This is a genomic window from Flagellimonas pelagia (assembly GCF_003584135.1).
GTDB lineage: Bacteria > Bacteroidota > Bacteroidia > Flavobacteriales > Flavobacteriaceae > Flagellimonas > Flagellimonas pelagia.
Map to the genome: position 1 here is coordinate 57,672 of NZ_QXFI01000025.1, position 57,671 is coordinate 115,342.

57 protein-coding genes (2 of these 57 cut by a window edge) are annotated in these 57,671 nt (G+C 43.7%); 22 read left to right on the forward strand and 35 right to left on the reverse strand.

Features of this window, described 5'->3' with window-relative positions; genetic code table 11:
• From D2V05_RS09130 to D2V05_RS09150, 5 genes are all read left to right on the forward strand, one after another.
• On the forward strand, nt 1–520 hold the 3' portion of the coding sequence (locus D2V05_RS09130) for a carboxypeptidase-like regulatory domain-containing protein (protein ID WP_119647295.1). Its footprint begins 848 nt before the window's first position; only the last 520 of its 1,368 coding nucleotides appear in the window; its start codon lies off the left edge, out of view; it ends in the stop codon at nt 518–520.
• A 39-nt stretch (nt 521–559) separates the two neighbouring features.
• The gene (locus D2V05_RS09135; RefSeq protein ID WP_119647296.1) at nt 560–1,915 is read left to right on the forward strand and encodes a carboxypeptidase-like regulatory domain-containing protein; all 1,356 of its coding nucleotides are present in this window, start codon (nt 560–562) and stop codon (nt 1,913–1,915) included.
• An 85-nt stretch (nt 1,916–2,000) separates the two neighbouring features.
• Complete coding sequence (locus tag D2V05_RS09140; RefSeq protein ID WP_119647297.1) at nt 2,001–3,122, forward strand: CNNM domain-containing protein; 1,122 nt, start codon at nt 2,001–2,003, stop codon at nt 3,120–3,122.
• On the forward strand, nt 3,122–3,592 hold the full coding sequence (locus D2V05_RS09145; RefSeq protein ID WP_119647298.1) for a methylated-DNA--[protein]-cysteine S-methyltransferase: 471 nt from the start codon (nt 3,122–3,124) through the stop codon (nt 3,590–3,592). Before D2V05_RS09140 ends, D2V05_RS09145 begins: the two co-directional genes overlap by 1 nt.
• Before the next feature lie 9 nt (nt 3,593–3,601).
• On the forward strand, nt 3,602–4,315 hold the full coding sequence (locus tag D2V05_RS09150; RefSeq protein WP_119647299.1) for a 3'-5' exonuclease: 714 nt from the start codon (nt 3,602–3,604) through the stop codon (nt 4,313–4,315).
• Nucleotides 4,316–4,716: 401 nt separating this feature from the next.
• On the opposite strand, the gene D2V05_RS09155 is transcribed toward D2V05_RS09150, so the two are convergent.
• From D2V05_RS09155 to D2V05_RS09165, 3 genes are all read right to left on the reverse strand, one after another.
• Nucleotides 4,717–6,912 carry a S8 family serine peptidase gene (locus tag D2V05_RS09155; RefSeq protein ID WP_119647300.1) on the reverse strand — a complete coding sequence of 732 codons (2,196 nt, stop codon included), beginning with the start codon at nt 6,910–6,912 and terminating at the stop codon, nt 4,717–4,719.
• A gap of 149 nt (nt 6,913–7,061) precedes the next feature.
• Nucleotides 7,062–8,009, reverse strand: a complete 948-nt coding sequence (locus D2V05_RS09160) for an endonuclease/exonuclease/phosphatase family protein (protein WP_119647301.1) — start codon at nt 8,007–8,009, stop codon at nt 7,062–7,064.
• Nucleotides 8,010–8,065: 56 nt separating this feature from the next.
• Complete coding sequence (locus D2V05_RS09165; protein WP_220473545.1) at nt 8,066–10,807, reverse strand: M14 family metallopeptidase; 2,742 nt, start codon at nt 10,805–10,807, stop codon at nt 8,066–8,068.
• A gap of 144 nt (nt 10,808–10,951) precedes the next feature.
• Between D2V05_RS09165 and hflX the strand changes: the two genes are divergently transcribed.
• Nucleotides 10,952–12,163, forward strand: coding sequence for a GTPase HflX (hflX, locus tag D2V05_RS09170; protein ID WP_119639096.1), 1,212 nt, complete (start codon nt 10,952–10,954; stop codon nt 12,161–12,163).
• Nucleotides 12,164–12,425: 262 nt separating this feature from the next.
• Here the strand turns inward: hflX and D2V05_RS09175 are convergent, their stop codons facing one another.
• Complete coding sequence (locus D2V05_RS09175) at nt 12,426–13,358, reverse strand: DUF3078 domain-containing protein (RefSeq protein WP_119647302.1); 933 nt, start codon at nt 13,356–13,358, stop codon at nt 12,426–12,428.
• Between the two features lie 193 nt (nt 13,359–13,551).
• Between D2V05_RS09175 and D2V05_RS09180 the strand changes: the two genes are divergently transcribed.
• Together D2V05_RS09180 and D2V05_RS09185 are read left to right on the forward strand one after the other, a co-directional pair.
• Complete coding sequence (locus D2V05_RS09180) at nt 13,552–15,117, forward strand: Ig-like domain-containing protein (RefSeq protein WP_119647303.1); 1,566 nt, start codon at nt 13,552–13,554, stop codon at nt 15,115–15,117.
• A gap of 161 nt (nt 15,118–15,278) precedes the next feature.
• A complete protein-coding gene (locus D2V05_RS09185) occupies nt 15,279–16,787 on the forward strand; it encodes an IPT/TIG domain-containing protein (protein WP_183114812.1) in 1,509 nt (502 codons plus the stop codon).
• 161 nt (nt 16,788–16,948) lie between these two features.
• Here D2V05_RS09185 and D2V05_RS09190 read toward each other — a convergent pair whose 3' ends face one another.
• The 10 genes from D2V05_RS09190 to D2V05_RS09235 form a co-directional block, all read right to left on the reverse strand.
• Complete coding sequence (locus tag D2V05_RS09190; RefSeq protein ID WP_119647305.1) at nt 16,949–17,458, reverse strand: DUF2480 family protein; 510 nt, start codon at nt 17,456–17,458, stop codon at nt 16,949–16,951.
• Nucleotides 17,459–17,560: 102 nt separating this feature from the next.
• On the reverse strand, nt 17,561–17,890 hold the full coding sequence (locus D2V05_RS09195) for an SUF system Fe-S cluster assembly protein (protein WP_119639091.1): 330 nt from the start codon (nt 17,888–17,890) through the stop codon (nt 17,561–17,563).
• Nucleotides 17,891–17,896: 6 nt separating this feature from the next.
• Nucleotides 17,897–18,319 carry a SufE family protein gene (locus tag D2V05_RS09200; RefSeq protein ID WP_119647306.1) on the reverse strand — a complete coding sequence of 141 codons (423 nt, stop codon included), beginning with the start codon at nt 18,317–18,319 and terminating at the stop codon, nt 17,897–17,899.
• 72 nt (nt 18,320–18,391) lie between these two features.
• Nucleotides 18,392–19,633, reverse strand: coding sequence for an aminotransferase class V-fold PLP-dependent enzyme (locus D2V05_RS09205; protein ID WP_119647307.1), 1,242 nt, complete (start codon nt 19,631–19,633; stop codon nt 18,392–18,394).
• A gap of 89 nt (nt 19,634–19,722) precedes the next feature.
• The gene (gene sufD, locus D2V05_RS09210; RefSeq protein WP_119639088.1) at nt 19,723–21,039 is read right to left on the reverse strand and encodes a Fe-S cluster assembly protein SufD; all 1,317 of its coding nucleotides are present in this window, start codon (nt 21,037–21,039) and stop codon (nt 19,723–19,725) included.
• A gap of 94 nt (nt 21,040–21,133) precedes the next feature.
• Complete coding sequence (sufC, locus tag D2V05_RS09215; RefSeq protein WP_119647308.1) at nt 21,134–21,886, reverse strand: Fe-S cluster assembly ATPase SufC; 753 nt, start codon at nt 21,884–21,886, stop codon at nt 21,134–21,136.
• Nucleotides 21,887–21,904: 18 nt separating this feature from the next.
• On the reverse strand, nt 21,905–22,783 hold the full coding sequence (locus D2V05_RS09220; protein ID WP_119639086.1) for an N-acyl homoserine lactonase family protein: 879 nt from the start codon (nt 22,781–22,783) through the stop codon (nt 21,905–21,907).
• Nucleotides 22,784–22,797: 14 nt separating this feature from the next.
• The gene (gene sufB / locus D2V05_RS09225) at nt 22,798–24,243 is read right to left on the reverse strand and encodes a Fe-S cluster assembly protein SufB (RefSeq protein ID WP_119647309.1); all 1,446 of its coding nucleotides are present in this window, start codon (nt 24,241–24,243) and stop codon (nt 22,798–22,800) included.
• A gap of 36 nt (nt 24,244–24,279) precedes the next feature.
• On the reverse strand, nt 24,280–24,561 hold the full coding sequence (locus D2V05_RS09230) for a four helix bundle protein (RefSeq protein WP_235855423.1): 282 nt from the start codon (nt 24,559–24,561) through the stop codon (nt 24,280–24,282).
• A 124-nt stretch (nt 24,562–24,685) separates the two neighbouring features.
• Nucleotides 24,686–25,015 (reverse strand): HesB/IscA family protein, encoded by a 330-nt coding sequence (locus D2V05_RS09235; protein WP_119639084.1) that lies wholly within the window; start codon nt 25,013–25,015, stop codon nt 24,686–24,688.
• Between the two features lie 224 nt (nt 25,016–25,239).
• Here D2V05_RS09235 and thiL point away from each other — a divergent pair, with 224 nt between their 5' ends.
• Entirely contained in the window at nt 25,240–26,286 is a 1,047-nt protein-coding gene (gene thiL, locus D2V05_RS09240) for a thiamine-phosphate kinase (RefSeq protein WP_119647310.1), read from the forward strand.
• Nucleotides 26,287–26,406: 120 nt separating this feature from the next.
• Here thiL and D2V05_RS09245 read toward each other — a convergent pair whose 3' ends face one another.
• Complete coding sequence (locus D2V05_RS09245) at nt 26,407–26,667, reverse strand: hypothetical protein (RefSeq protein ID WP_119647311.1); 261 nt, start codon at nt 26,665–26,667, stop codon at nt 26,407–26,409.
• A 266-nt stretch (nt 26,668–26,933) separates the two neighbouring features.
• Here D2V05_RS09245 and brnQ point away from each other — a divergent pair, with 266 nt between their 5' ends.
• Nucleotides 26,934–28,211 carry a branched-chain amino acid transport system II carrier protein gene (gene brnQ / locus D2V05_RS09250; protein WP_119647312.1) on the forward strand — a complete coding sequence of 426 codons (1,278 nt, stop codon included), beginning with the start codon at nt 26,934–26,936 and terminating at the stop codon, nt 28,209–28,211.
• On the opposite strand, the gene D2V05_RS09255 is transcribed toward brnQ, so the two are convergent.
• From D2V05_RS09255 to D2V05_RS09295, 10 genes are all read right to left on the reverse strand, one after another.
• The gene (locus D2V05_RS09255) at nt 28,208–29,470 is read right to left on the reverse strand and encodes an alpha/beta fold hydrolase (protein WP_220473546.1); all 1,263 of its coding nucleotides are present in this window, start codon (nt 29,468–29,470) and stop codon (nt 28,208–28,210) included. The genes brnQ and D2V05_RS09255 overlap by 4 nt on opposite strands.
• A 55-nt stretch (nt 29,471–29,525) precedes the next feature.
• Complete coding sequence (locus D2V05_RS09260) at nt 29,526–30,137, reverse strand: class I SAM-dependent methyltransferase (RefSeq protein ID WP_119647313.1); 612 nt, start codon at nt 30,135–30,137, stop codon at nt 29,526–29,528.
• A 15-nt stretch (nt 30,138–30,152) separates the two neighbouring features.
• Entirely contained in the window at nt 30,153–30,782 is a 630-nt protein-coding gene (locus D2V05_RS09265; protein WP_119647314.1) for a cation efflux transmembrane domain-containing protein, read from the reverse strand.
• 44 nt (nt 30,783–30,826) lie between these two features.
• The gene (locus tag D2V05_RS09270) at nt 30,827–31,744 is read right to left on the reverse strand and encodes a ketopantoate reductase family protein (protein WP_119647315.1); all 918 of its coding nucleotides are present in this window, start codon (nt 31,742–31,744) and stop codon (nt 30,827–30,829) included.
• A 40-nt stretch (nt 31,745–31,784) separates the two neighbouring features.
• Nucleotides 31,785–33,455 carry a serine hydrolase domain-containing protein gene (locus D2V05_RS09275; RefSeq protein ID WP_119647316.1) on the reverse strand — a complete coding sequence of 557 codons (1,671 nt, stop codon included), beginning with the start codon at nt 33,453–33,455 and terminating at the stop codon, nt 31,785–31,787.
• A 64-nt stretch (nt 33,456–33,519) separates the two neighbouring features.
• Nucleotides 33,520–34,323, reverse strand: a complete 804-nt coding sequence (locus D2V05_RS09280) for an AraC family transcriptional regulator (protein ID WP_119647317.1) — start codon at nt 34,321–34,323, stop codon at nt 33,520–33,522.
• An 88-nt stretch (nt 34,324–34,411) separates the two neighbouring features.
• On the reverse strand, nt 34,412–35,503 hold the full coding sequence (locus D2V05_RS09285) for a serine hydrolase domain-containing protein (protein WP_119647318.1): 1,092 nt from the start codon (nt 35,501–35,503) through the stop codon (nt 34,412–34,414).
• 69 nt (nt 35,504–35,572) lie between these two features.
• Nucleotides 35,573–36,979 carry a serine hydrolase domain-containing protein gene (locus tag D2V05_RS09290; RefSeq protein ID WP_119647319.1) on the reverse strand — a complete coding sequence of 469 codons (1,407 nt, stop codon included), beginning with the start codon at nt 36,977–36,979 and terminating at the stop codon, nt 35,573–35,575.
• 82 nt (nt 36,980–37,061) lie between these two features.
• Nucleotides 37,062–37,235 (reverse strand): hypothetical protein, encoded by a 174-nt coding sequence (locus D2V05_RS19675; RefSeq protein ID WP_183114813.1) that lies wholly within the window; start codon nt 37,233–37,235, stop codon nt 37,062–37,064.
• 100 nt (nt 37,236–37,335) lie between these two features.
• Entirely contained in the window at nt 37,336–38,628 is a 1,293-nt protein-coding gene (locus D2V05_RS09295) for an aminopeptidase P family protein (protein ID WP_119647320.1), read from the reverse strand.
• A 79-nt stretch (nt 38,629–38,707) separates the two neighbouring features.
• Here D2V05_RS09295 and D2V05_RS09300 point away from each other — a divergent pair, with 79 nt between their 5' ends.
• Both D2V05_RS09300 and D2V05_RS09305 read left to right on the forward strand, forming a co-directional pair.
• Nucleotides 38,708–39,097 carry a DUF2721 domain-containing protein gene (locus D2V05_RS09300; RefSeq protein ID WP_119647460.1) on the forward strand — a complete coding sequence of 130 codons (390 nt, stop codon included), beginning with the start codon at nt 38,708–38,710 and terminating at the stop codon, nt 39,095–39,097.
• 215 nt (nt 39,098–39,312) lie between these two features.
• Nucleotides 39,313–39,753, forward strand: a complete 441-nt coding sequence (locus D2V05_RS09305; protein ID WP_119647321.1) for a hypothetical protein — start codon at nt 39,313–39,315, stop codon at nt 39,751–39,753.
• Here D2V05_RS09305 and D2V05_RS09310 read toward each other — a convergent pair.
• The 4 genes from D2V05_RS09310 to D2V05_RS09325 all read right to left on the reverse strand — a co-directional run bounded on the left by D2V05_RS09310 (nt 39,733) and on the right by D2V05_RS09325 (nt 43,924).
• Entirely contained in the window at nt 39,733–40,692 is a 960-nt protein-coding gene (locus D2V05_RS09310) for a succinylglutamate desuccinylase/aspartoacylase family protein (RefSeq protein ID WP_119647322.1), read from the reverse strand. The genes D2V05_RS09305 and D2V05_RS09310 overlap by 21 nt on opposite strands.
• Nucleotides 40,670–41,560, reverse strand: a complete 891-nt coding sequence (locus D2V05_RS09315; protein ID WP_119647323.1) for a RimK family alpha-L-glutamate ligase — start codon at nt 41,558–41,560, stop codon at nt 40,670–40,672. Before D2V05_RS09315 ends, D2V05_RS09310 begins: the two co-directional genes overlap by 23 nt.
• 79 nt (nt 41,561–41,639) lie before the next feature.
• Nucleotides 41,640–43,181, reverse strand: coding sequence for a histidine kinase (locus tag D2V05_RS09320; RefSeq protein ID WP_119647324.1), 1,542 nt, complete (start codon nt 43,179–43,181; stop codon nt 41,640–41,642).
• 5 nt (nt 43,182–43,186) lie between these two features.
• Nucleotides 43,187–43,924, reverse strand: a complete 738-nt coding sequence (locus D2V05_RS09325) for a LytR/AlgR family response regulator transcription factor (RefSeq protein WP_235855424.1) — start codon at nt 43,922–43,924, stop codon at nt 43,187–43,189.
• A gap of 258 nt (nt 43,925–44,182) precedes the next feature.
• Between D2V05_RS09325 and D2V05_RS09330 the strand changes: the two genes are divergently transcribed.
• The 9 genes from D2V05_RS09330 to D2V05_RS09370 all read left to right on the forward strand — a co-directional run bounded on the left by D2V05_RS09330 (nt 44,183) and on the right by D2V05_RS09370 (nt 52,145).
• Nucleotides 44,183–44,791 (forward strand): collagen-like protein, encoded by a 609-nt coding sequence (locus D2V05_RS09330; protein WP_119647325.1) that lies wholly within the window; start codon nt 44,183–44,185, stop codon nt 44,789–44,791.
• 58 nt (nt 44,792–44,849) lie between these two features.
• Nucleotides 44,850–45,425 (forward strand): collagen-like protein, encoded by a 576-nt coding sequence (locus D2V05_RS09335; protein ID WP_147378260.1) that lies wholly within the window; start codon nt 44,850–44,852, stop codon nt 45,423–45,425.
• Nucleotides 45,426–45,468: 43 nt separating this feature from the next.
• Complete coding sequence (locus D2V05_RS09340; RefSeq protein ID WP_119647327.1) at nt 45,469–46,086, forward strand: SIMPL domain-containing protein; 618 nt, start codon at nt 45,469–45,471, stop codon at nt 46,084–46,086.
• A gap of 34 nt (nt 46,087–46,120) precedes the next feature.
• Entirely contained in the window at nt 46,121–46,915 is a 795-nt protein-coding gene (locus D2V05_RS09345) for a hypothetical protein (RefSeq protein ID WP_147378261.1), read from the forward strand.
• A gap of 7 nt (nt 46,916–46,922) precedes the next feature.
• On the forward strand, nt 46,923–47,612 hold the full coding sequence (locus D2V05_RS09350) for a hypothetical protein (RefSeq protein WP_147378262.1): 690 nt from the start codon (nt 46,923–46,925) through the stop codon (nt 47,610–47,612).
• Nucleotides 47,613–47,780: 168 nt separating this feature from the next.
• A complete protein-coding gene (locus tag D2V05_RS09355; protein ID WP_119647330.1) occupies nt 47,781–48,446 on the forward strand; it encodes a succinate dehydrogenase cytochrome b subunit in 666 nt (221 codons plus the stop codon).
• Nucleotides 48,447–48,448: 2 nt separating this feature from the next.
• Nucleotides 48,449–50,452, forward strand: a complete 2,004-nt coding sequence (locus D2V05_RS09360; protein WP_119647331.1) for a fumarate reductase/succinate dehydrogenase flavoprotein subunit — start codon at nt 48,449–48,451, stop codon at nt 50,450–50,452.
• A 64-nt stretch (nt 50,453–50,516) separates the two neighbouring features.
• Complete coding sequence (locus D2V05_RS09365; RefSeq protein WP_119647462.1) at nt 50,517–51,263, forward strand: succinate dehydrogenase/fumarate reductase iron-sulfur subunit; 747 nt, start codon at nt 50,517–50,519, stop codon at nt 51,261–51,263.
• A 402-nt stretch (nt 51,264–51,665) separates the two neighbouring features.
• The gene (locus tag D2V05_RS09370; RefSeq protein ID WP_119647332.1) at nt 51,666–52,145 is read left to right on the forward strand and encodes a very short patch repair endonuclease; all 480 of its coding nucleotides are present in this window, start codon (nt 51,666–51,668) and stop codon (nt 52,143–52,145) included.
• Here D2V05_RS09370 and D2V05_RS09375 read toward each other — a convergent pair.
• Nucleotides 52,129–52,833 carry a helix-turn-helix domain-containing protein gene (locus D2V05_RS09375; RefSeq protein ID WP_119647333.1) on the reverse strand — a complete coding sequence of 235 codons (705 nt, stop codon included), beginning with the start codon at nt 52,831–52,833 and terminating at the stop codon, nt 52,129–52,131. The two genes, D2V05_RS09370 and D2V05_RS09375, sit on opposite strands and share 17 nt — an antisense overlap.
• A gap of 143 nt (nt 52,834–52,976) precedes the next feature.
• Here D2V05_RS09375 and D2V05_RS09380 point away from each other — a divergent pair, with 143 nt between their 5' ends.
• Nucleotides 52,977–53,297: a hypothetical protein gene (locus D2V05_RS09380; RefSeq protein ID WP_119639057.1), complete on the forward strand. Its 321-nt coding sequence runs from the start codon at nt 52,977–52,979 to the stop codon at nt 53,295–53,297.
• Here D2V05_RS09380 and D2V05_RS09385 read toward each other — a convergent pair.
• The 5 genes from D2V05_RS09385 to D2V05_RS09405 form a co-directional block, all read right to left on the reverse strand.
• Nucleotides 53,283–53,801 (reverse strand): GNAT family N-acetyltransferase, encoded by a 519-nt coding sequence (locus D2V05_RS09385; protein WP_119647334.1) that lies wholly within the window; start codon nt 53,799–53,801, stop codon nt 53,283–53,285. The two genes, D2V05_RS09380 and D2V05_RS09385, sit on opposite strands and share 15 nt — an antisense overlap.
• Before the next feature lie 322 nt (nt 53,802–54,123).
• Nucleotides 54,124–54,777, reverse strand: a complete 654-nt coding sequence (locus D2V05_RS09390) for a 3-oxoacid CoA-transferase subunit B (protein ID WP_119647335.1) — start codon at nt 54,775–54,777, stop codon at nt 54,124–54,126.
• Nucleotides 54,778–54,898: 121 nt separating this feature from the next.
• The gene (locus D2V05_RS09395; protein WP_313786750.1) at nt 54,899–55,180 is read right to left on the reverse strand and encodes a four helix bundle protein; all 282 of its coding nucleotides are present in this window, start codon (nt 55,178–55,180) and stop codon (nt 54,899–54,901) included.
• 14 nt (nt 55,181–55,194) lie between these two features.
• Nucleotides 55,195–55,902, reverse strand: coding sequence for a CoA transferase subunit A (locus tag D2V05_RS09400; RefSeq protein WP_119647336.1), 708 nt, complete (start codon nt 55,900–55,902; stop codon nt 55,195–55,197).
• A gap of 100 nt (nt 55,903–56,002) precedes the next feature.
• Nucleotides 56,003–57,671: the 3' portion of a penicillin-binding protein 1A gene (locus D2V05_RS09405; RefSeq protein WP_119647337.1), read on the reverse strand. It continues 662 nt past the right edge of the window; 1,669 of the gene's 2,331 nt are visible here — the last part of the coding sequence; its start codon lies beyond the right edge, outside the window — the gene reads right to left on this strand; the stop codon is at nt 56,003–56,005.

The following is a 57,671-nucleotide window of genomic DNA, read 5'->3' on the forward strand; positions in this document are numbered from 1 at the left end:
GATCGGTGGATCCACCAAAATGTTGAAAAATGGGAAAAAAGAGTACTCCGATAAAATCCATTTTTATAATGTCCCCAAAGGCTTTTGGTATGAACTTGGCAAAATGCCCAAAGGTTTGGAACCCAATGGAGCAATAGTGAACAACAAATTATATATCGTTGGAAAGAATGATGAATCCCAAAACGGTATTTTCCAGTTTGATCTTGCAACAGGTAAATGGTTAAAAATGGACGAGTTCGCATCGTCGCTGGAAAACCCAAAATTCACCCAAGGAAATGGCATCCTCTATATCTATCAAAAGGAAATACTTTTCACGTTTGACCCAAAATATGGGGAACTCAAAAAGTATTTCGTCAATGTAAATCTTGAGAATCCGAACCTTCATTTTTATGACGGATACATCTATATACTGGGCGGTACGGAAACCCGAGAGTTCTCTACCCATCCCTCGGCAGATGTCTATCGTGTAGATGTCAGGGATTTCCAATACACTAAACCTGTTACTGTGGATAGCTTATAATTTTTTGTCTAAAAGCCATCACATTTTAATACTGTTGATATGAAATTCATCAAGGCCATAACACTGTCCATCCTCTTCATGGGACCTCTTTCAATCACTGCCCAGCAAATTATGGGGGTAGTTGCCGATGGAAAAACAAAGGGACCTCTGGAAGGGGTCAATATTTATCTTAATGACAGTTCTATGGGTACCGTTAGCAAAGCGGATGGAACTTATCTTCTAAAAAACGGCAAGGCCGGTGACACCATTTTCTTCAGGTACCTTGGCTATAATACCGTAGACTATGCCTTAAAAACATTTATAGGCCAAAAAAGGGACACCATCTTCCTATTCCCTGCCGAAGAAAGGTTGGGCGAAGTTGAGGTGGCCGGCCGAAAAAAGATGCGGGACAAGATCATTGCACAAAAATTATCCAACATGCCTATTGCATCAACGGGTTTTGGTAGTACCGTGGTTGATGGTAAAATATATGTGATTGGAGGAGACCGGTCATTTAAAAGCAATAACCTCAGAAGGGCATATAATGATGCTGCCCAAGGACAACTCAACCAATATTCAATGCTATTACTTAGAATGGGTAATATTTCATTGGACTTGTATTCCAACCAGCTTCAAATTTATGACCTATTCCAAGACAGTTGGGTTAAATCAGAAACCAGGTTTTCGAAAAGAGCCTATCATACAGTGGTTCCATTAGATGGAAAAATTTATGTGCTTGGGGGGAAGACCATTTCCGCAAATGGAGTATTTGAATATTTGGCCAATACAATAGAGGTATACGATATTGCTAAAGACAAAGTACTGATCGACCATGTAAATCCACATCAAGCAGCAAACCCATTGGGAGTTGCCTACGGCGATGACATCCTAATTATTGGTGGCTCTACAAAATTGCTTAAAAATGGGAAAAAGAAATACACTGACAAAATACATTTTTACAATGTTCCCTCCGGTAATTGGTACGAACTTGCCAATATGCCCATTGGCATAGAAACAGACGGTACCATTGTAAACGGCAAACTCTTCATTTCAGCAAATGAAAGCGGTGGAAACGGCACAGTCCTTTATAAATTTGATCTGACTTCGGGAAAATGGACTAAGTTAGACGAACTGGCATTTGCATTCCAAAACCCAAAATTCACCCAAGGAAATGGCATCCTTTATATCTATCAAAAGGAAATACTTTTCACGTTTGACCCAAAATATGGGGAACTCAAAAAGTATTTCGTCAATGTAAATCTTGAGAATCCGAACCTTCATTTTTATGACGGATACATCTATATACTGGGCGGTACGGAAACCCGAGAGTTCTCTACCCATCCCTCGGCAGATGTCTATCGTGTAGATGTCAGGGATTTCCAATACACTAAACCCGTGTCCATTTTCACCCTCTAAGATTAAGATCTTGTTCAAGTCGAATTAAAGTTACCCATGGTATGGTATGTTCTTAATCATTATCTTGCCACTCAAGATCTAGCCTATGGGACTTCTGATATTTTACGCCCTTATTTCCATCTTCTTCTCGTTTCTCTGCTCCATATTGGAGGCAGTGTTGCTGAGCATCACCCCCACTTTCATCAATGTAAAAAAACAGGCGGGCAAGGATTATGCTTCCACTCTGGAAAACCTTAAAAAGGATGTGGACAAGCCCTTGATTGCCATTCTTACCCTCAATACTGTTGCCCATACCGTAGGGGCCATTTTGGTAGGGGTACAGGCGAAAGTTGCTTATGCTGAAATGTACGGGGCTACGGAACGCTCCATTTTGGGCTTCAGGCTCACCGAAGATCTTATGGTGGGCATTGTGTCCACCTTAATGACAATATTGATCCTGGTGGCCTCAGAAATCATTCCAAAGACCATCGGCGCCACCTACTGGAAACAACTGGCCAACTTTACATCGAAGACGCTGACCATAATGGTGTTTCTCCTAAAATGGACCGGTCTTTTATGGGTTTTGCAACTGTTCACCAAATTGATAGGGGCCAAAGGAGAACATGGCAGCGTATTGAGCAGGGAGGATTTTACCGCCATGACAGAGATTGCCCACGAAGAAGGGGTCTTCCAGGAATCGGAATCCAAGGTCATCAAAAACTTGTTGAAATTTGATGAAATCTTGGCCAAGGACGTGATGACCCCCAGAACGGTCATGAAAATCGCTTCCGAAGACATGACCATCAAAGAATTTTTTGACGCCAACCGACCGCTTCGCTTTTCCCGAATACCCTTGTACAAAGATCGGATGGACAACATTACCGGCTTTTTTCTAAAAGATGAATTGATGGAGGCCATCATCAATAACAAAGGCAACCAAACCCTTTCGGAATTGAAAAGGGAAATATTGGTGACCAGTCGGACCAAACCCATTCCTGAACTGTTTGACAAGTTTGTGAAGCAACGGGAACATATTTCCTTAGTGGTGGACGAGTACGGCTCCGTGAGTGGGCTGGTGACCATGGAAGATGTCATCGAAACCTTGCTCGGATTGGAGATCATGGATGAAAGTGACAACGTGGAAGACCTTCAATCGCTGGCCAGAAAGAACTGGCACCAACGTGCCCAACGTTTGGGAATTATTGAAGGTGAAAGTGAAGTGGAGTAATGGAAACTGCTTATTTACAAACTCCTATCGGAATTGCAGAATTCAAAGGAGATGAAAACGGACTGGCCTCCATAACCGTTTTGGACAATAAAAAACCTATCGGTACAATTCCATCTGTATTGGAAGAAGCGGTATGGCAATTACAAGAATATTTTGAAGGAAACCGAACTGAATTTACCTTCAAACTGAACCCCTCCGGCACCGACTTTCAAAAGAAAGTTTGGGATGCCTTACTTGAAATTCCATTTGGAAAAACCATTTCTTATTTAGACCTTTCCAAAAGATTGGGCGATGTAAAGGCCATTCGTGCAGTAGCCTCAGCCAATGGCAAAAATCCACTTTGGATCGTAGTACCCTGCCATCGCGTAATCGGAACCAACGGAGACCTCACAGGCTATGCAGGTGGACTGCATAGAAAAAAATGGTTATTGGAACACGAGAGCCCTGCAAAGCAGACCGCTCTTTTTTAATTATTTGCCATGCTTTACAAACTTAACCTGGAGCATATCCTCTTTTTGGATATAGAGACCGTACCCCAAAAACAACATTTTTCCGATTTGGATGAAACTTCCCAAACGCTTTGGGAACAAAAATCGCAGTACCAACGCAAGGACGAAATTACCGCGGAGGATTTTTATGAGCGGGCCGGCATTTGGGCCGAGTTCGGGAAAATTGTCTGTATTTCCGTAGGGTATTTTAACATGAAAGGGGACCAACGAAATTTTCGGGTCACCTCCTTCTACGGCGATGAAGTAGTCATCTTGAAACAGTTCAAACAACTGCTCAAAGACCATTTCAGCCAGACCAAGCACCTGCTCTGTGCCCATAACGGCAAGGAATTCGATTTCCCCTACATTGCCCGGAGAATGGTCATCAATGGGCTCAACTTGCCCTACAAACTGGATCTATTCGGAAAAAAACCTTGGGAAGTCCCTCATTTGGACACCATGGAACTGTGGAAGTTCGGCGATTTCAAGCATTATACCTCTCTCAAGCTATTGGCCCATGTGCTGGGCATTCCTTCACCCAAAGAAGATATGGATGGCAGTATGGTAAAAGATGTATTCTACGAAGAAAACGATCTAGATCGAATCATCACTTACTGCGAACTGGATGTGGTGACCACTGCACAGGTGTTCTTGCGCATGCGTAACGAGGAATTGCTATCCGACGAAGAAATCAAAAAAGTGTGATGTGCCAACGTCATGCGAAACGAGCTCTGCATCATCCATAATAGAAGAAACCATGATGTAATGAGACCCTGAAATGAATTCAGGGTGACGGTAGGTTGTGATTAATTTAGGTTTGACACGAATGCCACCAATCTTCTCGAATGCAATTGAAATGTCATTTTGAGCACAGCGAAAAATCTCAAAAAAGTTTTATGGAATATCGTCATGCTGCCCCGATAACTATCGGGCTTGTTTCAGCATCTCACTAATGATTAAAATTTTATGGCTTGCTGAGACCCTGAAATGAATTCAGGGTGACTACTAAAAAAGTATAATAGGTAGGAAAATCAACTTCACCAGTCTTTCCAACCTTCGGGTTTCTCCATTAAAATGGAGTTTATTGCTAAAGGATGCCATTGGTATTAGTTTTTGTAGAATTTGGTGCTTTTGATACCGGCGTAATCCTGTACAACCAAGACATACAATCCAGAAGAAAGAGAAGAAACGTTGATGGATCCCTGTGTCTTACCGCTTCTGATGACATTCCCTGCTGTGGTTACAATGGAAAATTGGGCATCTTTGGACAATTCGGCCTCAACGTTCAAATAATCAACGGCGGGGTTGGGGAACACGGAAATGTTCAGCTCTTGCGGATAGCTGAGAGGAGCATAGCTCATCATTTGCGTCTCCTCGCCGTTAAATTCAAATTCGATGGTCTCCGAAAATTCGGATACAGCATTTTCGGTACAAATGGAACGGACACGGGCTTCATATACCTTACCCATTTCCAAATTGGTCAGTTCAAAACTGTTCTCCCAAACATATTCACTGATCCAAACATCCGTATCCACGGATTTGTATTGCACTTCAAAAAGGGTTTCCTCCGCTTCGTTCCAAGAAATGGTAGATCCAGTAACAGTGGATGAAATCAATTCCAAACTGGATGGTGTTTCAATGGAACATTTGGAAACTTGGGCACCGGACACGATCAAGGAAAAATCCTGAGCTCCATTCTTCAAGTTACCTTTATGGGTTACGGTAATGGTATACGTTCCGGATGCATTATCAATTTCAATTCTTTCATAGGGATCCACTTTGTTGTCCCCCTGTGTGGCTGCATCATTGGCTTTGGCAGGATTCAATTTCCATGGGAGGTGGGTTTCTCCGTTTTTGGTGATCCTGATATCCAGATCATTAATCAGGGCAGCCGTAGTGCTGTTCAAGTCTCCACGGTTCACATACTCCCCTTCAGGATCCGTCCAAGAAATGGAAGCCATCAAGGGTTCATTTCCGTTGGCGATTACGGTTATGGAGAAGCTTTCACCATTGGTAAGACTTTCTTCTTGAACCAAACTGGTATATCCATTATTTTGAAGTACTTCTGCTGCTGTTTTGGCATTCATCACCCCCCAACCCATTTTATAGTCTGGGCCTTTAGCATCTACGTCATCCGCAGTATGAAGGGCCAAACCCTTAAGGGTTGCCGCTTTCATATAGGTCCCGAACAATTCTTCATGGTACTGTTGCAACAACAAAAGTGATCCTGTTACACCAGGAGCGGCCATAGAAGTACCTGAAGATACTTGATAGCTACTGTTGGTTGCAGAGCTGGCGGAAAGGATATTGGAACCATCCCCAGCCAAATCTGGCTTTACACGGCCATCATCCACAGGTCCAAAACTGCTATAACCGGCCACGGAAGCCTTTACCAGATTTCCTTTTTTATCGATTTCCGTATTGGCTCCAGCAATGGTCAACCCGTTTTTGGTGGTAGTAAATCCAAGCAATAAATCGAACCCATCGGCGGTCTTACCAAAATTTGGGGAAGCGTTATCGTACGAATTTTGGGCATTTCCTGCAGCGGTCACCATTAAATAATATGGTGCATTGTACATGATCTTGTCCCAATCCTGGGTAACCTTAATGTAGGCACCAAAATACCAATCGGGCACCCTATCGGAAAGAATTCCGTAGGAATGGTTGCTCAACAACATACCATTGGCTGCTGCTTCGGCCACTTCAATTTTATCACGGGTCCAATCGTAGGTCATGGCTTGGGCTCCGTATGCAACTCCTTGGGCATTGGCCTCAACACCAGATGAAATCAAATTTCCGGTAACCAAAGTCGAGTGAAGGCTAATTTCACTGGAACCATCCGCATTTTTGGCACGTGTATCAAATTCTTGATGGGTGGTAAGGGCAATGCCTGCATCCCAAACACCCACTTCCATACCGTTTCCGGTAAGTCCCAAATTCAAAAGACCATTGTCATAAAGGGCATTGGCGCGAGAGGTTTGGGTAGATGGATCGTTCAATGTGGTATAGTACAAAGGTGTACCGTCAGAACCTATTGCCTTCAGCTCAATGGGGGAACCATCCACAGCCTTTTCGGAAATCCTGATTCCTTTTGAGGCCTTCAATTGGCTAATTTTTTGAGCTGTATTTTGATGTTCGGCCTCCAATTCAGAAAGGAATGAAGCCATTTGGGTTTGGTTGTAGGTTGCTTTGATCTGTTCTTTGGCCTTTTTGGATTGACCCATAACAGTATGTATTCCCAAAACTGAAAATAAAATGGAGAAGATCGCTGCCTTGGCCCCTGTAGGTAACTTGTAGTCCATAATTAAGTTTAGGTAAGATTTGGACTACGAATATATTAGGAGATGCAGTATTCATCGATAAAATTCCTACTTTTTTCGATGAACTGCATAGCGTTTTGCTGTAAGTTGTTGTGAAAATTAACTTTTATGTGGTGTATTCTTTTTCCTACTTATTTGTGTTCTTCCAAAACCACATAAACAGGAAAGTGATCACTATATCCCCCTAAATAGTTGGAGCCACCATAAGTGCGAAAAGGGTTGCCCTTGTATCTTCCTTTCCACTCCTTTAAAAATCTTGGAGAGAACACGGCCGCTTTCACAAAACTATGGGTTCCGGGTTCATAGTTCAAAAAACTGTGGGAAACCAGAATCTGGTCAAAAAGGCTCCAAGCCCCTTTGTAATTGGCACTTCCTGATACAGGAGACAATAAGGATTTCATTGGATTGATGAACTGTTTGGTGGCCATCAAGGTTTGGATACTTTCCGAATTGGGATCATCGTTAAAATCACCCATTACGATACAGTTCGGGAATTCCTCACCAATCTTTTCCAGCCTTTGAAGAATAGTTTCTGCCGCTTTGACCCGTTTGTAACTCGTTATTTCTGCTCCCTCTCGCCTTGATGGCCAATGGTTCACAAAAACATGCACATCTTCTTGATGCAATTTTCCGTGGACGTACAAAATGTCCCGGGTCAAATCTCTGTCTCCATTAGTGTTCGCTACCATTAGGGGTAATGTTTCGGCATGGAACACCTGAAAATGGTCTTTGTGATAGATCAGTGCAGTATCAATGCCACGTTCATCAGGGGAGTCAAAATGAACAAAGTCGTAATTGATATCCCTCAACTTTTTTGACTTTAGGAGCGCCCTGATTACAGTTTTATTCTCCACTTCTGCAATCCCGACCAAAACTGGTGGAATATCGCTATCATCCAACCCAATTTTGGAAATCGCCTTGGAAATCTTACTTACCTTTTTCCTGAACTTGGACTCGGTCCACCGCCTAAAACCCTTGGGTGTAAAGTCATCATCCAAGGAATAGGGGTCGTCCGTGGTATCAAAAAAATTTTCGAGGTTGTAAAACGCTACCGCGTACTTGTCTTTGGAACTGTACAATTTGCTTTTGCCTTTAGAAGTTCATCCATTGCAAAGTACAAAATCGAATAGATTCCTTACTCCTTTTCCGGTTTAGGTTCTGTCGCCTTTCCATGTACACTATCCCAACCTTCAGGGATGTCCCGTTTGGCTTGTGGCAACTGGTTGGTATACAACAACGCATTGAACAAAGTTCGATACGTGCCCATAGGCTGACCACGCCATTGTGGCTGGAATCCAAATAACAACACATGCCCATTTCCATGTTTTACGTCCAAAGCTGCCGCATTTCCGTTCATGAAATTTTCTCCGACGAGGTAGCCTGACATTAATGGGGAACCTTGTGCCTGGTATTTGGCCAACACTTCTCCTTCAAAACCTTCCTCGGTACTGAAAACGGGGCTACTGTACACAAATACATTGGCCTTGTCCATCATTCCTGCCATTACCGGATGACTTGGATTGGTTTCGACCTGCATGATAGAACCTCCTGTAAAGAATTTGGCCCTGTCCACATGATCTACCACATTTTTAACGGGCAGGTGCAACGCCTGAATAGCAAAATCGGAACTTCGGTTCAAGGTGACCAGTGTCCCTCCTTGTTTTACAAAAGTATTGAGGTTCCGGGCACCTAATTCTCCCAATCCCCCAGCATATTGAGGAGGTGCGGAACCTGGTTGCAGTCCATTTTCTATGGATCCAGGCCATTCGGATGCTAACACGATCACATCAAAACGTTCCTTTAGGTTGTCCAACATAAAATCCGAATTGCGAAGTGAGGCATATCCAAAACCAAAATTGTCCAACAACCAACGGGTCCACCCCATATCCATACTGGCGGTCCAAGGTCGGTACACACCAATTCGTGTCTTTACTTTTGAAGAGCCCGAACCGGAACCCAAAACCCCGTTGATAGCATAATCGTTCACCCATTGTTGCATCTTGCCTCGACTTGCTCCTTGAATGCCATATTTTTTGGATTTGGCGTCATACACCACGGAGGAGCCCGAGTTCATGGCTTCGGCAATGACCCTAAAACTGTTGTTTTCAGCTGGGTCGAGCCAAAGGGTACTTCCACCACCTCGAAGTGTTCCAGGTAATGGTTTGATACCCGCAGCAATCTTATCGGTATCGAAACCTGCTCCGGGAGCAAAATCGACCTTGTCTAAATCCTTGTTTTCATCATCAGTGGTTTCCAAAGGTGTGCCTTCCACCGGTTTTAAGGCATTTCGGAATTCATCTGAAAGGGGCATCATTCCTGTCACCACGTCCACTTCCATTTGAAAAGGAAGGGTCCAACCCGCGGCATCATAAGGTTGTTCCAAAGGTCCATCAGGGGATTCCCTTAGATCGGGATATACCTGAACATCCAAAACCTGACGGGCCATTTCGGCAAATTCCTGATCCATGGGGATTACCCAAGTACCTTTCGGATAGGTCACTCCTGAATATTCCATCGGTTTATCCATTTGGGAAATTTGGACTCCGTTGAAGGCCAAACGCTTCAACAGTTCCACAGGCCGAACTGGATCGCGTTGTTTTTGTGGAACTATATAGGCAAACGGCGGTTCGTTCTTATATTTTTCTATGGTATTGATCCCGGACTGATACTTGTTGAAAAGCAAGGTTTCCTTGTATTTAGCGGCATAATCCAACACCGCAATGGATGCTACTTGCATGTACTGCATGGCATCGGCCAAACGCCACCATCCGCCTTTCCATGGGCTGCTGTAAAGAGATTCAACCCTTAAATCGCGACGGTCTTTTGGAAAATCGCTCAACGTATAAAAATAGGGTGTGGCATATCGGTACAGAGCCGTTTCCGTCCAAAAAGAAGGGATGTTCTGCATCATGGGCAGGTAATCGATATAACCAGGATACCAGGCATCAAAACCTTTCCCCATGTGAACCGCACCGGGCAATCCTTCCGATTCCAAATCCCTCGCCATGGCCATACCGATCATGTTCACTTCCCTGGCCATCAAAGGTGGGGTCTGTGTGGCTACCGGTTCCGCAAAAGGGGGCAACCAAATTCGGGTTGGGAACGGTGAGGATTGATGATGTACATGGATGATATTGGGCTCCCATTCCCTCCAAGTTCGTCCTACAACGCGTGATTCCAACATATTCAACATATAGGCATCCCGGTTGTTGTCGTGCCCCACATACTTTTGATAAAGCCAAGGGGTTCTGGCTGTTTCGTAAGGCGTTCCCACATTTTCCATATACCAATTGGCGATGATATCCTGCCCATCCGGGTTGAGGGACGGCCAAAGCACCAAGATCACATTGTCTAAAATGGCTTTGAACTTTGGAGTATCCGCCTCGCTGATGATTTGATCTGCCAACGTGATGATATGTTGCGCACCTGCCACTTCGGAAGCATGAAGACCTCCACTGAGATCTACAATAGCCTTGCCTTCGGCGGCCAACTGTTTTGCCAATTCCTTGGTTATCCCTTTGGGATGGGCCAACGTTTGGGAGATTTCTTTGTAATGGTCCACTTTGGCCAAATTCGCTTTGGAGGAAATCAATACATAATACCAAGTACGGCCTTCGGATGTTTTTCCGGTTTCTCTCATTTCAACCAGATCGCTCGCAGCGTCCAATTTTTTAAAATAGTCGATGGACTGTTCATAGGTGGCCAAGTGAAAATCGGAACCCACCTTGAACCCAATGACGTCCTCAGGTTTCGGAATGGCAGAATTTTGGGCTTGAAGACCACTGTAAATCAAGGTAAAGAATAGAAAAATCGTTAGGACGGGGGAAGAAAAACGACAGTTTCTTCCGCTTTGGGCAGAATCCATCTGGAGCATCATTTTGAGTTAGGTTGAATTACGTCCTCAAGATAGGAAACAATACATTCAAATTATAGAGTTTTCCGCGTTCATCAACCTTTAAAAGCCAAAGAACCAAAATGAGCTTTCAAAACATTGTGTAGATTTGCACTTTAATTCCTTTTGATGCTAGAAAAGAAGTCGATAGATTATGAAAAGGCGGTACTCGTAGGGGTCATAACCCAAACTCAGGATGAGACCAAAGTGAACGAGTATCTGGATGAACTGGAGTTTTTGACCTACACAGCAGGGGGCGAGGTGAAAAAGCGCTTTGTGCAACGCATCGATGTGCCCAATCCCAAGACCTACATCGGTAGTGGTAAGATGGAAGAGGTGGAACATTACGTGAAGGAAAACGAAATTGGCTCCGTCATCTTTGATGACGAATTGACCCCAGCCCAACAGAACAACATTGAAAAAATCCTTCGTTGCAAGATCTTGGACAGAACGGGACTCATTCTCGATATTTTTGCCCAAAGGGCACAGACCAGTTATGCCCGTACCCAAGTGGAACTGGCCCAATACGAATACCTCTTGCCCCGATTGACCGGACTTTGGACGCACTTGGAGCGTCAACGTGGGGGTATTGGGATGCGTGGACCCGGGGAAACGGAAATTGAAACGGATAGACGGATCGTGCGTGATCGTATTGCCCTTTTAAAAAAGAAGTTGGTCAAGATAGACCGCCAAATGGAAACCCAACGAGGGAACCGTGGTGCATTGGTACGTGTGGCTCTAGTGGGATACACCAACGTGGGCAAATCCACTTTGATGAATGTGATCAGCAAAAGTGAGGTATTCGCCGAAAACAAGTTGTTTGCCACTTTGGACACTACAGTGCGGAAAGTGGTCATCGGCAATTTGCCTTTTTTATTGAGCGATACGGTTGGTTTCATCCGAAAGTTACCGACCCAATTGGTGGAAAGTTTTAAAAGTACCTTGGATGAGGTTCGAGAAGCCGATCTGTTGTTGCATGTGGTGGATATTTCCCATCCCAATTTTGAGGAGCACATCGCCTCGGTGAACCAGATTTTGGGTGAAATTGGCTGCGCCGAAAAAAAGACCATCATGGTCTTCAACAAAATAGATCAATACCATCCTGAAACTATTGAAGAGGATGATTTGGTCACCGAACGTACCTCCGCACATTTCACCTTGGAGGAATGGAAAAATACCTGGTTCAACAAGATCGGGGACAGGGCGCTTTTTATCTCCGCCTTGAACAAGGAAAATCTGGAAGAATTCCGAAAAAGGGTGTACGATGAAGTAAGGGATATCCATGTGACCCGATTCCCGTACAACAACTTTCTATATCCCGAGCATTTGGACGAGCTTTAAACCCCGTAGGCAAAGTGTATCACTTCTTCGATGAACCGCTTTTTTGGGTACAGATACCACAAGTTTTAGGGTGTTCACAACAAAAGTTTAGGGGATAACCACAAGAGAACTACTTTCATATTGTTTTTAAGTCATTTAGTGTCGACCCCACGATCTTCATTGATCTTAACCTACTTAGACATGGTCTTGGAAACTTGAAAAATCATATTAAACCCCACAAAAAAGCCCCCGATTCTGAGGGCTTTTTTTGTTTTTCGAAGTACTAGAACTTATAGCTCAATCCAAGCGTCCAATACGTTTGCAGTTCGTTGTCGATGGTGTCGAAAGTCGCTGCCGGGTCGGGTGTCGGGGCACGGTTCACTATATAGTTCAAGGTTTCTTGTTTGTTATTCCTTAAACCAAAATCAAAACCGACGCCGATCATCTTCCACAAGGTATAGGAGAACGAGTTGGTCCAGGTCCAGTTGCTCAGATCACTACTCTTATAGCTCTGGAACATAGAGAGGTTACTTTTAAAGCTCACGGCACCGATCTGTTTGGTATAGTCCGCCACGATCTTGGCACCCATGGAAGATTCAAAAATGGTATCCTCACTACTGAAAACAAAGTTGTAGTTAAGAGGGTGAATCACCACAATCAAATCAGGTATCGGGGTCCAAGTGGCACCCACACCAAGGTCAAGATATCCAGGATCATTAAAGTTGCTCAACAACGTGGTTCTGTATTCTGCTAAGGTAGATATGGCAAAATGCTCACTCAATTTTCTGCCGTACAAAGATGAAATGTTGAACACATCTGTTGCTTGACGGAAGCTATCATCATCAGTTGGGTCGTCCTTGTCATCCAATTTCACCCAGGCCAAGTTTACGTTGGCGGCATTTCTCCAAAAGAATTTTTCTTCTTGAAGATTGGCAAAGGCATTCACGGTAAAACCAATGTTACCGGAAGAGTTGTTCGGGATTCCCTGGGCAAACCAGTTATTGAATTGGGAAAGGCTCCCTCCAATGGTCCCGAATGCACCAATTTTCCAACCAGGAAGGGCATCCAATTGAGCCTGTAGGGCATTCACCCGACCTTGAATGGCGGCAATGGAATCTTTTTTGGGGGCAATCTGGGCCTTCAGTTCTTCTTCGGTCTGGGCTGAAGCAACAACCAGCACCAAAAAGGCCATAGCGGTCAATAGTACTTTTTTCATAGTATGGAGTTTACTGTTTAGACCTCAAAAGTAAGAAATATCACATTTTTAATTCCATTTCTTTTATCGCATGATGGTGTATTGGAAATCGTCCTTCATCCATCAATTCAAAAGGGGCATAGGTAAGATCCTCACTTCCAATTCCATGTTAATAGTCCATCTTGTTGTGCCTTAATATCAAAAATTCAGAAAAATGAAAATTAGAAAACTTTTATGGGGTACCTTGGCCGTAACCGTATTATGGGCATGCGACCCCAACGAGCCTGTATCAACCTATGTAAATACCGCCCCTGTGGTCAAGGACCATAGCTTTAGTGCCAAGGAAGACATTTCCGACACCCAAATTATTGGCACCGTAACCGCCAAAGATGAGGTGGACCATGACAAAATCACCTTTAGCATCCGCACCAATGATGATGACCTTTTCGAAATCTCACCTTCAGGTAATTTAAGCTTGGCCCAAGGGAAACACCTCGATTTTGAGACCGCCGAAGAACATACCATTACCATTATGGCCCATGATGGCATTGTGGGGCGCTATGCCGAAGTTACCATCGCCGTGGAAGATGTAGAGCCGGAACCAGACTCCCCTACCATTACCCTGAACAAGGAATCTCTGGAACTCTATACCATGAATACCGAAACCCTAACGGCCACTGTGACCAATGCAGAAGGTCTTGAGATCGTCTGGACCTCGGACAATGAGGAAGTGGCCACCGTGGATGAAACGGGGAACGTAACTGCAGTAGAACCTGGCACCGCTACTATTACGGCCAAGTTAGGTAAGACCACGACCACTTGTACTGTTGTGGTAAACCCAAATGTGTATGTGGCAGGAACTATCGAACCCATATACGATGTGAGTGAAGCAACGTATTGGAAAAATGGCATGGGCCAAGAGTTGCCAGATGAGAGCATAACTAGTTCTACAAAATCCATATATGTGGATGGTACCGATGTATATGTTGCAGGTTACCATAAGAATGCAAATGATGTTTGGGTAGCGACCCTCTGGAAAAATGAAGTTCCACAGGAACTATCTGATGGCACTAAAAATTCCTATGCACAGTCAGTAGTTGTCAAGGATTCCAATATTTATGTGGCAGGAATGAAAAAAAATGCAAATGACCAATTTGTCGCGACCCTTTGGATAAATGGTGAGGCGCAAGCACTATCAGATGGAAATACACATGCCTTTGCAAATTCCATATATATAAATCAAGGAGATTTATATGTTGTTGGAATTGTGAACAACGGAACCAATAGTGTTGCAACCCTATGGAAAAATGGAATAGCAACCGACCTTTCGGGTGGACTCTCCAGTTCTATTGCCAATTCAGTTTATGTAGATGGTTCGGATGTATATGTTGTTGGTTACCAAAAGAATGTCAATGATATTTGGGAGGCAACCCTCTGGAAAAATGGTTTGGCCGAAAAACTCCCAGATCAAAATGCTGGTTCTGAAGCAGGGTCTATTTTTATTAAGGCAAACAACGTATACGTATCCGGATACGTTAGAAATGCCAGTAATATCCTAGTGGCAACCCTATGGTTGAACGGGAACCCCATTGCTCTTTCGGATGGTACCGCAAATGCCCATGCAGCGTCGGTATATGTGGATGGAGATAATGTATATGTGGCAGGATATCTCAAAAACATCAACGATATCTGGACGGCTACCCTATGGAAAAATGGCGTTGCAGAATATTTATCTGATGGGACTATTGACACCTATGTGAGTTCACTTTTCGTCAAATAATCATTTTACATCAACCGATTATAAAGCCCTCAACCTATGGGGGCTTTTTTATGGCCCATATATCCATTTCACCCATTTATCAAGTCACAATAAGCATACACCAATTGACCCCTATTTGCCATTTCATTATACTCTTTCTTGTACTTTCAAAAACAATTCTCATGAAAAGAAAAGGAACCTTATTCCCTGTACTGCTCTTTACAATGGCCTTTGTGCTCATTTGGTCCTGTGGCAAAGACGATGATCCGAAACCTATGGACACGATGCCCACTATTACCGATTTTAATCCTGCCTCTGGGCCTGTGGGTACGCAGGTCACTATCAATGGAACCCATTTTAGTGCCACACCGGCAGAAAACGAAGTAAAATTTGGGGATGTGGCCGCCAATGTAGCCATCGCTACCAGTACAAAACTTATCGTCACCGTTCCTGAAGGGGCGACCACAGCTAAAATCAGTGTAACAGTGGATGGGGAAACCGCCACCAGTGCAACCAACTTTACGGTCACCACTACGATTGCGCTTGACAAGAGTTCGTTGGAGCTGTTTACGCTTGACAATGCCGCCTTGACCGCCACGCTGAGCCAAGGAAACAACTCGGACATCACTTGGAGTTCGGACAACGAAAATGTGGCCATCGTGGATGAAAATGGAAACGTAACCGCCACTGGGTCGGGAACTGCCACCATTACTGCCTCTGTTGATGGTGATGAGGCCATCTGTACAGTGACCGTTCACCCCAACGTGTATGTGGCAGGTTATGCCAAAAATGCCCAGAACTTAACAGTGGCCACCTTATGGAAAAATGGAGCAATGCAACAACTCTCCAATGGCGCCTCTTATGCTGAAGCAGTATTTGTAACCGGTCCGGATGTGTATGTTGCAGGTAATACTGTAAATGAAAATAATATTTATGTGGCTACCCTATGGAAAAATGGGGTCGCTCAAGAGCTTTCGAACGGAATAAACAATGCCTTTACATCTTCATTATATGTGGACAGTTCGGATATTTATGTCTCAGGTTATGTGGATTATTCTCCCTTTTTGGCGGTACTCTGGAAAAATGGGGGGACCAATGAACTGTATGAAGGGGACAAAGCCTCCTCTGCATATTCCATTTTTATAAAAGATGGGGATGTCTATGTGGCCGGTTACATAGATAATGCAAACGACGAATCCATAGCAACCCTATGGAAGAATGGTATAAAACAAAATCTTTCCGATGAAATTTCGCTCTCCGTTGCATATTCAGTTTATGTGGATGGACAAGATGTGTACATGGGGGGCAGCTATACCAATGCCAATAACGTTCAAGTAGCGGCACTTTGGAAAAATGGTTTGGCCCAGAACCTATCCGATGGAACAACGGATGCTAATATTTATTCCATATATGTCTCCGAAGGAAATGTATATGCCGTTGGATCCATTGAAAATGCAAATAATGTAAGTGTAGCCACCTTATGGAAAAATGGGGTAGTACAAGATCTTTCGAATGGAATCAAAAATGCAAGTGCCATTTCTATCTCTGTTGATGGAGAAGATGTCTATGTTACTGGTTTTGCATATAATGAAAACAACGTGGTTGTGGCAACATTATGGAAAAATGGCTCAGCAGAATCCCTTTCAGATGGAGTTGGGGCTGCTACTGCTTATTCCATCTTTGTAAAATAACATTGAAATTAAAACCTGCCTAAAAATGGCCCTGCAGTAATGTGGGGCTTTTTTGTTTATAATCTTTAAAGAATCAAGAGAAAAATGAATTCATGTAAATTGGTGAAATTCGTGTCATTCCAAATCATCACCCGCCCGATATCGGAAATCAACACATAAAATCACTTCTTTTTCTTGAACAGGGGAACAGAAGAACAAGCCTCCCCATACATCACACTTTTGGCAACTTCCTGTATTTTCATCATGGCCATGATGTAAGCATTTTCGGGAACGGGTTTATGGGAACATCCTTTGATGATTACCGGCTTATCCGCAAATTCTGAAACATCAAGGTTTTCTATAATTGTCTGGAAAAGTGAGGTTTCCAAATCTACCAAATTCCCTACAACAACCCTTTTGACATAGGGTGCCAACCTAGAAGCTACCAACATAAAAGCCCAACCCGGGATTATGGCATCCGAAGAACAATGAAGCGCCACATAAGCATCTTGGTAGTTGGACCAATTATGGGCATCCACATAGGCACGGAACTCCTTTTCACGCAAGATAATGCCTTCATAAAGCCATTCTGAAACGTCCAGTACCTTCCGTTCACCTTTGGGATAATAATCTTCCAGGTCAAAGGTGACCAATTGGCTTTGGGCAACTCGGTTTATGATTTCTTTTTCCATACTGTCCTTCCTGCGAAAGCAGGAATCTTTTTAATTGAACATGGATTCCGCACCTTACTTCGACTCCGCTCAGTATTCGTGCGGAATGACATTACAATCCAGCTACAAAAGACCCAACTCCAACTTCGCTTCTTCGCTCATCAGTTCCTGGGTCCAAGGAGGATCAAAGGTGATTTCCACCTCCACATCGTTCAAATCGTCAATTGATTTTACCTTTTCTTCCACCTCAACGGGCAAACTTTCGGCCACTGGGCAGTTGGGAGATGTTAGGGTCATCAAAATCTTGACATCATTATCCTCATTCACGAACACGTCGTAAATCAACCCCAACTCATAAATGTCAACCGGTATCTCAGGGTCATATATGGTCTTGAGGACCCTTACTATTTTTTCACCCAGTTCTTGGGTATCTATGGTGATTTCTTCGCTCATCCTGTTCTAGTTTAATTGTGTCTGATAGGCCACAGCGTACAATTTCAATTGCTTGATCATACTTACCAAACCATTGGCCCTGGTGGGCGACAAATGCTCCTTCAATCCAATTTCATCAATAAAATCCGTATCAGCATCAATGATATCCTGTGGTTTTTGATTGCTGAACGCCCTGATCAATATGGCAATGATCCCTTTGGTAATGATGGCATCACTATCCGCTGTGAACACCAATCTGTCGCCATCGAGCTCGGCATGGACCCACACTTTGCTCTGGCAACCCTTGATCAAATTGTCATCGGTCTTATATTGATCATCGATCAATGGAAGTGATTTACCCAGTTCTATCATGTACTCATAACGCTGCATCCAATCATCGAACATGGAGAATTCATCCACTATATCATTCTGTATCTCTTGTATCGTCATGTTTCGGTTTTGTTCAAAAATACAACTCGGAAAGTTGCTTTTCAAGTGTTTAAGATAATGATAACGGTTGGCCTACAACAACATATTTCTGGCCCTCTTCACCCCTTTCACCAAAGCATCCACTTCTTCTTGGGTATTATAAAAACTGAAACTGGCCCTTACCGTTCCCGGGATTTTATAAAAATCCATGATAGGTTGGGCGCAATGGTGACCTGTTCTTACGGCAATTCCTAATTTGTCCAGAATGGTCCCGATATCATACGGATGAGCCCCATCAATATTAAAGGAAATCACCGAAGTTTTATGCTTGGCCGTTCCGTAAATTCTCAATCCTTCTATGGTGAGCAACTGTTTCGTGGCATATTGCATCAATTCTTCCTCATATTGGGCAATGGCTTCAAAACCGATATGGTTCATGTAATCCAAAGCGGCACCAAAAGCGATGCCACCACAAATATTGGGAGTGCCCGCTTCAAACTTATGGGGGAGATCGGCATAGGTGGTCTTTTCAAAAGTAACCTCAGCGATCATTTCGCCCCCACCTTGATAGGGTGGTAGTTTGTTGAGCCACTTTTCTTTCCCATAAAGCATGCCTACCCCCGTGGGGCCACACATTTTATGGGCAGAAACGGTATAAAAATCCACATCGAGGGCCTGTAGATCGGGTTTGATGTGGGCCGCAGCCTGTGCACCGTCGATCAAAACGGCTGCATCCACTTTATGAGCTGCATCAATGATTTCTTCGATCGGATTGATGGTTCCCAAAGCGTTGGACACATGGTTACAAAAGACCAACTTGGTGCGTTCGTTCAATAGCTTGTGGTATTCTTCCATGATCAATTCCCCATCCAGATTCATCGGAATCACCTTCAATTGGGCACCGGTACGCTCACAGAGCATTTGCCAAGGCACAATATTGGAATGATGCTCCATGGCAGACACGATAACCTCATCCCCATTTTTTAAAAAGGACGTAAAGCCTGTGGCTACCAAATTGATGCCATGGGTAGTCCCAGAAGTGAAAATCACTTCGTAGGAATGGGCAATATTGAAGTGTTTCTGGATTTTTTGCCTTGCCACTTCATAGGCATCTGTTGCTTCCTGTGAGAGTGTATGTACCCCGCGATGAATGTTCGCATTATACCTGTGATAGTAATCCACAATCACATCGATCACTTGCTGGGGAGTTTGAGAAGTCGCGGCATTATCCAAATACACCAAAGGCTGCCCATTTACCTCTCGGTTGAGTATGGGAAAATCCTTGCGGATGGTATCCACATCAAATTTATTTGTTAAAATGCTTCTATCTGTCATTTTGAACGAAGTGAAAAATCTAGAATATCATGAGATTTCTCGCCCTTCCCTCACAAGTTCAGGACTTGGGCTCGAAATGACACCTTAATCTAAAGATCGAAACCGACCCTTACACCCAATTTATTGGCAATAATCTTGTTGATCCTTGATTTAAGCTCTGGGATGCGGACACTTTCCAAAACGTTGTTGGCAAAGGCATACATCAATAGGGCTGTGGCCTCTTTTTTGGGAATCCCCCTAGATCGTAAATAGAAAAGGGCGTCCTCGTCCAACTGCCCAATGGTGCATCCATGGGAACATTTCACGTCGTCCGCAAAGATTTCCAATTGGGGTTTTGAGTTGATGGTGGCCCTGTCGCTCAACAAAATATTGTTGTTCTGCTGAAAGGCATCCGTCTTTTGGGCAATTTTGTCCACAATGATTTTTCCGTTGAATACCCCTGTGGAACTATCTCCAAAAATTCCCTTGTAATCTTGGTGGCTCTCGCAATTGGGTTGTCTGTGGTGCACCAAAGTGTGATGGTCCACATGTTGTTTATCTCCCAAGATGGTCACTCCTTTCAAGGTAGAATCGATACGCTCACCGTTTTGATAAAAGTTCAGGTTGTTACGGATCAATTTCCCTCCGAAAGAGAAGGTATGTACCCGAACTACACTGCTGTCCTTTTGAGAAATATAGGTGTTGTCCACCAACGAAGCGGTTGGGGCATCATTCTGAACTTTATAATAATCCACAATGGCATCCTTGCCCGCAAAAATCTCCGTTACCGAATTGGTAAATACCTCATTGTCCGTCAAACTTTGATGGCGCTCAATGATCTGCACCTCGGCATTGTCCTCCGCTACAATCAGGTTACGGGGCTGCAACATGAGTGCTGCCTCATTGCCTGTTGCCAAATGTAAAATCTGGATAGGCTTTTTGGGCATTTTGTTCTTCGGGATATAAATGTAGGCCCCTTCCTTGCTAAAAGCCGTATTCAAGGTGGTCAACGATTCATCCTTAGAGGCTACTTTGTTAAAATATACCTCGATGACCTGACGGAACATCGGTTTGCTGAAAGCGGAGCTCATCAAGCAAACATCCACCCCATCATGGGTGGTTTCCGAAAGATAGGAACTATATACGCCATCCACGAACACAATCTTGTAGGTATCGATCTCGTGAAGGAAATACTTCTTTACATCCTTGTATTCCAACGTTGATTCCTCTTTGGGGAAAATGCTGAAATCTACCTTTTGAAGGCTATTTAGGGATGTATATTTCCAAGCTTCCTCCTTTTTGGATGGAAACCCTTTGTTTTCAAAATTCTTGATGGCCTCCGAACGTACTTCGTGCACCGGATGATCCAAGTCCACATTGTTCTCGAATGCCAAGAATGATGAGATTAATTTTTCCTTTAAATCCATATTTTACTCCTTGTCATTCCTGCGAAAGCAGGAATCTCATTAAGATTGTTTTTGAATCATTTGGATTCCCATTTTCATGGGAATGACAAAATGCTTAAACCGTAGCTTCCTGTTTGATCCAATCGTACCCTTTCTCCTCCAACTCAAGCGCCAATTCCTTGGTGCCGGATTTCACGATTTTTCCGTTGTACAATACGTGTACAAAATCCGGAACGATATAATCCAACAAACGCTGGTAATGGGTGATTACGATGATCGCATTGTCCTTGTTACGCAATTTGTTCACCCCATTGGCCACAATGCGAAGCGCATCAATGTCCAAACCGGAGTCGGTTTCATCCAAAATGGCCAGCTTCGGTTCCATCATCGCCATTTGAAAGATCTCGTTACGCTTTTTCTCACCTCCAGAGAACCCTTCGTTCAATGAACGGGAAAGAAACTTGCGATCGATTTCCAACAACTCGGATTTCTCACGGATCTTCTTCAACATCTCATTGGCGGGCATTTCTTCCAAACCTCGTGCTTTGCGGGATTCGTTGATGGCGGTTTTGATGAAGTTGGTTACCGATACACCCGGAATCTCCACAGGGTATTGGAACGAAAGGAAAATTCCTTTATGCGCTCTTTCCTCTGGGGCCAACTCGTCAAGGTCCTCACCCTCCAAAACAATACTGCCTTCCTCTACCTCAAAATCCTCCTTTCCGGCAATCACCGATGCCAAGGTACTTTTACCAGACCCGTTAGGACCCATGATGGCGTGTACCTCTCCGGCATTCACCTTTAGGTCGATTCCCTTCAGGATTTCTTTATCTTCTACGCTTGCGTGTAAATTCTTGATTTCTAACATGCTGTTCTTCTTCAAATATTATTTTAAGTAGTTGGGTGCCTTGGGCAATTTTTCAAAATCTTCTTTGGAATGTTGTAGGTATACGGTTGCCCCTTTTTCCTCTGCAAAGGCCTCAAACGCTGCCATACTTGCCTTGGTCTGGGCCACATCGTAATTGAAAATGGGTACTCTACGGTATTCCCTGTTTTCATAAAAATGGTACATATCGCCAGAAAGCAACAATGGACCGAACTCGGCCAAATCCAAAAACAGTACTTGGTGTCCTGGAGTATGTCCGGGCATAAATTTCATCACCACGGTACCATCGCCAAACACATCATAATCGGTGTTCGCGATTTTCTTGACCTTGGTCAAATCTTTTATGGCATTATAGATATCCGCGTTGTTCTTTTGGTTCTCCTCGCTGGTCGCAAAATCATATTCCTTTTCCTGCACCAACCAAGTAGACCCTGCAAATTCATTGGCATGGCCAACATGGTCAAAATGGGTGTGGGACAGGGCGATGTAATCAATGTCACTGGGTTTCATCCCGATGGTGGCCAATTGGTTCACCACGGAATCCTTCCTGGAAACGGTAAACGCTCCATCCGGAGACGTGTAGGGGGCATCCATGCCTACCAAGCTTTCAGGAAGTCCAGCATCCCACATCAAGGTACCTTTTGGGTGTACGATAACGTAGAACGCATCACCAAACTCCTTGGATTGTCCGGTATAGGTGGTATCTTGGGAAAAGAGTTCCAACTTGTTCGCATTCACGGTTCCCCCACTGAAGGCGTAAAGTTTCACTTCCGGTTTTGCTTCTTCCGCCACGGTCTGTTCCACCTCGGCGGTTTCTTTTTTGGCCTGCTTGCAAGAAAAAGTAGCAAGGACCAACAGTAATGCCAGTAACTTTTTCATACGTTGTTTTTTGTTTATCCTACAGAGCCTTCCAAGCTGATTTCCAATAGCTTTTGGGCTTCCACGGCAAATTCCATGGGCAGTTTGTTCAACACTTCTTTACTGAAACCGTTCACGATCAAGGCAATGGCCTTTTCGGTGTCGATACCCCGTTGGTTGCAATAGAAAATTTGGTCTTCACCGATCTTACTCGTGGTGGCTTCGTGTTCTATCTGTGCCGATTTGTTCTTCACTTCAATATAAGGGAAGGTATGTGCTCCACAACGGTTGCCCATCAACAGGGAATCACATTGGGAGAAATTACGCGCATTGTCCGCACGGCTGCTCACTTGTACCAAACCTCGGTAACTGTTTTGGGACTGACCTGCCGAAATACCTTTGGAAATGATGGTACTCTTGGTGTTCTTGCCCAAGTGGATCATTTTAGTTCCGGTATCGGCTTGTTGAAAGTTATTCGTAACGGCGATGGAATAGAATTCCCCAATAGAGTTGTCTCCCTTCAACACACAGGAAGGATATTTCCAAGTTACGGCAGAACCGGTTTCTACCTGTGTCCAAGATATTTTGGCGTTCTTTTCGCAAAGTCCGCGCTTGGTCACAAAATTGAAAACACCTCCTTTTCCTTCCTTATCCCCTGGGAACCAGTTCTGTACGGTGGAGTATTTGATTTCGGCATTGTCCAAGGCAATCAACTCCACCACAGCAGCGTGCAATTGGTTCTCGTCGCGGGAGGGTGCGGTACATCCTTCCAAATAGCTTACATAACTTCCTTCGTCGGCAACCACCAAAGTCCTTTCAAACTGGCCGGTTCCCGCTTGGTTGATACGGAAATAGGTGGAAAGCTCCATCGGACACCTAACTCCTTTCGGAATGTAGCAGAAAGACCCGTCAGAGAATACGGCCGAGTTCAATGCTGCATAAAAATTGTCCTTTTTAGGAACCACGGTTCCAATATACTTCTTCACCAATTCAGGGTGTTCTTGGATGGCTTCGGAAATGGAACAGAAAATAATCCCCTTTTCGGCCAAGGTCTTTTTGAAAGTAGTGGCCACAGAAACGGAGTCCATAACGATATCCACCGCAACACCGGCCAATTTCTTTTGCTCATCAAGAGAAATTCCCAGCTTTTTGAAGGTGTCCAACAATTCTGGATCTACCTCGTCCAAACTATTGTACTTAGGCTTCTTGTTAGGGGCCGAATAATAGGAAATATCCTGAAAATTGGGCTTCTTGTAGGTTACGTTAGCCCATTCAGGTTCTTCCATTTCCTGCCAAGCACGAAAAGCTTCCAAACGCCATTCCGTCATCCAATCTGGTTCGTTCTTCTTTTTGGAAATGGCAATCACGATTTCCTCGTTCAACCCTTTGGGAAGGGTATCCGATTCAATATCCGTGTAGAAACCGTACTCGTATTCCTTGGTCTCCAGTTCTTTTTTTAATTCTTCCTCTGTATAAGCCATATCTTTTCTAAGTTAAGAGTTAAAAAGTAAAAACAGTTAAAGTCCGCTTCTCTTTCCAACATACTTAATATAATTTGCAAGCTGTTTTGATATATCGATTACTTGACTCTTGTAATCAACCAATTCGACAGCTTTAAAATATCCTATCTGTTCCATCAGATTGAAAAGATTTCTTACTTCCCCTGCTGAACCTTTTGAGAAATAAAGAAACCTTATCAATTCTTTATCTGTCTCCCTTTCAAATCCCTCTGAAATATTGTTTGAAATCGAAATCGTTGCTCTTTTAACTTGATCAACCATTGCAAAATCTTCTTTCAAGGGACTCTTTCAATAAATCATAGACTTTAGCGGTAAGCTTAATTGTCGTTTTATAAACCTCTAAATCTTCAAAAGAGCTATACATTCCAAATTAACTTTTAACTATTAGCTCTTTGACTTTTATTTAAAGCGAAAAACTTTCTCCGCATCCACAGGTGCGTTGCGCGTTGGGGTTGTTGAACACAAAGCCCTTTCCGTTCAACCCTCCTGAATATTCCAAAATGGTGCCTACCAAGTACAGAAAGCTCTTTTTATCCACAATGATGCGAACTTCATTGTCTTCAAAAATCTTATCCGTATCCGCTGCGGTCTTGTCAAACTTTAGTTCGTAAGACAATCCGCTGCACCCGCCACTTTTCACACCGACACGGACAAAATCGGTTGCAGCGTCATAACCTTCCTCGGTCATGAGCGACACCACTTTTTGTCTTGCCGTATCCGATACTTTTATCATCTTACTTGAATTTAATCTAAATAGCCCACAAATATACTGTATAAGAAGGGTTTTACCACATTTACTAACATTATAATAACGAATGATTCCATAGGTCTTTTCTATGGAATTCGCACCCACTGGCTTTCTGGCACATTACACCAATATTTTGAAACCTTTGTCGTAAAAAATATTATACCATTGCCCACTTTACAATTTACGATTATCCTGTTTACTTTTGCAAAATGCTAGAAGACAAGAATCCACAACGAACTTCCTTGGAAGAACTGGGCGAATTTGGCTTGATCGACCATCTTACCCAACATTTTGAATTGAAACAACCTTCCTCCCTAGTTGGGGTTGGTGACGATGCTGCAGTGATGGACTTCAAAGACAAAAAAGTGGTTGTTTCCACCGATATGTTGGTGGAAGGGGTCCATTTTGACCTGAGCTATATGCCCCTGAAACACTTGGGCTATAAATCCGTAATGGTCAATCTTTCCGATATCTATGCCATGAATGCCATGGCTACCCAAATCACCATATCCATAGCGGTTTCCAATAGATTTCCTTTGGAAGCCCTTGAGGAGTTTTACGAAGGGGTTGCCTTGGCCTGCAAACTCTATAACGTGGATTTGGTCGGAGGGGATACCACCTCGTCCAACAAAGGCATGATCATTAGCGTTACCGCAATCGGATCTGCCGAGGAATCCAAAATTGCATACCGCAAAGGCAGCAAACCGAATGATCTTTTGGTCGTGACCGGAGATTTAGGCGGCGCTTATTTGGGCCTTCAGGTATTGGAACGTGAAAAAGAGGTGTACAAAGTCAACCCCAAAAGTCAACCCGATCTGGAGCCCTACTCCTATCTAGTAGAACGCCAATTGAAACCGGAAGCCCGCAAAGATATGGTGGAGTTGTTAGAAAAGTTGGAAGTAAAACCGACTTCCATGATCGATATCAGTGATGGGCTTTCTTCCGAAATATTGCACTTGTGCAAGCACGGTGGGGTAGGCTGCAATCTGTTCGAGGATAAAATTCCGTTGGATCCCTCGGTCATTTCTACCTGTGAGGAATTCAAGATGGACAGTACCATGATCGCTTTGGGAGGGGGTGAGGATTATGAGCTCTTGTTCACCATTGACCAGGCCGACTTTCCAAAGATCAAAGGGAATCCGAATCTAACGGTTATCGGGCATATGACGGAGAAGAGTGAAGGGGTACACCTCATTACTAGGGCCGAGACCAAAATTCCCATTACGGCACAGGGCTGGAATTCGTTCAAACCATAAAAAAATCCCGAAAATCAAGGGCATCCCTACCATGGTTTTGGGGCACGCAACCGATAGCAGTAGGCAATTACTTAAGTTTCCGGGATAAAAGATTTGGGCCTCTTAAAAAATAAAAAAGGGCTATGCCACTTGGTGAACTACCCTACTTTTTCTTTTTTGGTACATATCTTCCAATGTACTGTTAATTTCTTGCATTTGGGGTGTCAAGACAGATAGTTTGCCGCTGACATCCGTGGTAACCTCTTTTTGGCAATGGATGCATTTGTATTCTTTGATGTGCTGGGTCACTTTTTTGGAAACCACATAATGGTGCCCGAACAAGCTGCAGAAAAAAGAAGTGAATTTGTTACCGTGTTGGTGTTGGTGGGTAGAAGTTTTCATAAGCCGGTGTTGTTTGGAAAAAGCATCAAGTGCGATTTGGGGAATCGAAAAATGCCGTAATTTGGTTAAACGTAGTTTTTTGTTATATCGAATTGTTTTGGGTTCAACTTTTCTATAGGAACGGATGTTGATAACTTTTTATTTTGCACGCTTCTGAACAAAGTCTTTTTTTCGACGAAATGCAGGCTTATCGGTAAAAAGTCGATAAAATCCGCTGAACAACGCTTTCGAAATATACCACATTGAAAATAAATTATCAACACCCTATGGACAAAAAATCGTTAACAATTACCTCTTTTGCCCTTTTTTCCCTCTTTTTTGGCGCCGGAAATCTTATCCTTCCTCCTCTTTTGGGGTTCAAAGCAGGAAATCTTTGGTGGTTGGTGGCCTTAGGGTTTTGTGTTTCGGGTGTAGTGGTCCCTTTAATGGGCATTTTAGCGCATGCCAAACTGCAGGGTACCATGTTCGATTTTGCCAAAAAGGTGTCCCCGTTATTCAGCACAGTGTATTGTTTTATCATGTATGCGATCGCCATAGCGCTGCCTTCGCCAAGGACAGCCTCGGTGACCCATGAAATGGCCATACAACCCTTTTGGGATTCTTCCTATGTACTTACCAGCCTCATCTATTTTGTACTGGTTTTCATTTTTGCCATCAACCGCACCAAGGTGTTGGATCTTATTGGAAAACTGCTCACCCCTGGAATCCTCATTGTTTTGATCTTGATCATGACCATAAGTGTTTTCACCCTGGATTTTGATTTTGCACCTTCCACCTTCAACAGCCCGTTCAGTTATGGTATTTTGGAAGGTTACCAAACTTTTGATGCCATTGGCGCCGTTGTGGTGGGTGCTGTGATCATTGTGTCCATCAACCTGAAAGAAAAAGAAGCTGCCTACACTGATAAAAGACGGTTGATCCGTGCTGCCGGGTTTTGGGCTGGTTTAGGACTCTTTGTAATCTACGCCGGACTTATTTTAACGGGTGCCCTTTTTGGAAAATCCTTTGACGCTGACATTTCCCGAACCGCATTATTGAGCGGCATCAGCATTGCAACTTTAGGAAATACGGCCAACCTATTCTTGAGTGTTTTGGTCAGTCTGGCTTGTTTTACCACTGCCGTGGGTATTGTTACCGGTACTTCTGATTTTGTGAAAAGCCAGTTCAAGGACTCTATTTTGGCGTACAGGATCACTGCCTTGGTCGGTTGCGTTTTGGGTGTTTTGGTGGGACAGTTCAATGTAGGTTACATTATTGCCGTGGCGTTGCCTGCCCTTATGTTCATCTACCCAATCACCATCATATTGATTTTGTTGAATGTACTGCCCGACAGGTTTACGCCGCCCGCAGTATTCAAAACCGTGGTCTTGGTAACCATTCTTTTCAGTATCCCTGATTTCTTGGGAAGTATTGGTTGGGGGGAGGCTATCCAACCCTATACCTCATGGATACCTTTGAGTCAATACCAACTGGGATGGGTATTGCCTGCCCTAGCGGCCTTGGTCATTTCCAACCTGACACAACAAAAAACAGAAATCGCTTAGTAAAAAACCGAATCAAAAAAAGATTTCATTTCAGCTGCATAGGGCACCCCATACTTGGTAAAAGTGGCACGCGTCTGCGCATCGGGTTTCCAATCAAAAAAAGCATGCCCTGCCCCTTCCACTTGAAGGTACTCCACCGTTTGCCCTTTTTCCTTCAATAGATTTACATAACCCTGTATCATGGCATCTGGAATGATAGGGTCTTCGGTACCGCGAACTATAAAATGTGGGATGGCCCTATCGGCTACATTCGGCACATGTTCGGAAGGTGAAACGGCATCCAGATATCCTTGGTCGGTCTGTTGGATAAACTGTTTAAAATCAGAAGCATTGAACGGACCATAACTTGGAGCTGCCACCTGAACGGCATCCACAATCTCCTTTTTAACCTCATCCACGGATTTCCCTTTTGGCATATAGGTGGGCATGTACTCAAAAATGCCTTCCGTTGTTCCGAAACCACCATCACCTATCATAGGGCTCAACAATGCGGCGGCTGCAGAAAGGTGTCCCCCTGCACTATCGCCTGTTACTGCGATCTTGGTGGGGTCGGCCCCATATTCCTTCGCATGTTCCTGAATGTGGGCAATGCCACCAAAAACATCTTCGATCAAATTGTGCATATAGTTGGGTGTTGCATCCCCATCCAAGTTGTTCACCCAGCGATAATCCATACTGAACACTACATATTGATTCCCTTTGGTAAGTTCCCTGGCCAATCCCCTCATCACATCTTCATTATTGGAAGACCATCCTCCACCATGAATGATCACCACGGCTGGCAGGTCCTTTGCGCCTTTTGGGGCAAACACATCATATTTTAAAGGTTTAACGCCTGGTTTGGCATACACCACATCGTGGGTCACGTTCAGGTTTTCTACCAAGTTGTTTTCAACAAATGTGGCGCCGATGGACATGTCCTTATCCACAACAATTTTCATGGTAGGCGTAAAATTCTCGATACTTGTTGTTCCCCACATACCCCCTTTGAATGTGTAGTACACCACATCCAAACTATATCCTTCAGATGGTGTGGCAGTAACCGTCAACTCAGTTCCTGCGGCAACTTTACCATCAGCGGGCAGTTCAGGGGAAACCGTATACATTCCATTTTCGGGAGTAACCAAGGTCACCAAAAAAGATTCTTGTGTCTTGATTTTTGAATTCGAAGCCATCACGGTTCCAAAAATAAAAAGCGCGCATAGGGAAAGCGTGCTCCTAAGCACTGAACTGCTTTTGGTGTTGAAAAAATGTTTCATTAGAGGTTTGTTTCGTTGGAAGTACAAGATATCCAATAAAATGGTTTCTTTTAGATCAAGGGTTCCTTTTTCTGAAAGCACAGAACAGAAAATTTTGCTTGGTGCCAAAGGGAGTTGTATGATCTACCGTTTGGCAATTGATCTTATCAAATTTTTCACTGAACAATTCCGTCATTGAGTTCTCCGAGTATTGTTGGATTTCGAGACCGCTACATTTGGTAGGGCCTGCTTCTGAAAAAGTACCCAACACCAAATACTGGGACACATGCTGGTTGACCAGTTTAAGATAGGTATTGATTTGCTCAGGGTCCGTCAAAAAATGAAAAGCGGCCCGATCATGCCAAAGATCAAAGGTTTCCGTGGGATGATAATCGACTATATCGTTCACCACCCAATGTACTTTATTGGCCCTATCCCCCAAACGGTTTTGAGCCTTTTCCAACGCTTTTGCTGAAATATCGAGCACTGTGATATCCGAATACCCCTCCTCCAATAAAAAATCGACCAAATTGCTGTCGCCCCCGCCCACATCAATGATCTTGGCATCTTTATCCAGTCTAAAACTTTCTATAAATTCCAAAGAAGTACTGGGTCGCTTTTGCGTCCAGCTTACCTCATCGGGAGATTTGGTCTCGTATACCTGCTGCCAGTGCGCTTTTCTATCCATAAAAAATTCTACTCTTCAGGTACAGCAACAGTGTTTGTCGCTATTGGCTTTTTCAAAACATTCCTTGCCTTCCTTAAAGGCAAAATATGCTAAACCAAGTGTCCCCAAACTGTCAATATAAGGTATATTGAAAAGTTCGTAGACTCCACTGCTTACCAACAAAATGATGGACATGTAGATGCAGACCAAGGTACAATTGGCATCGGCCAAAATAGGGGCAGAATTGAGTTGGTTACCAACCTTTCTTTTCCACAAAACCAACACCCACATAATCAGAATGGAAATCAAGGAGATGACCACACCCCAAAAAGTGGTCAACGGGCGATGTCCTGTCCAAATATTATAGAGACTGGAAACGACCAATCCCACCACTAAAATGTAAAAGGCAACCCCGGTAATACGAAGCGCGGTGCGTTCAAAATTGTCCCGATTGCTTTCGGGGTTTTTCTGAATGCGTAGAATCATATGGGCAATGCCCAAGCCAGAAATCACTTCAATAAAACTGTCGGTCCCAAAGCCGAAAAGGGCCAGGCTTTCATCCTCAAAACCGAGATAAGTGGAAATGATACCCTCTGCCACATTGTAAAAGATGGTGAACAGGGCCAATCCGAAGGCTGTTTTGTACAACTGTTGTTGCTTTTCCATAAAACTGTAAATTTCGGGGATTTTAGAACAAAAATCAAATGGTATCAGCTTCGGGTCAATTCCGATTTCAGTTTGACTAGTTCACCCAATATTCTGGTTTCCTGAACTTTGTCCGACACTTTTAAAGCCTGCGCCATTCGGAAAATTTCAAAGTTCAGCGTATCAATCTCGGTCTCCCTTTTATTATTGATGTCCTGCAGGGTCGAAATGAATTGCCAATCGGACATTCGACTGATTTTCAAAACCTGGTCCTCGAGTTCATAAACGCCCAAATCAATGCCCTTTTTATTGGCAATCAACGCACATTCCGCAATCACTCTTTTGGCCATGGACATCACCTCTTCATTTCTATGGAAAATACCATTATCCACTTCCAATAATGGACAAATGGAGTTAAATACACAGTTGGCAATGACTTTCTTCCAAATGACTCGTTGGATATCGGTTTCCTCAACAAACCTAAAATTTGGGGTGTCGAGGGTATCCACCACCGATTTTAGATTAGAGGTATTTTGGTTTATGGTCCCAATCGGGGATTCTGCCACAGGTTTATAACTGATCGTGTGCTCATCCGTATGTTGGCAGGTCACAAAAAGCACGCATCGATAGACTTCCGTAAATCCTTTTTCCAAAAAAGGCTGCTCCACCCCAAGGCCATTTTGTAAAAGTACTATGGGTGTATCCTTAGCATTTGCTGCCAATTTTTCGGAAAGTGCTTTGTTCCCGAATGATTTGTTGGTCAGTACCACAAGACCGTCCAATCGATCATGGTCTTTCAAGGTGCTGACCTGAATGTCTTCCTGTATTTCGACCCCATCTTTAAACTGAAGAACAATCTTCTGTTTTTGGGGAACACCATCCTCCACGTGCCCACGGACCAATTCCACGTGCTTGCCATGACGTTGTAGGCATACGGCCAGGGCTTTTCCAACAGCACCTGCTCCAATGATATAGATTTTCATACCACTAAAGGTACCAAGAAAGCTCAGGTGTGGTGCAATCTTAATGTAGTTTTATTCCATTTGGGATATAGGGAAGTATATAATTTTCCAATATTTTTTCCGGCTGTTGGGTTTTCCCGTTGCGATAGTTCCCTGAAGTGATCACCACTACCAAATCTTCTTCAGGAATCACAAAAATATACTGCCCCCCGGCTCCTCTGGCTTCCACTGAATTGATAATCTTCCCCCCAACTTTGTACTGTCCGAACCACCATAAATAGCCGTATCCATTCTTTTGATTGGTGTTCTCCAGTTGGCGATAATTTGTGAAGGTTTGCTCTACCCATTCCTTGGATATGATCTGTTTCCCTTTCCATTGGCCCAAATTGAGATACAACTGCCCAAATTTCATCATATCCCTTGGGGTCATATACATTCCTCCCCCAAAATAAGGTCTCCCGGTCAAATCGGTTTGAATAATATAATTGGTAATGCCAAGGGGCTGGAACAGGTTTTGATCCATGTAAAATTCCAGGGGGCTGGGAACGATGGAATCCAAGGCCACCCCCAAAAGATATGGATTTGCCGAGCCATAAAAGGCATGTGTATTTGGCGGATTGATGATGGGCGCGGCCAAAATGGTCCCCACCCAATCCGAAGACTGTTGGTAATTATCCTCAGAACCCAACGAATTCCTTTCAATCCCAAAATCAATAGCGTCCAGTCCAGAACTCATGGTCAAAAGGCTTTTCAGATCTATTTTGGATTTTGAACCGTCCTTATAGTCTTGGTACTCTTCGGGCAAGAACTCAAAAATAGATTGGTCCACACTCTTGAACAGTTTGTAATCCTTTGCCAATCCCACTATACTGGAAGAAATACTTTTTGAGGCCGAACGCATATCATGCGAGATATTGGCATTGTATCCATGAAAATACCTTTCATAGATCAATTTCCCGCTTTTTGAAACCAGCACGGAATGGGTGCCTTCCAAAGAATCTGATAGGATCATGGACTCCATTTCGGCAAGTTGAAGCTGGGAATCCATAATGTCCTTGCTCGTGAATCCTCCTATCTTCCATCTCGATTGTGATTTCTTTAGGTCAATTTGTGTTATCAGATTGTTGCCCAAATACATACCGAGCGCAATCTTTTCAGGCAAAAGCTTTCCTTTAAACTCCATTCCAGTCTTAAAGTCCGAAAAGAAAATACTGTCGTTTTGCTTTCTGAAATTGCCGCACCAAGTGCCTGTGAACCGATCATCACCCAAAATGGGATAGGCCTCGTAATCATCTCCCGAGCCATTTTCCACACTTAAGTAGAAGAAACTGGACATGAGTTCATCTACCATCAAAATGTTCCAGGTTCCCTCAAATGTTTTGTCTTTGGACTTTGTCAAGGTAATATGATAAAGGAGCATACCGGATTTCATAAACCCGTTGATCTCTGTTCCATCCTTTGACAGCATCCCCTTAAATGAAGTCCTCTCCGAAACATGGGATTCCACTTTTTTCCCATTGACCCATTGGATGGGCACGGTCATGATTTCCTTATCGTTAAAGATTTTCAGTTTGGCAGACGAGGTCTCCAAGCCTTGTATTTCAAGGGTTAGGCCAAAGGTCTTGGGATTGGGGATGGTACCTTCCCATCCAGCGGTGTAAGAGGCCACATCCTGCCCGAACAAGCTCCCTGCCCATAAGACAATAAGAATAATGGTGCTTTGAAGTCTCATTTTTGATTGATTGATGAATTGGCTCCAAAGATGGGATTTCTACTCAACCCAAAATAGGATAAAATTAACGTCGGGATATTTTCCCCAACATTTTGGAAGGGGTCATCTGGTAAACCCTTTTAAAGTTGGAAATGAAATGGCTCTGATCGGAAAAGCCACATTCGTAGCAGATTTCCGTCATGGACAGTTTGGTAGAAACCATCATATTGAACGCTTTGTTCACCTTCAATAACCGAACATAATTCCCAAAACTGGTACCAAAATATCGGCCGAACTCACGGGACAGGTGCACTGGGTGAATCTGAAGTTGGGCCGCTAGGTTCCCCAGTGAGCTATCAACTCCCTCTTCCATAATCAATTCTTGTAGTTTGCGGACCCAATTTGGGGGCTTTTGGTTTTGCTGCTGCCCTTCCATCAAACCAAACACCTCTACTAATAACATTTCAATACTCATTGGGGAATGGTCATCGCTAATCTTGGTTTCCATGAAAATGGAGTTCATCTTCCTTTTGACCAAAGGATTTTTTAGGTTTATGCTCCCTTCCAGACCATCTTGTCCAAGATCATATTTTAAAAACCATTCTTTGTTCAGTTCAATGTGGAATCCACGGGTATAACCTGGAGGTTTAATATTGTAATGGGCATCGTCCCAGTTATGGAACAAAAGACTCCCTGCTCCCAAGGTGTAGGATTCCTTTTTGTTCGCTTCGAACAATTGGCCCTCCAAAATGTAGGTGAAATAAGGATTTTGATGATAGTGCCAATCCACCTTACTGTGGGTATAGGCCGTATCAGTCAATATCATCCCGCCCAAGTCCACTTTTTGGTAATGGTCTCCGTAATACTCCCCCTTTTGCAGTTCCTTCATCAAAAATTATCAACATTGTTTGGTGTCCAGTGCCAAAACAAGATGAAGTTCGAGGATTTTTCCCGGAATGCCAAATAGTAAGGCTTTATCAATTTGAATCGCCGGCAGCAAGTACAAGTTTTGCTATTTCCCTGGTCACCTCCGTTGGGGAATTGCAATCACAATTGCTCAACCCAACCGCATAAATATCCTCATCGGGCAAATACACCCCCATGGACTTGAACCCAAAAATGGAGCCGCCATGTTGGTAGCTCAGCGTATCATCCAATTGTTTAATGTGCCATCCATAGCCATAGTTGATAGGGTCTCCATTGTTCAACGTATAATTGGTGAAGGCCATTTGGGTAGTTTCCTTATTGAGCAAAACATGGTTGTTGAGAACCTCTTCCCACTTGAGCATATCCGCTACTGTGGACATCAACGACCCGGATGCATAGGGAATGGAAAAACTGATATGCCTGGCATTGCTATAATCTTCCCTTTTATGATAGCCAGAGGCTCTTTTGGGCACCACTTCACTATGGCTTGCATAGCGTGAAGATGACATGCCCACTTTTTTAAAAATACGCTGCTCCACAAAATCCGCATAGCTCATCCCGGATACTTTTTCAATGATGTATCCCAATAGTACATAACCCGAATTGTTGTATTTGAACGCTGCTCCAGGGGCAAAATCCATGGGTTCATCCTTAAAGAAATTGATGATTTCCATGGGCTCCATATCGTTTTGGGCAATGGTATTGAGTCCTTTGACCCGGGTAAAATCTTTGATGCCGGATGTATGCGTCAACAAATGATGAATGGTAATACGGTGGCCATACGTGGGATAATCCGGAATATACTGGGTAATCTCATCTTCCAAATTCAGTTTACCTTCCTCCATCAGCATTAAAATGGAAACCGCCGTAAACTGTTTGGTCATGGAACCGATTTCAAAAACATTATCGGTCTGCATGGGCACCTGAAGTTCCAGATTGGAAAGTCCAAAGGCTTTGTCATAGAGTATCTTTCCATTTTTTGCGACGAGAAAAACCGCGCCAGGGCCATTGTTTTCAAATTTTGTTTCCAAGACTTGGTCGATTTGGGATTCCAAATCCTGTGCGGTCAATATGGGTTGAATTCCGAGGATTAAAACTGTAAATAGTGCAAGTAGCTTCCCCCTGAAAAAGTTGTTTTTCATGTTTACCTTCCGTTTTTTGATTTGGAAGGTTGGACGACCTCTTTTCGGTTCAGGTTACAGCGAAGGGTTTCATCGTTTTTCAAAATTAAGGTTAGTGACCCTCCCGGCATCCAATTCAAATCCGACGACCTTTCCATCGGTTCTTTCAAAACGATAGCGATTGCCATTTGAAATGAACGTATCAGGTGCATTTATCTTCATGGCTTGCGGTTCGTTATTCGGGATTTTTAACTTCAGTAGGTCATCTTCCATGTACAACTTATATGTCACATCCAATTCTTCACTATAAAAATTCCCGACATAGTCCATTACATCAACCGAAGCCAAATCCATATCTTTTTCCTTGGCTGTTTCATCCTCTTTTTTATCCGAAACCTCTTTTTGGGGAGGTTCTTCCTTAAATCTGTCCTTTAGAAGAATATCCACCACCTGATACGATTTACCCGTTGGGTTGGCATCATCTCGATTGGCCAGAATGATCACTGAAAACTTTTCATCTGGAAAGCGGAGCAATTGTGCCCGGTACCCTGCCAAGGAACCACTATGGCTCACCGTTCGCAATCCTTTGTATGTGCCATTGTTCAGGGCAAAGGCATAACCAGCACTTTCGCCGTTGTTCAATACGCCTTCCTGGTGCATTTTTTCGATGATGGCCTGACCTCCTTTTCCGAGGATGTTGTGGTAAAAGTTCTGGTCCCAGAGGAAAAGATCTTCAATGCTTGAATACACACCACCGGAACCTACTAGATCAAAACGCATGATAAGATTGTCAAATCCCTCACCCTCCCTTTTCTTTTGATAACTGAACACCCTATTCTTGATCAAATCGGTATTATCGTCATAAAACAACGTGTTCTGCATGCCCAAAGGACTAAAAATATGTTCATGGGCAAACTTCCTGATGGGCTCATGGGATACCTTTTCCACGATCATGGCCAGCATAAAATAGCACGAATTGCTGTACAGGTATTTCTCTCCCGGAGTAAAATTCAATTCTTTTTGGCGTTTGATAAGTTCATAGACCTCATCCACGTCCAAATTGTCCAAATAGCTTCGGCCCTTCAAATCCATCAAAGTTAGGTAATCCCTTACCCCGCTGGTATGGTGAATAAAATGACGAATGGTCAACGGGGCTTCGTATTCAGGAAAATCGGGCAGGTATTTTTGGATTTTGTCGTTCAAATCCAATTTGCCCTGTTCTTCCAACAGCAGGATACAAAAGGTGACAAACTGTTTGGACACAGAACCAATATAAAAAACCGAAGACGGTGTTATGGGCAGATCGTGCTCCAAGTCTGCCGAACCGTATCCTTTGGCATAGATCAGTTCACCATCTTTCACAATTCCCAAGGCGGCCCCTGGGGTATCCAGTTGATTCCATGCCGCAAAAATGCTATCTATCTGTGCACTTTCCTTGATCTGGGAAAAAGACAGGAAAGAAATGGAACACAATAGGGGCAGAAATATATTTTTCATGGGTGCGGAAGTATTGGTCGGTTCTGTGAAGTTCGAAGAAATTTACATCAAAACCAAGCGCAACAGTCTCGTTACCAAAAAACTATTCTGAACCCCTTCTCTTTTTGTTGTAACGATAAATGGCATAGGCAATCCCGGCCAAGACCACAAAAGGAAGGTAGCTGCCAATCACGACCCCAATCTCGTAGGAACTGTCAGGGGCTTCCTGTATTTTCTTTTCGATATCGACCTGAAATAGTAAAAAAAGGTGTTTCATGCCATTCTGTTATATTCCAAATGTCATGCTGAACAAAGTGAAGCATCCCTATTTGAAGGGTTTAGATACTTCGCTTCGCTCAGTATGACTGTACTGACTCTTATTTGTTCATCAACTCTTCGATTTCTTCAATTTCAATCGGGATGTTCCGCATCAAATTGAAGGGCTCCCCCTTTTCTTGGATGACCACATCGTCTTCCAAACGGATGCCCATCCCCTCCGCAGGGATATAGATGCCTGGTTCCACAGTGAAGACCATATTGGCCTTCATAGGGGTCTTCAATGCACCGTAGTCGTGGGTATCCAAACCGATATGGTGGCTGGTGCCGTGCATGAAATACTTTTTGTAGGCTGGCCAATCGGGGTTCTCGTTCTGAACATCGGCCTTGTCCAAAAGCCCCAGTCCGATCAATTCTGAAGTCATGATTTTTCCGACCTCTTTGTGATATTCGGCCCAAAGGGTACCTGGAACCAACATTTTGGTGGCCTCGTTCTTTACCCGAAGTACGGCACTGTACACTTGTTTTTGTCGGTCGGTAAATCTTCCGTTAGTAGGAATGGTACGGGTAAGATCACTGGAGTAATTGGCATATTCGGCAGCCAGATCCATCAAGATCATATCACCATCCTTTACCTGTTGGTTGTTCTCCACATAATGGAGTACATTGGCATTGGCCCCAGATGCAATGATGGGCGTATAGGCAAATCCCTTTGATCTATTGCGGACAAACTCATGCAAGAACTCGGCCTCTATTTCATACTCCCAAACCCCGGGTTTTACAAACTCCAGAATTCTTCGAAACCCCTTTTCGGTAATATCACAGGCGATCTGCATCAAAGCAATTTCCTCAGGTTCCTTCACCCCGCGAATCTGTTGCAAAATAGGGTTGCTCTTGGCCCATTGGTGGGCCGGATATTCCTTTTTGCATTTTTCAATGAAGCGATCCTCACGTGTCTGGGTTTCCACGGCTTGGCGATAATGCTCATTGGTGTTGAAGTAGATGGTATCCGCCTCGGTCATCAAATCAAAAAAAATCTTGTCAAAATCGGTCAGCCAATAAATGGTCTCGATGCCCGAAACGGCTGTGGCCTGCTCCTTGGTGAGTTTGGCACCTTCCCACACGGCAATGTGATCGTTTGTTTCCCTTACAAAGAGGATTTCCCTTTTCTTTTTGTCCATGGCATCGGGGAAGAGCAACAGAATGGTTTCTTCCTGATCGGCGCCACTCAGATAAAAAATATCCCGGGCCTGTTGAAAGGGCATGGTGCTGTCCGCACTAATGGGGTAAATATCGTTGGAATTGAATACGGCAATACTTTTCGGCTTCATTTGGGCCATGAATTTCTTGCGGTTGTTGATGAACAGATTGCTATCTATGGGGAAGTATTTCATATGCTTGTTTTGATTTCTTCAAATGTAGGTAATTGTGATACCGAAGACAAATGATTACCTTCCCTATCAAAACAAAACCATGCAGCTTTCCCTAAATATACCCGCCCTTTTGTTCCCTGCCATTTCCCTGACCATGTTGGCCTATAATGCCCGTTATTTGGCCATTGCGGCCTTGATCCGCCAATTGCACAAACAATTCGAGGAAACTTCGGCCCAGCCTTTGAGACAACAGATCAACTATCTGAGAAAACGCTTGGGAATCATCAAGAACATGCAAGCCTCGGCCATTATCAGTTTTTTATTGGCGGCAGTGACCATGTTCTTAGTCTACGTGGAAATGACGGTATGGGCCAATGCCATTTTTGGGGTAAGTCTGGTCTTCTTGGTCATTTCCTTGATCCTTTCGTTCTTGGAGGTGCAATTGTCTACCAAGGCCTTGGGTATTCAATTGAAAAATATGGAGAAATGATGCTTTGGGAGTTCTACGGATAGACTTCTTGATTTGTGGGAATAGTTTTTCATCAAGCCTTACGTAAATTCTGAAACACCTTGCTTACCTTTGTTCTTCATCAATCAGAAATAGCCATGTGCCAATTTTTTAACGGTATTCGCCAAAACTCCTCCCACCAGACTTTTTTCGTTCATACCTTTATTTGTGCCATCATCGCTTAACATTATCCCATTATGCAGAAGGTAAAAGAATTGGACTTTTTCAGGAACATACGCCAGGTACGCGAATTCCAATTTGGTGTTTTCTATTTTTTTGATGGATTGGTCATCTCCGAAATCAATGAAGGCGAGACTTTTGGTTGGCCCATGGCCAAAAAAGTCATTAATACGGCTTATGAGGTTTTGGGAAGGGAGAAGCCCATCGCCTATATTTCCAACCGCATCCATAATTACTCCGTGGTGCCAACGGATTGGTTGAAATTTTATAAGCATCGGCATCAATTGGAATTCTATTCGGTGGTCAGTTACAATCAAGGAGGGCTGGCTAGTCTGGTGCTGGAAAAAATGTTCTTTCAAAAAAACATCCGACAGTTCTCCGATCTGGAAAGTGCCATCAAATGGAGTCTGGCACAAGTAAGCGAGAAGCAATCGAACCTATCTTCCCAAATGGAATAAAGCATCTCCCTGATTGACCACCGCTTGATGGTTGACACACAGAACATGTCCTTCAAAAGCCGCTTTTACCTTTTTGTTCTTCTTTGCATAGGTGTCCGCCACCAATCCTAAAATTTGGCCTTTTTCCACTTTTTGCCCATTGTTCACCTGGGGGATGAACATGCCTGCCCTTGGCGCCCTTACCCATCTCGTTTGATCCAAATGGATTGATGGTGTGGATGTTGTGCCCGTTCCTTTAGGCAACATGCCCAAATGGGTCAGAACATTTTGAATTCCTTTGACACCGGTAGCTATGGCATTTTCATCGAACCGCATGCTTTCACCGGCCTCGTAGACCATGGTTGGAACCCCCATTTTGAACATTGCTTTCCTGAACGACCCGGTAATCAATCTGGAAGCAAAATAGAAGGGTGCCCCAAAAACTTCAGCGAGTTCTTTGCTCTTTAAATCGTCCGTAGTATATCTGACCTGTGGGTGGTTGTGCCTTTGGCTACCACCTGTGTGCAAATCGATTCCATAATCTACCTGCGGCAATATCTGTTCCGTATAGGTATGGGCGATCCTACTTGCCAGAGATCCATTTCTTGAACCTGGAAAACTTCGGTTTACATCCTTGCCATCGGGCACATCCCGTGAAAAATGGATGAACCCAAAAATGTTCAGTATCGGTACTACGACCACGGCACCTTTTTTTACAGTAAAGAAATCGTCCTGCAACAACCTTCGCAAGGTTTCTACACCATTGATCTCATCTCCATGCAAGCCAGCTTGGACCAGCACGGTAGGTCCGGGTTTTTTTCCGTTGAACACATGCACAGGAATATCGATCAGGGTTCCAGTGGGCAGGCGCGCGATGTTCAACTGCACCAATTTCCGTTCTCCCGGGACAATGGTTTCGCCACTTATGGTGATGGTCTTATTTTCGATTTCTCCTTCCATGCTTTTCCACAAATTGAATGATGTGCCGTGCCACGTTCACCTTGGTGATGGCCTCGATGCCCTTCAGCCCTGGGGATGCATTCACCTCTATCAACAAAGGACCATTATTGGACCGGATCAAATCCACGCCGGCCACCCCCAGACCCAAATGTTTGGTGGCGTGTATGGCAATATACTTTTCCCTTGGGGTCAATTGCACCATATGGGTTTCGGCCCCGCGGTGCACATTAGATCTAAAATCGTCCAGACCGCTGGTGCGCTTCATACTGGCCACTATTTTGTTCCCCACAACAATGACCCGAAGATCCTGCCCTTTGGCCTCTTCAATATATTGTTGCAGCAGGATGCTGGTGTTCATATTGTATAGGGTATCGATAATGGACTTGGCCGATTTTTTGCTCTCTGCCAACATCACTCCTTTCCCTTGGGTACCTTCCTGTAGTTTAATGATGACCGGAGGGCCTCCCAAAAGTTCTATTTGGTGCTCCACATTGTCCGGATTGATGGAGAATACGGTTTCAGGAATTGGAATCCCTTTTTTGGACAAGAGCTGCAGCGTGGTTACCTTGTTCCTTGCCTTCAGGATTCCCAAGGATTTGGCGCTGGTGAAAACATCGTTGATCTCGAATTGTTTCACGATGGCCGCTCCATGCCTAGTAACCGTGGTGCCTATCCTGGGTATGATGGCGTCGAATTCTTCCGTGATATTTTCGGATCCAAAAAAAATCTGCGGTTTGTCAGCTCCCAACTTTACGGAACATTTGGTGTGGTCGATGGACTCTACATAATGGCCTGCCTTGTCGGCTTCCTCCATAATTCGTTTGGTGGAATATACGTGAGGGCTCACAGAAAGAATTGCAATGTCCATTTTGGTTCATCAAGATTTTGCCTGTTCAAATTCGGATAAATCTTTGGAATATTGTCAAGTTTTCAAAATTTCTTTTAAATCAGTTAGGCTCCGGCATAAGTTTGGGCATTAGGATCACCACTTCTGTGCCCAAAGGTTTTCCGGTTTTTTTGTCCACAAGATCGTGGATGGCAAAATTAAAATCCCCTTGATATTTTTTGGAAAAGAAATCCAATCGGTCCTTGATGATGGAGAGCCCCAACGATTGGCCCTTCAGTGGGTTTTGATTGTTCTTGGCCCGAGAAGCCTGTCTGCCAATACCATTGTCCGCTATGGTGATCGTAAGGTTTTCCGATGGTTCCTTTCCTTCTACTTTTATGGAAAGCTTCTTTTTGCCATTGCGGGTGGAAAGTCCATGCCAAATGGAATTTTCAACGAACGGTTGCAACAAAAGGGAAGGCACCAAGATAATATGGGCGGGGATGTCCTTATCCATCTCCAGGATATACTCCATTCCGTTTTTAAAGCGATCACTCTCGATTTCCACGTACATTTTGATGATGTTGAGTTCTTCTTCCAACGTGATGAGGTCCTTTCGGGAACTTTCCAAAATTCCGCGGATCAATTTAGAAAACCTGCCTAGGTAGTAGATTGCTTTTTCTTGGTTGTTCTCAATAAAATAAGACTTGATGGAGTTAAGTGCATTAAAAATAAAGTGGGGGTTCATTTGGCTGCGAAGCGCATCCAACCGGAGCTGGGCAAATTTGTTTTCCATTTTCATGGTCAATTTTTCGGTCCGCTCCTTTTGGGCCTCGGAACTTAGTCCTTCTATCTCGGCCTTGGTCTGTAAAAGTTCATCCGATAAAGTCCTTACGATGCTCTCCTTGATCACCTGGTTTTCCTCCAATTGATCGATATACTTTTTTTGAACATACGCCTTTTCCCTGTAGACCATTTTTTGTTCCAACCCTATGGCAAGGGCAAACAACAGACTCTCGATCAAAACCCCCAAATAGAAAATGTAGAGTGTCTCTGAATTGGCCCTTGTCTTTTCAAAGGAAAACAATGTGATAATGAGGTATGAGACAAAAAGCGCCGACATACCGGACAAAATATACCATTTGATCATGCGGTTCTGTCTTGACACCCAATAGAACCCCAAAACAAATACGATCAGGCTCATGGGCAAAAAGAAAAACCCATGAAAATAATCGATCAAATACGACCTTGGATTATTCAATTGAACAGCCCATAAAAACAAATATATGGGGGTGATTCCCAAATAGGACCGATATGTCCATTTCACAAACTTGGGATGCGCCTTTTTGAGCTGCATGATATCCAAAATGAAAAAACTGAACAGCATGGAGGCGAACAGTTGGGTGGGATAATGAACCCATCCCACAAAAATTCTGCCTGCATGGGTATGGAAAAAATCAGAAAAAAAGACCCCGTCAATATACTTGAGCAGGGTAATCCCGTTCATAAGTGCGTAGAGGCTGTAAAAGAGATAAAACCGTTTTTTATGTTGAAAGAACTGTATCAGGAAAAAAACAAAAAGATAAAACAGGACAGAGACCACAAAAAAGCCAAACCCGTTTTGATTGCTTTCTTTAAGGAAATCTGTTATACCTTTCAACATAGTGGTTATTGGCTCATTCGATTTAAAAAGGCATCCTTTTTGGTTCTGGAAACCGGTATTTTTCTTTGATTGGACAGTACAAGGTAGCCTTCGGTACGCAAATATTCGTTCACCTTTCGCAAATGAACAATATAAGAGTTATGGATCCTAAAAAAAATTCGCCCAGGTAATAGGTCCTCCAGTTCCTTTAATTTTTTGGACACCAACAACTGTTCCCCCGATTCCAGAAAAACCTTGGAATAATTGCCATCAGATTCGCAGTACACGATTTCCTCCACTCTCAAAAACAAAATCTTACCGCTTACGGGAATCTGGACCACTTGGGGAGAACTTGCCTTGGAAAGGGCTTCAAACGTCTGTTCAAATTGAAGTTGGAAATTCTGCGATCCATTCAACTTTTTCAGCTTTTCGATCACGCCGGCTATGTCGTCTTGATCCACCGGTTTCAACAAATAATCCACGGCACTTTCCTTAATGGCCTGAATGGCGTATTGATTGTATGCTGTGGTGATGACAATGGCAAAATTGCGGTACTCCAACTTGTCCAAAAGTGAAAAGCCGCTCATTTCCGGCATTTCAATGTCCAAGAAAACACAATCCGGTTTGAGGTAATTGATTCCGGAAATGGCCTCTTTGGGAGAAGTGAACGTTTCTATGACAGAGATAAAGTCCGGGTATTTACGCAATTCCCATGACAAACTGTTTATGGCCGCCAACTCGTCATCTACAATGATTGCCCTCATAATGCTATGCTTATTTACCACAAATTAAAAATTGAACCCTGATCGCTTTCCTTCATCATGATGCTTAGTATAAAATGGTGTGTGTATCGCAACTATTCCGTATGAATGGTAAATCAGGCATTGAATTTATCCGTTCATCGATCCGCACATTAAAATTGGTTTCTGACGAAACTGATTCTACTACAAATCACAATTGCAAATCAGCACAGTATCCATACTCCTAATTTGGCCTCTTGAAACCCAAAAAAAAACAAAAACATGAAAACAAGTGTATTGTCATTTAAAATGTTATTTCCAATGGCCCTGTCCTTAATACTGATCACATCATGCTCTCCGGACGATGGGGAAGATGGTGCCACAGGACCACAAGGGGAACAAGGAATCCAGGGAATTCAAGGGGAACAAGGAGAGCAAGGGCCACAGGGCGAACAAGGAGAGCCTGGAACTGCCAACGTAATGTACTCGGACTGGGTAAACACCGAGCTGGGAAACAGCATTGCCGCCAGTTCTGCATCCTTTGATATTGATGCCCCAGAAATTGACGCCGATATGTTGAACTTCGGGACTATTTTGGTTTATGCAAGAAGGGTTGACCTTGTGGATGGCAACATTGTATACCAGCTTCCCATTGTGTTTGGGGCAGCGAGACAGCAATCCTATTACTTTGTAGCAACGGCCGGGAACATTGAAATTAATGTCCATGCCAATGAACAGGGAGAAGATGTAGGGGACGGCTCCTTTTTGGCACAATACCGATATGTGCTTATTCCCGGCGGAGTTTCCACTTCTGGAAAATCAGGTTCCAACATGGACTTTACCAAGATGACTTACGAAGAGGTTGTGGAGTATTTCAACATTCCCGAATAGACCCTTTTTCAGAAAGCTCAAGTTCCCCCAATTATCAACTTCTAAAAAAATGAAACATATGAAAAAGCTGTTTTTTATATGGACCTTAGTGGGAATCATGTTCCTGGCCTGCTCACCGGATGATGGAGAAGATGGGGCAATTGGCCCACAGGGCGTTCAAGGGGAACAGGGGCAAACAGGTCCTCAGGGAGAACAAGGGGAAACAGGAGAAACCGGCACCGCCAACGTCATTTATTCCGATTGGATCCCTTCCGGTTTTGAATCTCCCATTGCAGACACCCATGCCTCTTTTCCAATTCAAAATGTAGAGGAATTGACGGATGAGATCAAGGCAAACGGATACATCTCAGTATATGGCAGGTATACCACCGCATATACCATTATTGAGCCCTTGCCCAAATCCATTTTCGGCCTACGGATGCAACATTATGATTTCCAGATTAACGATCTTAACCAAAACATCAATATATGGATCACTTCCATTGATGGATCTGACATAGAGATTCCCATTTATGACGATTACCGGTATATCATCATCCCGGGTGGCACCCCATCTACAAGTGGTAAATCTGCAATGGATTATTCCAAAATGAGTTACGAAGAACTGGTATCTCTTTTCCATATTCCAGAGTAAAACCATAATCCCAACTTCTTGTTGGGATTTTATTCTTATCATTATGAAACATCTATTATACTTCATATTGGCTTTGCTGCCATTTCTTGGAATATCCCAGGAGAAAGCCACTACCATTAAAGTAAGCGCTAGGGCCATCCATATAGATTCCTCTCCTTCCTACAAGGCCATTGTATCATTGAGCACTGCTTTTTCCAGCTATGCTGCCGACGGAATGGGTCTTGAAGAATTGCAATCCCACTATAAAAAAGCCCTGGAATCCAGTGGAATATCGTGGAGCGAACTCAAGGAAACCCCATACGAATTTGGTTTTGAGACCATGGGGTACGATAAGGAAGGTGCTGTATATGAGTATACCACCACTTCCACTGAAAAAATGCGTGCCTTTCTGGGAATCAAATCCCTCGGCCTTCAACGGTTGAATGCCATTGCCATTCTGGAAATCGATTCCAAAGAATCAAAAAAACTATACGACGATGCACTGAACGATGCCCGAACAAAGGCTGCTGCTATCGCCCAAACCTTAGGCAGGGAACTGGGTGAGGTAATGGTTGTGGAGGACAACCAATATGTGGGCAAACAGGTGGAGACATCCATTTTCTATGACCGCCCAGTTGGGGAGTACATTTACTCCCTGCTTGTGACCTTTTCAACCCAATAACACCTGTATGCTGCTCTGTTCAAATTCAATTTCCATGAAATCTATCATGTCTGGCCTTTTTATGGGCACTGCACTGGTATTGCTGCTTTCGTGTTCCAAAGATTCTGGGGACGAACCAACAAAAAAGGCATATTTCCCCAAAACTATTTCCTTGGCCTACGGTTCTGGTGAAACAGTTCTATACCAGTTGTCATACAATTCAAAAAATCAACTGGTCCAGATGAATATAGAGAGAAACTCTTTGGATGAAACCACCCAACTTATTTCCTATTTCAACTATACTGAAACCGGGTTGTTGACAAGTGTAATGTCTGAAAATGGTCAGGGTAGCTCGCAATACAACTTTACCTTTGGATATGATTCCGAAGGTACCATTACCGATATTGGTTTGAGCGCCGATAATTCGGATTACAATTTATCTGCCACCTATTCAGGACCTGAGGACAACCGTTACCTTGTTGAGGGCGATTTGGCAAACCTACCAACCGAATGGAGTTTCGACCCCGATGGGCAACTCATAAAAATTGCCATTGCAGAAAATAACTATACCCTTCAGTTTTCTGAGGGCGACGAAGGTGTTTTCCACTATCTGAAACCACAGAATGCCCTAGTGATTTGGCATGGACTCATGTTTTATCTGTCCCCTTTTGAACTGTTCTTTTTTAGTCAGCACGACATCGCTCTGATACAGACGGAAGATGCTAGCTATCTCTTCCAAAACAAAATTTGGGATGGCAATGGAAATCTGGTCTCGTTCCAAGTAAAGCCCAATGTTCCCTTCGGGCCGACCATCAACTATGTTGTGGCGTATGAAACCAAGAACCTATAAAAACACCATGAAAAAATATTCGATTTTAGGCATTTGTATGTTTATCATACTGGCTTGCAGTAATGACGATGATACAAAACCCGTTGATTTCCATTATGCATCAGAAAATTTTGAGGCAGCTTTTCGTTCACAGGGAACCATTCCTCAACCGTCAATCCAATGGCCAAAAGAAGAGGGAACTTTTTCATTAAAAGAGCCTATAGAGGGATTGACCATTGACGAAAACACTGGCACCATATCCATAGAAAGAAGCTTACAAGTGGGCGAGCATGAGGTTACGGTCATTGCCCAAAGCGGTTCCCAAAGCTGGGAAACCAGTTTTTTGTTGACCAGCGTGTTGAAATACACTTTCTGGGTCGGTGGAAGAAACAACAATCCCGATTCAGAAGAAGTGGAATATAATTCCATACTCCAACTTTATGAGGATGGAACCTTGGACATTGAACTAATAGACGAAGTGGGGTCGGAAGGTGTAGGGGTATGGTCCATCGATGGTAATGTCATTCAAATGTGGTTGTGTACCTATTGCAGTGACATGGATCCCCAAGATATTCCCCAAACCGATGAACATTCCTATTTTGAAGGTACTTTGGACAACGATATGCTCACTGCAAAAATAAGTGGCAAATGGTTTGTGGTCCGTTTTGATCCCGATTCCACGACCCTACGTGGCAATTTTGTCTTCGAATGGGATTAATCCAATCTTATCTCCCCTAAAAAACTCCATAAGGAGCTTTTTTTGTTTTAAGAAGTATATCAAATACTCAGCTTTTTCTTATAACGTTTCTAAATAAGAGGTTTCAAACGTTTTATTACTTGTTAAAAACTCGATCGTACCGTAAATTTGTTGAAAAACTAACTTCTAATGAGTTTGATAAAATCTTCGTTGGCCCGAAAATATGTAATGGCACTTTCGGGTCTTTTTTTGGTCATCTTTTTGCTGTTGCATGTGACCATCAATTTAGCTTCGGTGCTCTCCCCCGATTTTTTTAACGAAGCCTCCCATTTTATGGGCTACAACCCGTTGATCCAGTTTCTGATGCAACCCATTTTGATCATTGGGGTGATCGTGCATTTTGTGATGGGCTTCGTTCTCGAAATCCAGAACAAAAAAGCGAGGGGTATCGGTTACGTAAAATACAATGGAAGCGCCAATGCCCCATGGGTATCCCGAAACATGATCTATTCCGGATTGGTGGTACTTGCTTTCTTGGCCTTGCACTTCTATGATTTTTGGGTACATGAAATGGCCTACAAATACGTGGAAGCAAATCCAGAGGATCCAACCCGTTACTACCATGAGACCGTGGAGAAATTCGCCCCTATCTGGAGAACGGTACTGTACGTGATTGCCTTCGTACTATTGGGTCTTCACCTATGGCACGGATTTGCGTCTTCGTTCCAATCCATGGGGGTCAACAACAAATACACTCCCAACATTAAAAGATGCGCCAAAACTTTTGCGGTGGTGGTTCCCCTATTGTTTGCCTTTATCGCGATATATCATCACCTTAACCCAATAACACATTAATTATGGGCATATTGGATTCTAAAATTCCATCAGGGCCATTGGCCGATAAATGGACCAAGCATAAAAACGATATCAATCTTGTTAACCCTGCCAACAAAAGGAACATCGACATTATCGTTGTCGGAACTGGGCTTGCCGGTGGTGCAGCTGCTGCAACATTGGCCGAGTTGGGTTACAACGTTAAAACCTTCTGTTATCAAGATTCTCCACGTAGGGCACACTCCATTGCCGCCCAAGGAGGTATCAATGCAGCCAAGAATTATCAAGGGGATGGTGACAGTAACTATCGCCTTTTCTACGATACCATCAAAGGAGGGGACTACCGTTCCCGCGAGGCCAATGTATACCGTTTGGCCGAAGTATCCGGAAACATCATAGACCAATGCGTGGCACAAGGCGTTCCCTTTGCCCGTGAATATGGCGGTATGTTGGACAACCGCTCCTTTGGAGGGGTATTGGTGTCCCGTACTTTCTACGCGAAAGGACAGACCGGACAGCAATTGTTATTGGGTGCCTATGCCGCCATGAACCGTCAGATCAACCGTGGTAAGATCCAATCCTTCACCCGTCATGAAATGATGGATTTGGTTTTGGTTGATGGCAAAGCGCGTGGTATCATTGCCCGTGACTTGGTATCTGGAAAAATTGAAAGACACAGTGCCCACGCCGTGGTTTTGGCCACTGGAGGATACGGTAACGTGTTCTTCCTTTCCACCAACGCCATGGGAAGTAATGTGATGGCCGCTTGGAGGGCCCACCGAAAAGGTGCCTTCTTTGCCAATCCATGTTTTACCCAGATCCACCCAACCTGTATTCCAGTTTCCGGGGACCATCAATCCAAATTAACCTTGATGTCCGAATCGCTCCGTAACGACGGACGTATTTGGGTTCCCAAGAAAATGGAAGATGCCGTGGCCATCCGTGAAGGTAAATTGAAACCTACGCAGATTGCCGAGGAAGACCGTGACTACTATTTGGAAAGGAGATATCCCGCATTTGGTAACCTAGTGCCCCGTGATGTGGCCTCAAGGGCAGCCAAAGAGCGATGCGATGCCGGATACGGTGTAAACAAGACCGGAGAGGCCGTGTATTTGGATTTTGCTTCCGCCATCAAACGATATGGAAAAGAAAAGGCCATGACCTCGGGTATCAAAGATCCGGATGAGGCTACCATCATCAAATTGGGCGAGGAAGTTATCGAAGCCAAATACGGTAACCTTTTCCAGATGTATGAAAAAATCGTGGACGAGAATCCATATAAGACCCCAATGAAAATCTATCCTGCGGTACACTATACCATGGGCGGACTTTGGGTGGATTATAACCTTCAGACCACCATCCCCGGTTGTTACTGTGCCGGTGAGGCCAACTTTAGCGATCACGGAGCCAACCGTTTGGGTGCCTCTGCCTTGATGCAGGGTCTAGCAGACGGATATTTTGTGTTGCCTTATACCATCGGGGATTATTTGTCCAAGGACATTAGAACTGGTAAAATCCCGACTGATTCTCCAGCCTTTGATGAAGCTGAAAAACAGGTTCGCAATCGCATGGAAAAATTGATGTCCGGTTCAGGTATCCATTCCGTGGATTACTACCACAAAAAGCTGGGCAAGATCATGTGGAACAAATGTGGTATGGCCCGTAATGCCCAAGGATTGGAAGAAGCCATCAAAGAGATTGCCGAACTGAGAAAGGATTTCTGGGAAAACGTAAAAGTGACCGGTACAATCGAATCCAAAAACCAAGAATTGGAAAAAGCCGGAAGGGTTGCCGATTTCTTGGAGTTGGGTGAATTGTTCGCCAAGGATGCCTTACAAAGGAACGAATCCTGTGGAGGTCACTTCCGTGAGGAATACCAAACCGAAGAAGGTGAAGCCCTACGCGATGACGAGAACTTTAAATTTGTGGCCGCTTGGGAATACGTGGGCGAGCCTAAGGATGCCAAATTGCACAAAGAGGATTTGGTATACGAAAACATTGAACTTAAAACAAGGAGTTATAAATAGTTGAAAGTTGATGGTTGATGGGAAACCAAACAACGAACAACAAACAACGAACAACTACATAACTATGAAATTATATCTAAAAATATGGCGTCAAAAAGACGCATCTTCACCAGGTAAAATAGTTGATTATACCCTTGACGGTGTTGAAGGGGACATGTCTTTCTTGGAAATGTTGGACATCCTTAACGAGGAATTGGTCTCCAAAGGAGAAGAGCCTGTGGAATTTGACCACGACTGTAGGGAAGGTATCTGCGGAACCTGTTCACTTCAGATCAACGGTGAACCCCACGGTCCAGATCGATTGGTGACCACTTGCCAATTGCACATGCGCAAGTTCAATGATGGCGATACCATTGTGATCGAACCGTTCCGTGCCAATGCGTTCCCCGTAATCAAGGATTTGATCGTGGACCGAAGTGCTTTTGACAGGATCCAACAGGCAGGAGGCTACATTTCCGTGAACACTTCCGGAAATACCGTGGATGCCAACTGTATCCCCATCAACAAACACGATGCGGACGAAGCCATGGATGCAGCTACTTGTATCGGTTGTGGTGCCTGCGTAGCCGCTTGTAAAAATGCCAGTGCCATGTTGTTCACCTCGGCCAAGGTTTCCCAATTTGCCTTGTTGCCTCAAGGTAGGATCGAAGCTGTAGAACGTGTACAGAACATGGTGCGCCAAATGGATCTCGAAGGTTTTGGAAACTGTACCAACACGGGGGCTTGCGAAGTGGAATGCCCCAAAGGGATTTCATTGACCAACATTGCCCGAATGAACAGGGAATACCTTTCTGCTTCTTTGAAAGGATAACCGTTTAGCATATCAAATTAAAAAACCCAAATTCCAGATGGAGTTTGGGTTTTTGTTTGCTTGCCGGTCCCTTCGACTACGCTCAGGGACCTTGAAACACTAAATGATTAAGATTGTTTTGGAGATTCTTCGTTCGTTAAGCTCACTCAGAATGACAATCTGTACTTAATTCTATTCGGATGCACAAAATGCGTTCTGTGTCATTCTGAACAACGTGAAGAATCTTTTCTTTTAATCAAATGCAAAACCTAAAACATGAAAACCTGTAAATTGTGTTGAAATCAAATATTCGAAGAATTGGTGCAATTCGTGTCAAACATTTTAGATCTATAGAATTCTTCGCCTAGCTCAGAATGACATTGCAATAGTCAACTTTTCAGAGAAACCTTTGTAAATTGTGCTATGCCCAAAAAATATCCACAGGAACGTATAAAAGTACCTCGGTTCAACGAGGAAGGGGGTTTTTACACCTCCCCAGAACGTTCCAAGATCATGGGTAAAATCCGTGGCAAGAACACCAAGCCAGAATTGGCCTTTAGAAAAGCATTATGGGAAGCAGGCTATCGTTATCGCATCGACTACAAAAAACTCATTGGGAAGCCCGATATCGCCCTAAGAAAGTATAAAACGGTCATCTTTATTGATGGGGAATTCTGGCATGGATACAATTGGGTGGAACGACGGGACAAAATCAAGACCAATCGTGAATTTTGGATTGCCAAAATCGAGCGGAACATCCAACGGGATGAAGAAGTGAACGAAGCATTGGATGAAATGGGTTATAAAGTGTTCCGGTTTTGGGAAACACAAGTGAAAAAGAACCTTGATGCCTGTTTAGAAGAAGTCCTTACCCATTTGGAAGAAGTCAAAGCTGCTTTTTGACCACTTTGAAGACTTGGAGCACCTCATCCAACGACAACTCAAAATCTTGATATTCGGGTGATGTGTTAAGGTTATGACACTGAATGGACTTGGACTGTTTGTTGAACCCTGTAAGCTGCTTACAGATAATTCTATCAAAACAGACCAAAATGTAGGGTTGGTTCCAAAAAGTTTCATTGCCACGGCCTAAACTTTCCTTTTTCATCTCCAGCCCCAAAACAAAAGCCTTGTTCGGGATGGCATCCAGACTACCATCGTTCATGGAATCACCGGAAATTTCAAAAACCCGATGGGGTTCATCGGCCAAAAAGTCGATAACAAAGCCCGCCTGAAACGGATTTTGCATGCCTTCCTTGCTGAGGCTCTTCACATATTTTTTTTGCCATTCCACCAAAACCAAGGGTGCCATCACCAAATATTTGCCATAATCCAAAGGATAGAACACGCTACCCTGTTTGGTAAAAGGCTGCTTTTTGGTATAGGCCTCTCCCATGTCGTTCACTTCGTGCATATAGAGTTCCGCAATGGTAAGCCCAAAGTATTCGGCAATTTTGGTAAGGTTCTTTATAGGAATGTTGGCGTCTTTCCTTTCGTAGAGTTGAATGGTGCGCAAACTCACACCGATTTCTTTACCCAATTCTGATTGGCTTATATTTTTTTTACGCCTTAACTGCTTAATTATATACATTATTTTCTATATTGTGTAATATTGTTACGCAATATGCACTAGCCGCAGCAATTTCTCTGCTTTTCTGTAATTGGGTTACAGGCCAAATATAGAAAATAGGATTTGACCCCAACATGATATTATGCATTCTCAACAGAATTTACATGGGTTCAATCAAAGATTTAGGTCTGGTTCTTAAAAGTGATATGATTTTTAACGAAAGTGAGTATGGTAAACCCATAAGTGAACACCTTTCCGAAGTTATTCGCAGAAACGTGTCCAAAAACGATTATGCCAATGTCGCCATACAGAGTCATGTGAGCTTTTCCACCATCCGGGATGTGGTGTACCGTACCAACAGCCTAACCAAAATGAATGCGCAGGCCATTGCCCTTCTCATCCACGCAGCTTTTGAAAATTCCATCGCCTATAAGCTTCGCGCAGAAAGCGACATCATCTATCTGGGGAAATTATTGAAGGTCTAACCGCAACAGCCAATCCGTTTGTTTGTCGGTACCGATGTAGTAGGGATGTTCGGCGAATTTTTCAAACCCATGTCTTTGGTAAAATTTGATGGCCTTTGGATTGTGCTCCCATACCCCTAGCCAAATGAACGTTTTGTCCATTCCTTCTGCCAGTTGGATAATCTGTTGTACCATCCAAGCGCCAATCTGTTTGCCTTGGTGAGGTCCCAAAACATAAATGCGTTCAATTTCCAAGGCATTGGGGTCCTTGATGTCGGTTTGGGAATCGTTTAGGTTCAGTTTGAAGTACCCTACCAAGACCTCATCCTCAAAAACAAAATGAAAAAGGGAATTGGCATCATGGAGTTCCAAGGCCATCTTATCCTGATGGAAGGCCTTCTTAAGGTACTCCTGAAAGTCCTTGGGGTCGTTATCCTTTTCAAAAGCGGCGATAAACGTTTCCCTGGATATGTTGACCAAGGTGTCCAAATCTGTATCGGTACACTTCCGATGGGTTAGGGCCATAACCGTTGTTTTGCCTAAAAATATCGTAAAAAAAGAGCCTAACAAAGTTGCCGGCTCCAAATTTTTCAGGGGGAAGGATTTGTGGTCTATAGCATAAAAAGCTTCTTGATCAAGAGCATAAATCCAGTAAAAAAGTCGTTTCTGTAAACTTGGACATTCTCGTCCATCGTGTTATTAGATTTTAGGGACATGGTAGTTTGGTTTTAGGATATTAATTTGAGTCAAATAATCGATATAACCAAATATAAATCCGATAAACGGTAATTTAAAACTATTGTTGTGTAATGATTTCTTTTTGTTGTAAAAAAACGTTTGGTATTTGCTAAATATTCATTTCAGGGATGTCGCCATCCACAACCAGCTTTCCTTCAGTTGCCTTTACAATCTCGTCCACGGAAACCCCAGGAGCCCTTTCCAATAACTTAAAACCATTTTCCGTAACCTCCAAGACGGCCAAATTGGTCACGATCTTTTTTACACAGCCCACTCCGGTGAGCGGAAGGGTGCATCGTTTCAATAGTTTGGATTCCCCTGCCCTATTTGTATGCATCATGGCCACGATGATGTTTTCTGCCGAGGCTACCAAGTCCATGGCACCTCCCATACCCTTCACCATTTTGCCTGGAATCTTCCAATTGGCGATATCTCCGTTTTCGGATACCTCCATAGCACCTAAAATGGTGAGGTGCACATGTTTTCCTCTGATCATGGCAAAACTGGTGGCAGAGTCAAAAAATGAGGCTCCGGGCAAAGTAGTAATGGTCTGTTTTCCCGCATTGATGATATCCGGATCTTCATCCCCCTCAAACGGGAAGGGTCCCATACCCAGTACGCCATTTTCGCTTTGAAATTCCACACTGATATCGTCCCGCACAAAATTGGCCACCAAAGTGGGAATGCCAATGCCCAAGTTCACATAATACCCGTCCTTGACTTCCTTTGCAATGCGTTTTGCTATTCCATTTTTATCCAACATATTTTTAATGTAACAATTTTAAAATGTACCTATGTAATTTACATCAGCTATTTGCTCATGTTCCTTTTACTGGTGCTTATGATCTTATATAAGATCAATCCTAGTTCATCAACCCTATCCTTCAAATCCTTTTGAAAAGGATATAAGCTTGATTTTTCACATAGGGTAGCCAATATTTCGTTTCCTCAAGCTCCTTAAGTGCCAGTTTTATCTTGTGTACAAAATCAGCCCTACTCTCTGCATTCTGAGCTTCATGAATATTTGCACCTATACTTGTTCCCGATTTAAGTAATTGATTCGCAATGATATATTTTCTATTACTTTCCAGAAGTTCACAAAATTCAATAATCAACAAGGCAAAACTCACTGATTTATCAACGATTGCATTTTCTTTATTAGCCATTCATTGATACATTGTTACACCCCTTCGCGATGACGAACTGTTCTTTGTTCAATTCGTTTCTCATATTTTTCTCCTTGGAAAATGCGCTGGACAAATATGCCCGGGATATGGATTTTATTGGGGTCCAAACTTCCAGCAGGGAGCAATTCCTCCACTTCGGCCACGGTTATGGTCGCCGCCCCGCACATACAGGGATTAAAGTTCCTTGCCGTTCCTTTAAAAATAAGGTTGCCCGCTTCATCCCCTTTCCAAGCTTTCACAAAGGAAAAATCAGCTTTGAAAGCCGGTTCCAGCACGTACATTTTACCATCAAACTCTCTGGTTTCCTTACCTTCGGCGACTTCGGTTCCATATCCTGCCGGCGTGTAAAAAGCTGGAAAACCTGCTTGGGCCGCCCTGCATTTTTCCGCCAAAGTACCTTGAGGTGTTAGTTCCACCTCCAATTCCCCGCTGAGCATTTGACGTTCGAACTCGTCGTTTTCACCCACATAGGAGGATATCATTTTTTTGATCTGATGTTTTTGAAGCAACAGTCCCAAACCAAAATCATCCACTCCGGCATTGTTGGAAATGCAGGTAATGTCCTTGATGCCCAACCGTACCAGTTCCGCGATGGCATTTTCCGGGATACCACATAGGCCAAAACCTCCCAACATAAAGGTCATCCCGTCTTGAACACCGCCCAAAGCCTCTTGCACATCGGCCACTGTTTTCTTGATCATCCGATTCTCATTTTTAATTGCCTGAAATTACGATTTAAATAAAAAAGCCCCAAGCAAATTGTAATCTGCTTGGGGCTAAAAGTTCTTTAAAAGGTCTGGTCTAAAAATCCAATCCGTCCAAATCGTCTTCGGTATCCAAATCGTCCTCGTTTTGTTGGGCCTCCTTGGAACAATCTACATTGATGGACATCTCCTCCGGTACCTCAAAAGCATCAGTAGACACGCCCAAATCTTTGTTCGCATAGTTTTTCTTCATGTACAAGGCCCATATGGGAAGTGCCATCGTGGCTCCTTGTCCATAGAGAAGTCGGTCAAAGTGGATGGCTCGTTCTTCACCGCCTACCCATACTCCCGTGACCAAATTGGGCACCATGCCCATAAACCAACCATCACTTTGGTTTTGGGTCGTACCCGTTTTTCCTGCAATGGGATTGTTCAATTCATATGGGTATCCTGTCATGACTTCCTTGTACATGGTTTGGTTCTTGCCATAGGTGTGTCTTAACCTACCCCCAGAGCCATATTGAGTAACCCCTTCCATCAAATTTACCATGGCATAGGCCACATCCTTGCTCAACACATCTTTGGTTTCTGGAGTATATTCGTAAAGCACCGTACCATTCTTGTCCTCAATACGGGTTACCATCACAGGTTTCACATACACCCCTTGGTTGGCAAAAGTGCCATAGGCCCCAACCATTTCATATACATTGATATCCAACGTTCCCAAGGCAATGGAAGGCACTTCAGGGATGTCTTTGGTAATGCCCATATTCCTGGCTATGGAGACTACGGAACCCGGACCTACCCTATCGATCAATTGGGCGGTAACGGAGTTCACTGAGTTGGCCAGAGCACTTTTCAACGTCATATTATCGCCAGAATAGGTGCCATCGGAATTTTTGGGACACCAAGCATCAATATTTCCATGCTTGCCCGGTTCAATACAATATTGATTGTCGGGTAAGGTATAGCATGGTGAATAGCGTAGCTGGTCAATGGCCGCGGCGTACACAAAAGGTTTAAAGGTAGACCCTGCTTGTCTTGCTCCTTGGATGACATTGTCATACTGAAAATGCTTATAGTCAATGCCTCCGACCCACGCCTTCACATGTCCGGTTTGGGGTTCCATGGACATCATGGCCGTCCTGAGGAATGTTTTATAATATCGGATAGAATCCAATGGGGTCATGGTCGTATCTTTTTCATAGGAATCACTGTTCCAGTCAAAAACGGTCATTTCCGTTTTTTTGTGGAAAGTGGCCTCAATCTCTTTTTCTGAAAGACCCTGCTGTTTTAATAAACGCCATCTTGGGGAGCTTTTCATTGCCCTTTCCATTATAGTGTCTATGGCTCCTTTGGTCAAATCCAAGAAGGGAGCGGTAGGGTTTCGTTTAGGTGTATTTTGGTTGAAGAACTCGGCCTGTAAATTTTTCATATGTTCCTGAACAGCTTCCTCTGCATTACGTTGCATGCGGGAATCCACAGTGGTATACACTTTTAGCCCATCCAAGTAAATGTTCCATTTTTCGCCATCAGGTTTGGGATTGTCATTTACCCAACCGTTCAACCAACGCTGTAGGTACATCCTAAAATAAGTAGCCAATCCTTCTCGGTGGGATTCCGGATTAAAGTTGATCTTCATTTCCAGTTTTTGGAGAGAATCCTTTTCCTGATCGGTGATATACCCGTATTTAGCCATCTGTGCCAAAACGGTGTTCCTTCGATCCAATACCAGTTGTTCTCTGCGCATAGGATTGTAGTAGGAT

Bases quoted from the DNA above. Each gene is read 5' to 3' on its own strand.
- D2V05_RS09135 (WP_119647296.1), top strand. From the start codon at position 560: ATGAAATTCATCAAGGCCATAACACTGTCCATCCTCTTCATGGGACCT.
- D2V05_RS09140 (WP_119647297.1), top strand. From the start codon at position 2,001: ATGGGACTTCTGATATTTTACGCCCTTATTTCCATCTTCTTCTCGTTT.
- D2V05_RS09145 (WP_119647298.1), top strand. From the start codon at position 3,122: ATGGAAACTGCTTATTTACAAACTCCTATCGGAATTGCAGAATTCAAA.
- D2V05_RS09150 (WP_119647299.1), top strand. From the start codon at position 3,602: ATGCTTTACAAACTTAACCTGGAGCATATCCTCTTTTTGGATATAGAG.
- D2V05_RS09155 (WP_119647300.1), bottom strand. From the start codon at position 6,912: ATGGACTACAAGTTACCTACAGGGGCCAAGGCAGCGATCTTCTCCATT.
- D2V05_RS09165 (WP_220473545.1), bottom strand. From the start codon at position 10,807: ATGATGCTCCAGATGGATTCTGCCCAAAGCGGAAGAAACTGTCGTTTT.
- hflX (WP_119639096.1), top strand. From the start codon at position 10,952: ATGCTAGAAAAGAAGTCGATAGATTATGAAAAGGCGGTACTCGTAGGG.
- D2V05_RS09175 (WP_119647302.1), bottom strand. From the start codon at position 13,358: ATGAAAAAAGTACTATTGACCGCTATGGCCTTTTTGGTGCTGGTTGTT.
- D2V05_RS09180 (WP_119647303.1), top strand. From the start codon at position 13,552: ATGAAAATTAGAAAACTTTTATGGGGTACCTTGGCCGTAACCGTATTA.
- D2V05_RS09185 (WP_183114812.1), top strand. From the start codon at position 15,279: ATGAAAAGAAAAGGAACCTTATTCCCTGTACTGCTCTTTACAATGGCC.
- D2V05_RS09190 (WP_119647305.1), bottom strand. From the start codon at position 17,458: ATGGAAAAAGAAATCATAAACCGAGTTGCCCAAAGCCAATTGGTCACC.
- D2V05_RS09195 (WP_119639091.1), bottom strand. From the start codon at position 17,890: ATGAGCGAAGAAATCACCATAGATACCCAAGAACTGGGTGAAAAAATA.
- D2V05_RS09200 (WP_119647306.1), bottom strand. From the start codon at position 18,319: ATGACGATACAAGAGATACAGAATGATATAGTGGATGAATTCTCCATG.
- D2V05_RS09205 (WP_119647307.1), bottom strand. From the start codon at position 19,633: ATGACAGATAGAAGCATTTTAACAAATAAATTTGATGTGGATACCATC.
- sufD (WP_119639088.1), bottom strand. From the start codon at position 21,039: ATGGATTTAAAGGAAAAATTAATCTCATCATTCTTGGCATTCGAGAAC.
- sufC (WP_119647308.1), bottom strand. From the start codon at position 21,886: ATGTTAGAAATCAAGAATTTACACGCAAGCGTAGAAGATAAAGAAATC.
- D2V05_RS09220 (WP_119639086.1), bottom strand. From the start codon at position 22,783: ATGAAAAAGTTACTGGCATTACTGTTGGTCCTTGCTACTTTTTCTTGC.
- sufB (WP_119647309.1), bottom strand. From the start codon at position 24,243: ATGGCTTATACAGAGGAAGAATTAAAAAAAGAACTGGAGACCAAGGAA.
- D2V05_RS09235 (WP_119639084.1), bottom strand. From the start codon at position 25,015: ATGATAAAAGTATCGGATACGGCAAGACAAAAAGTGGTGTCGCTCATG.
- thiL (WP_119647310.1), top strand. From the start codon at position 25,240: ATGCTAGAAGACAAGAATCCACAACGAACTTCCTTGGAAGAACTGGGC.
- D2V05_RS09245 (WP_119647311.1), bottom strand. From the start codon at position 26,667: ATGAAAACTTCTACCCACCAACACCAACACGGTAACAAATTCACTTCT.
- brnQ (WP_119647312.1), top strand. From the start codon at position 26,934: ATGGACAAAAAATCGTTAACAATTACCTCTTTTGCCCTTTTTTCCCTC.
- D2V05_RS09255 (WP_220473546.1), bottom strand. From the start codon at position 29,470: ATGAAACATTTTTTCAACACCAAAAGCAGTTCAGTGCTTAGGAGCACG.
- D2V05_RS09260 (WP_119647313.1), bottom strand. From the start codon at position 30,137: ATGGATAGAAAAGCGCACTGGCAGCAGGTATACGAGACCAAATCTCCC.
- D2V05_RS09265 (WP_119647314.1), bottom strand. From the start codon at position 30,782: ATGGAAAAGCAACAACAGTTGTACAAAACAGCCTTCGGATTGGCCCTG.
- D2V05_RS09270 (WP_119647315.1), bottom strand. From the start codon at position 31,744: ATGAAAATCTATATCATTGGAGCAGGTGCTGTTGGAAAAGCCCTGGCC.
- D2V05_RS09275 (WP_119647316.1), bottom strand. From the start codon at position 33,455: ATGAGACTTCAAAGCACCATTATTCTTATTGTCTTATGGGCAGGGAGC.
- D2V05_RS09280 (WP_119647317.1), bottom strand. From the start codon at position 34,323: ATGAAGGAACTGCAAAAGGGGGAGTATTACGGAGACCATTACCAAAAA.
- D2V05_RS09285 (WP_119647318.1), bottom strand. From the start codon at position 35,503: ATGAAAAACAACTTTTTCAGGGGGAAGCTACTTGCACTATTTACAGTT.
- D2V05_RS09290 (WP_119647319.1), bottom strand. From the start codon at position 36,979: ATGAAAAATATATTTCTGCCCCTATTGTGTTCCATTTCTTTCCTGTCT.
- D2V05_RS19675 (WP_183114813.1), bottom strand. From the start codon at position 37,235: ATGAAACACCTTTTTTTACTATTTCAGGTCGATATCGAAAAGAAAATA.
- D2V05_RS09295 (WP_119647320.1), bottom strand. From the start codon at position 38,628: ATGAAATACTTCCCCATAGATAGCAATCTGTTCATCAACAACCGCAAG.
- D2V05_RS09300 (WP_119647460.1), top strand. From the start codon at position 38,708: ATGCAGCTTTCCCTAAATATACCCGCCCTTTTGTTCCCTGCCATTTCC.
- D2V05_RS09305 (WP_119647321.1), top strand. From the start codon at position 39,313: ATGCAGAAGGTAAAAGAATTGGACTTTTTCAGGAACATACGCCAGGTA.
- D2V05_RS09310 (WP_119647322.1), bottom strand. From the start codon at position 40,692: ATGGAAGGAGAAATCGAAAATAAGACCATCACCATAAGTGGCGAAACC.
- D2V05_RS09315 (WP_119647323.1), bottom strand. From the start codon at position 41,560: ATGGACATTGCAATTCTTTCTGTGAGCCCTCACGTATATTCCACCAAA.
- D2V05_RS09320 (WP_119647324.1), bottom strand. From the start codon at position 43,181: ATGTTGAAAGGTATAACAGATTTCCTTAAAGAAAGCAATCAAAACGGG.
- D2V05_RS09325 (WP_235855424.1), bottom strand. From the start codon at position 43,924: ATGAGGGCAATCATTGTAGATGACGAGTTGGCGGCCATAAACAGTTTG.
- D2V05_RS09330 (WP_119647325.1), top strand. From the start codon at position 44,183: ATGAAAACAAGTGTATTGTCATTTAAAATGTTATTTCCAATGGCCCTG.
- D2V05_RS09335 (WP_147378260.1), top strand. From the start codon at position 44,850: ATGAAAAAGCTGTTTTTTATATGGACCTTAGTGGGAATCATGTTCCTG.
- D2V05_RS09340 (WP_119647327.1), top strand. From the start codon at position 45,469: ATGAAACATCTATTATACTTCATATTGGCTTTGCTGCCATTTCTTGGA.
- D2V05_RS09345 (WP_147378261.1), top strand. From the start codon at position 46,121: ATGAAATCTATCATGTCTGGCCTTTTTATGGGCACTGCACTGGTATTG.
- D2V05_RS09350 (WP_147378262.1), top strand. From the start codon at position 46,923: ATGAAAAAATATTCGATTTTAGGCATTTGTATGTTTATCATACTGGCT.
- D2V05_RS09355 (WP_119647330.1), top strand. From the start codon at position 47,781: ATGAGTTTGATAAAATCTTCGTTGGCCCGAAAATATGTAATGGCACTT.
- D2V05_RS09360 (WP_119647331.1), top strand. From the start codon at position 48,449: ATGGGCATATTGGATTCTAAAATTCCATCAGGGCCATTGGCCGATAAA.
- D2V05_RS09365 (WP_119647462.1), top strand. From the start codon at position 50,517: ATGAAATTATATCTAAAAATATGGCGTCAAAAAGACGCATCTTCACCA.
- D2V05_RS09370 (WP_119647332.1), top strand. From the start codon at position 51,666: ATGCCCAAAAAATATCCACAGGAACGTATAAAAGTACCTCGGTTCAAC.
- D2V05_RS09375 (WP_119647333.1), bottom strand. From the start codon at position 52,833: ATGTATATAATTAAGCAGTTAAGGCGTAAAAAAAATATAAGCCAATCA.
- D2V05_RS09380 (WP_119639057.1), top strand. From the start codon at position 52,977: ATGGGTTCAATCAAAGATTTAGGTCTGGTTCTTAAAAGTGATATGATT.
- D2V05_RS09385 (WP_119647334.1), bottom strand. From the start codon at position 53,801: ATGGCCCTAACCCATCGGAAGTGTACCGATACAGATTTGGACACCTTG.
- D2V05_RS09390 (WP_119647335.1), bottom strand. From the start codon at position 54,777: ATGTTGGATAAAAATGGAATAGCAAAACGCATTGCAAAGGAAGTCAAG.
- D2V05_RS09395 (WP_313786750.1), bottom strand. From the start codon at position 55,180: ATGGCTAATAAAGAAAATGCAATCGTTGATAAATCAGTGAGTTTTGCC.
- D2V05_RS09400 (WP_119647336.1), bottom strand. From the start codon at position 55,902: ATGATCAAGAAAACAGTGGCCGATGTGCAAGAGGCTTTGGGCGGTGTT.